Source organism: Fibrobacter sp. UBA3629, assembly GCF_002374005.1.
Taxonomy (GTDB): Bacteria; Fibrobacterota; Fibrobacteria; order Fibrobacterales; family Fibrobacteraceae; genus Fibrobacter.
This window is the reverse complement of the sequence record NZ_DFLC01000006.1, coordinates 57,672-103,935: the sequence shown is the minus strand read 5'-3', so window position 1 is coordinate 103,935 and position 46,264 is coordinate 57,672. Positions and strand designations below refer to the sequence as shown.

Genomic DNA, 46,264 nt, shown 5'->3' with positions numbered 1-46,264 from the left:
GCGGAGAGGCTGCGTGCGCCTTCGCCGAAGTATTCGATAATGGCGTTGGTGCCACCCTTCACGGTCAAGATGCCAGCGAGCTTCAGGATAATGTCCTTGGCGGTAGCGAAGCCCTGGAGCTTGCCGGTGAGCTTCACACCGATCATCTTCGGGTACTTGAGTTCCCACGGGAGGCCGACCATCGCGTCAACAGCGTCTGCACCGCCCACGCCAATCGCGAGCATGCCGAGGCCGCCGGCGTTCACGGTGTGGGAGTCGGTACCGATCATCATTCCGCCCGGGAAGGCGTAGTTTTCGAGCACCACCTGGTGGATGATGCCAGCACCCGGGAGCCAGCAGTCAATGCCGTACTTGGCGGAGACGGACTGGAGGAAATCGTAAACTTCCTTGCTTTCTTCCTTGGCGCGGGGGAGGTCCTTTTCGACACCTTCGCGGGCGATAATCAGGTGGTCGCAGTGCACGGAGCTCGGCACTGCCACGCGGGCCTTACCGGCGGTGGTGAACTGGAGGAGTGCCATCTGGGCGGTAGCGTCCTGCATGGCCACGCGGTCGGGGTGGAATTCGGCAAAATCCTTGCCGCGCTCGTAAGTCCTGTTCTCGGCGCCATCAATCAGGTGGCTGTAGATAATCTTTTCGGCGAGGGTGAGCGGACGGCCCAGCTGCTTGCGGGCAGCTTCAACGCGGGCGGGAATGCGGGCATAGACGCCCTGGATCATGTCGAAATTGAAAAGCATAGTCTCTTTGGGTTATAGGTTGAATTTTCGGGCGTAAAGATAGAAAATTATCGGGTCACGATGCGGTGGGCGATGTTGTTCCACAGGTTGTCGATGTGGCCTTCGCCGAGCCGCAAGCGTTGTGGGAGCGTTGGTGTGCGGTCGTAGAGCATCTGGATGTATTCGTCCTTCTGCCCGCCAAAATCAAGAATCTCGACGGTATAGACGCTCGGGATGCGCGGGCTTCGTGTATTGCGGATGGCAACGACAGTTCCCGTAACCTGCAAGGTGTACATCTTCTTCGATATGGTGAGGCTGATGGGCTCGCCTAGGTTCAGGATGTTCAGTTCGTCGGTAAAGATGTCCACTCCGTGTTCCGTCAACTTCGTGGTAATGCCCTCGATTTCGTGTCCGTCCTGCTTTTTCACCATCACGTTCTCGGCGGCAAGGACCTTCACGGGTTCGCCGTCGGAGTCGCGGCCCATCCCGAGGAACAAGCACATGGTGAGGTAGTAGGCGTTACGGAAAAGCCAGAAGAGAACGGCGAGAATTTCGATGTATCCGAGTGCGATAATCATGTAGCTCATGTGGACGATACCCGCGAGAGTGAGTACGAGCAATACGGCAAACGGGGCGATAGTCTTCCCGTCGGCCTGCGGTCGGACTGCGCGCTTGTCTTTCTGGGTCACCTTGAACTTGGAAAGCGTCATACCCAGAGTCTCTTTGACGATGGGCAAAAGCAGGAACGGCATGACGGATGTCTCGTAGATGCCGCTCCAGCGGGCGCTAATCTTTCCGTGGCTTGTGAAGCGGAGGGCCCACATCGACATCAGGTGCATCGGGAGCCAGAACAGGGCAAGGTCAACCAGAGTGCACTTGAATATCGGTACGCAGAATACGGCGAACATCAGGGGCGAAAGCAGGTAGATCAGGTTCTTGACGGGGGAGAACCAGTAAAGTACAGAACTCAGGTAACTCAGTTTTTGCGAGATGTTCAACTTGCGGTTGAACATAAACTTGAGCTGCTTTGTGGTCGCAATGACGCCGCGTCCCCAGCGGGTGCGCTGCTGGATGTGTTCCTTGAATGTCGAGGGCGCAATGCCCGATGCGAGCGGTTGCGAAAGACCGAGGCTCACAAAGCCTGCCGATTCGATCAGCATGCCTGTCGCAAAGTCTTCCGTGATGGATTTTGTGTAGAACCCGCCGATATCTTTGAGTGCCTTGCGCGAAATAATCGTGTTCGACCCGCCGTAAATCACGCTGTTTGTTGATGTCTTTGCCGCCTCGATGACGCAGTAGAAGTAGTCCTGCTCGTTAGGGACCTTCGTTTCGGCGTAGAGGTTGTGCTGGAACACGTCGGGCGTGTAGAAACTTTGCGGTGTCTGGATAAACCCGAGCGGGCGGCGCGTTTCTTCGGGGAGGCTTTCGTTGATGCGTTCGGCGTCTACAAAATAGGGGATAGTCTTGAGCAGGAATTTTCTCTGCGGAATCATGTCCGCGTCAAAAGTCACCACGTAGGGCGAACTCGTGCGGGCGAGTGCCGCGTTCAGGTTACCCGCCTTCGCGCCCTCGTTGTTCGGGCGGTCGAAGTAGTTTATCTCCAGTTCCTCGGCGAGTTTGCGCATTTCGCTACGGCGGTTGTCGTCGCAGAGGTAGATATGCACCTTGGAGCGGTCGGGGTAGTCCATGTGTTTGCAGCCGACGATGGTCTTGCGCAAAAGTTCGGGCGGTTCGTTATAAGTCGAAATGAAAATATCTACGTCGGGGTAGTCTGTGTCGGCAATTTCTGGCAGGGGATGTTCCCGCAGCTTGAGCATTCCGCTGTAGTGTATGAGCGATTCGATAAAGCCGAGGACTTCTATGGCGAGCAGGATGCAGCTTCCGATGATGGCAATCCAGCCGTAGGCATACGGGATGGAACATGTAAAGCGCCAGCATAGATAAATTAACGTAAAGAAAGTGCTCAGGAAGAGAAACAGGTCGCCGAGTAATTGCTTTGCTGGCCTGGAGTTGAATTTTTTCGCGCTTTCGTTCTTGCTGAATTTAAGAAGGTCGTCGTAGGTGCGGATTTTCTTGTTCCTGAATCTTTTCTTGATTTTCTGGAACAGGAATATGATGGCGAGCAATACAAATACGGGAGCGGCAAATATGGCCCACACAATATAGGGCTTCGTGCGGGCGAGAATCTTGAAACTCAATACGGGCTCGTAGATAAGCGGAATCTGGTTCAGGTCCTTGCCTTGGAAAAGAGCCCGCGCGTAAAGCCCCGAAAGGCTCAGGTCGGCGTCGGTAAGGGAATCTACCGCCCGGGAGTCGGAGTGGACCATGGCGGATTCCTCTTCCTTGTTCGACATGCTCCAGATGGTGTAGCTCAGGTGCAGGGAATCTAGGGTGGCGTACCACTGCTTGACGCTTTCCAGGTCAATCTTTCCGTCGCCGCTCGCTTCGCAGAGTCCGCTTTCGGTAATGAAGATGGGGGTGCCGCCGCCTACGACTTCCTTGAGGAGCGCAAGCGATTCGCCCTTGTGAGAAGTAGCATAGAAGTGGAACGAATACATCACGTTGTCGAAGGCCACCGGGTCCTTTGCCGGCTCCTGGATTTCGCGGTCGTAATTCGGGGTGCCGATGAGAATCAGCGCGTCGGGCTTGTGCCTGCGGATAACGGGGATGATGATGTTCGCGTATTCCTTGATGTCTTCCCAGGTGCAGTCGCCGTTGGGCTCGTTGCAGATTTCAAAGATCACGTTTGGGACGTTCGCGTATTCCTTTGCCATCATGTTGAAGAAATTGATGGCTTCGGCAAGGTTCTCGTTCGGGTTGTTGTCGATGAGAATATGCCAGTCCACCATCACGTACATGTCGTTCTCGATGGCGTACTGCACGCCTTTCCGCAGAATTTCGAGGTTCTTTTCGCGGTCTCCGTGCACGTAGTCGTTCGAATACATGGCTAGGCGAATCAGGTTCGTGTTCCATTCCCTGCTGAGCTGGCGGAAAAGGTTGGTGTTTACGTATTGCGGGAACCAGGTGAGCCCGTGGGTACTCGCGCCCTTGATGACAACCTGGTTGCCATGTTCGTCGAAGAGGTTCGTGCCTTCTACATGGAGCTTGCCGTTTATGGAGGGTCGGGCGTTTATGACGCTGGTCGAGTCCGCGAAAGCCCATGCGGCAAGGAGAAAGACTACGGCTGTAATCAAACGTAATTTTTTTAGATAGAAGGTCATGATTAGAAATATACGAAAAGATTTTTCTTTGTTTTAAAGGGGAATATGGGAGGGGAGAGGGTTGACCGAGGGTGCTTTTTTCTATATTTATGCATAAAATTGAATAAGCGCATAAAAGAGGATGCGCTAAGAATGGCGGTTTGTGCTATGGAAAAGAAAATGACGCTACGCGAAGCTTTCGAAAGCAAGATGTTGCTGCTGGACGGCGGCATGGGTTCAGTCATCCAGACTTACGGGATCAAGGGCGCGAACAACGACATGCTCTCCATCGAGAAGCCGGAAATCATTCTCGATATCCAGCGCCGCTACGTGGATGCGGGCGTGGACTGCCTGACCACGAACACGTTCTCGAGCCAGCGCGTAAGCCAGCACGAATACCATCAGGAACACCGCATTGCCGAAATGAACCGCGCCGCCGTGAAGATTGCAAAGCAGGCCGCGGCAGAGGCCATGGAAAAGTATGGCCGTCAGGTGTACATCCTCGGTGACGTGGGCCCCACCAGCAAGATGCTCTCCATGAGCGAAGACGTGAACGACCCCGCGAGCCGTAGCATTACTTTCGACGAACTGGAAGACGCCTACCTGGAACAGATTCAGGTGCTGGTGGATGAAGGCGTCGACGCCATCTTGATTGAAACGATTTTTGACACGCTGAACGCGAAGGCCGCCGCAAGTGCATTTACCAAGGTGATGGAAAAACGCGCTGCCGACGCCGGTGACAAAGCCGCCGACCTCAAGTCAGTCGAAGTCATGTTCTCCATGACAGTGAGCGACGCTTCGGGCAGAACACTTTCGGGCCAGACGGTGGAAGCTTTCGCCGTGAGCGTGATGCACATGCATCCGCTCTCCATCGGCCTGAACTGCGGTCTCGGTGCCGACGGCATGGTGCCTTACCTGCGCCGCATGGGCAAGGTCGCGCCCTGCTACATTAGCTGTCACCCGAATGCGGGACTGCCAAACCAGTTCGGCGGTTACGACGACACGCCCGAAGACATGGTCAACAAGATGCATGTCTATCTGGACGACAAGCTGGTGAACATGATTGGCGGCTGCTGCGGTACCACACCGGAACACATCGCCGCCATGCGCAAGATGCTGGACGCCCTGCCGGCCGATTACGAACGCCGTAAGCCCGCGCCCAAGTATGCGACGAGCCCGCTACTCCGACTCGCCGGTCTCGAGCCGCTGTTCAAGGAACAGGTGCGCCCGAGCGACGGTGCTGACAGCTGCAACGCCGAAGACTTCGTGAAGGTGGGCGAACGCTGCAACGTAGCTGGCTCCAAGAAGTTCCTGCGGCTCATCAACGAAAAGAATTACGATGAGGCGCTCGACATTGCCCGCAAACAGGTCGAAGACGGCGCCGACGTGATTGACGTGAATATGGACGATGGTCTGCTGGACGCCACCGCCGAAATGCAGACCTTCCTGAACCTGATTGCCTCGGACCCGGCCGTGAGCCGCGTACCCATCATGGTGGACTCTTCCCGGTTCGAAGTCATCGAGGCGGGCCTCAAGTGCATCCAGGGCAAGAGCATCGTGAACTCCATCTCCCTCAAGATGGGCGAACAGGCGTTTATCGAGCACGCACTCACCATCAAGCGCCTGGGGGCCGCCGTCATCGTGATGCTCTTCGACGAAGAAGGTCAGGCCACCAACTACGAGCGTCGCGTGAATATTGCCGCCCGCGCATACGACATTCTGGTGAAGCAACTGGATTTCGCGCCATCGGACATCATCTTTGACCCGAACGTTTTGACAGTCGCAACCGGCATGGCGGAACACAACGCCTACGCCATCGACTTTATCCGCGCGGTCCGCTGGATTATGGACAACTTGCCCGGCGTGCGCATCTCGGGCGGTCTTTCGAACCTTTCGTTCGCCTTCCGCGGCAACAACTACCTGCGCGAAGCGATGCATACCACCTTCTTGCATTACGCGATTCCGAACGGCATGGGCATGGCCATCATGAACCCGAGCGCGATTATCGAATACAAGACGATTCCGCTGGAACTCCGCATGGCCATTACCGAAGTGCTGTTGAACACGGAACCGGACGCGAGCGAAGCGCTCATCGAAATTGCAAGCCGCATGACCGCAGCAGCCGCTGCCGCCAAGGAAGCGGGCACCAAGTACGACCCGAAGGCGATTTTCGCCATGAGCACGGGCGCGGGCAGTTCCGACGCGGGAAGCAACAGCGTCGCCGACTCCGCGCAGGCAAAAACAACGCCCGAAGAACGCCTGCAAGAAGCACTCCTCAAGGGAACCTCCACCACACTTCAGCCCGACCTGATGGAACTCATCAACCGCGGCGATAGCCCGGTGGGAATCATCTCTGGCCCGCTCATGGACGGCATGAACGAAGTCGGTCGTCGCTTCGGTGAAGGCAAGATGTTCTTACCGCAGGTGGTAAAAACCGCTCGCACCATGAAGAAGGCGGTGGAAATTTTGCAGCCCTACATCGAGGCGGGCAAAGACGCCAACGCATCGAGCCGCGGTAAAATCGTGATTGCAACCGTCAAGGGCGACGTGCACGATATCGGCAAGAACATCGTCTCCGTGATTATGGCCTGTAACGGCTACGAGATGGTGGACCTCGGCGTGATGGTTCCCGAAGATGTAATCGTGAAGGCGGTCATCGAAAACAAGGCCGATATCTTGAGCCTCTCCGGACTGATTACGCCCTCGCTCGAAGAAATGTGCACTGTCGCGAAGGCCATGCAGGCTGCGGGCCAGCGCATCCCGATTATCGTCGGCGGCGCCACCACCTCGCCCACGCACACGGCCGTAAAGATTGCTCCGTGCTACGACGGCCCCGTATTCCACGTGCGCGACGCCGCAAGCAACCCTGGCCTCGTGCAAAAGCTCTTGGACCCGGCGACTAGCGAACAGACCATTCAAGAAAACCGCGAAGAACAGCAGAGAATTCGCGACAAGCAAAACGGCATCCAGACCGAAGCAGCAAGCGCCATGGCCGCAGCAGAGAAAACGACCGTCGAACGCCGCTACCAATGCGACTGGAGCAAGTACCAGCCCGTGGAGCCTCCGTTCATGGGCGAAAGCAAGCTCCCGCCGATTCCGCTCGAAAAAGTCATCCCGCTTATCAGCTGGGAATACTTCTTCTTTACCTGGAAGGTCAAGGCTGACCAGGAAGAAGCGCAAAAGCTCAAGGCCGATGCCGAAGAACTTATCAGGAGCCTCACGAAGCCCGAGTATGCGCTGCGTGCCGTGCAGGCGTTCTACCCTGCCGCCGGTACGGACAAATCCGTTGTTTTCAACACGGGCCGTACCGGCACCGACTCCGACCTTGTCGAAGTCGCTACGGCACGCCAGCAGAACCCGGAAGGCACTTGCCTCGCCCTCTGCGACTACGTAGCCCCTGCCAACGCAACGACAGCAAGCGTCTTTAACGCTCCCGCCGGCAAAGATGTTTTCCGCGACATCGTGGGCGCCTTCGCCGTCACCGTGAGCGACGCCTTCGTCAAACGCCTCGAAAAGCTCAAGGCCGAGCAGGGCGGCAGCGACTACGACGTTCTCTTGATGCAGACCGTCGCCGACCGCCTCGCCGAAGCAGGCGCCGAATACCTGAGCCAGGAACTCGCACGCGTAAGCAACTGGAAGGGCATCCGTCCGGCCGTCGGTTACCCCGTGCTCCCGAACATCAAGGAAATCTTCAACATCGCAAAGCTCATCGACTTTGGCAGCGTGGGCATCACCCTCACCGAGAACGGCGCCATGTACCCGCAAGCCTCCGTGAGCGGCCTCTACATCAGTCACCCCGACGTTGACTATTTCCATGTAAAGGTTTAGATTAGAAAATTCTATATTTGTAGCAATGAAAGCCATCCTGATTATTGCTCATCATTGCATTTTGCCCGGGGCCTACAAGGGCTTCGAAGGTATTTTGGACAAACTTCATCATGATTTGCCCGGCACGCGAGTGGCAAGTACGAGCCTGTTGGATTTGGAAAACGACCTGCGCACGCTCCTCCGCGAGGATGTGGAATCGGTGACGCTCCTGCCTTTTTTGCTTTTGAACGGCCAGCATACGAAAAACGATGTTCCCCGTGTGGTCGCGAAATTGCAGGCGGAATACCCGCAGATTCCTATAACGCTTATGCCCTGCCTTGGTGACTGGAAGGAATTTGCAAGCATGGTCGTGGACGGCATCCGCAATGTCCAAAATGATTTTGCTCAAAGTGCCGCAGGTACGACCTCATACCCCAACGCTCCGCAGGAGCGCGCCCATAGCTCAAGCCTCTTCTCCATCGAACTGAATCTCGAAGGCAGGAACGTTCTTGTCGTGGGTGGGGGCCGCATCGCGCTGCGCAAGGTCAAGACGCTCCTCCCGACGGGAGCCCACATTACCGTGGTTGCCCCGCAGCTCGACCCCGAATTTACAACGATATCGTCTATCGTCTTGAAAAGCCGTCCCTATGAGCCGCTCGACCTTCGCGGGATCTTTATGGTCTTTATCTGCACCGACAAGCCCGCCGTCAACGCCCAGGTTTCTAACGATGCCCGTGCCCGCCGCATTCTGGTGAACAATGCCTGTGATTACCTCGACGGCGATTTCATCGTGCCCGCCCGCATGGATTTCGGCGAAAACATCGCCGTGACCGTCTCCACGCAGGGCCGCGCCCCCTCGCTTGCCAAGAAACTCAAGCAGAAAATCCAGGAGGATTGGGGCGAAAGCTTAGTGCAAGTCGAACGCGATTTTTTACATTAAACAATAATCATTCCACATCTAACATTCCACATTTCACACTTGATATGATTATCCGTCCTCGTCGCTTACGCAAGAATGAAACTATCCGCAACATGGTTGCGGAAACCGCAGTGAACCCCGATTCCCTCGTGTACCCGATGTTCGTGGTAGAGGGGGAGGGTGTCAAGGAAGAAATCCCCTCGATGCCCGGCCAGTTCCGGTTCTCTATCGATGAAATTCTCCAGGAACTTGAATCCTGCGTCATTGCGGGCATCAAGTCCATCCTCCTGTTCGGAATCCCCAATATCAAGGATGAGATGGCGACTTCGGCCTACGATGACGATGGCATCGTGCAGCGAGCGGTGCGCTCCATCAAGGCGAAGTTTCCCGACCTCTTCGTAATTACGGACGTATGTCTCTGCGAATATATGAGCCACGGCCATTGCGGAATCATCAAGGACGGCGACGTGGATAACGACCCGACGCTCGAACTCCTGGCGAAAACCGCTGTTTCGCATGCGCGCGCGGGGGCGAACATGGTTGCTCCTTCCGACATGATGGACGGGCGCGTGGCGGCAATCCGCGCAAAGCTTGATGAGAATGGCTATGCGGATACACCCATCATGGCCTACAGCGCGAAGTTTGCGAGCGCCTACTACGGCCCGTTCCGCGATGCTGCCGATTCCGCTCCGCATTTCGGGAACCGCAAGAGCTACCAGATGGACGTGCGCAACGCTCGCGAGGCCCAGCGCGAAGTGGAACTCGACATCGAAGAAGGTGCCGACATCGTGATGGTGAAGCCCGGGCTTGCTTTCCTCGACATCTTGCGCCAGACTGCTGAAATCAGCACTGTCCCCGTGGCCGTCTACAATGTGAGCGGCGAGTACTCGATGGTGAAGGCTGCCGCGAAGATGGGCTGGATTGACGAGAATGCGATTATCCGCGAGAACCTGCTTGCGATGAAGCGCGCCGGTGCCGATATCATCATCACCTACCATGCGAAGGAAGCGCTCGAGAAGGGGCTGGTATGAACCGCACCTTGAGCGAAAAACTTTTTGCAGAAGCTAAGAACCTGATGCCGGGTGGCGTGAACAGCCCTGTTCGCGCATTCAGTAATGTAGGTGCGACGCCTCCGTTTATTGCCCGCGCGAAGGGCAGCCACATTTATGATGTGGACGGCAACGATTACATCGACTACGTGGGCAGCTGGGGCCCGATGCTCCTGGGACACGCTCACGACGCGGTAATCAGTGCTGTTGCAGAAACGGCGAAGAACGGCCTCAGTTTCGGGGCTCCGTGCGGGCTCGAATCCGAACTTGCGAAGCTCGTGATGAGCCTTGTGCCGAGTGTCGAGATGATTCGCATGGTGAACAGCGGGACCGAGGCGACGATGAGTGCCATCCGTGCGGCCCGCGGTTTTACCGGCCGCGACAAGATCGTGAAGTTTGAGGGCTGTTACCACGGCCATAGCGATAGCCTCTTGATCAAGGCGGGTTCGGGCATGCTCACGACGGGCAAGCCAAGCAGCAAGGGAGTTCCGGCGGATCTCGCGAAGTACACGCTCACGCTCCAGTACAATGATGTGGCAGGCGTTAAGGAACTCTTCGACAAGATTGGCGACGAGATTGCGGGTGTCATCGTGGAGCCTGTGGCAGGGAATATGGGTGTCGTGCCCGCGAAGCCCGAGTTTCTGCAGACGCTTTCCGCAGAAACTAAGAAGCACGGTGCGCTCCTAATTGTGGACGAGGTCATGACGGGTTTCCGCGTGGGCATCCACTGTGCGCAAGGGCTTTATGGCATTAAGCCCGACCTCACGACATTTGGAAAAATCATCGGCGGCGGTATGCCCGTCGGTGCATACGGCGGCCGGCTCGACGTGATGCAGCAGATTGCGCCGCTCGGCGGAATCTACCAGGCGGGTACGCTTTCGGGGAACCCGGTCGCGATGGCGGCGGGGCTTTCCACTATGCGTGAACTGCATACTCACCCGGAGTACTACGTTCACGCCGAAGCGATGACGAAGCGCCTGATTGCGGGCCTCCAGGATGCGGCAAAGACTGCAGGAATCCCGCTTGCTGCAAACCAGGTGGGTTCCATGGGCTGCATCTTCTTTACGGAAGGTCCGGTCACATGCTTTGCCGACGTACAGAAGTCCGATTTGGAACTCTTCCGCAGGTATTTCCTCGGAATGCTTGAAGAAGGATTCTACTTTGCTCCAAGCCAGTTCGAAGCGATTTTTGTGAGTGCTGCGCATACCGAAGACGAAATCGACCGCACAGTCGAGGCTGCGCACAAGGTTCTCAAGTCCCTCTAAAATTCTATATTTGGCGAAAAAGGTGGAATTTATGCAAATCGTAAAAGTTACTCCGAAATCTGCTGAAATTGAACGCATTTGCGGGCGCGAAGTCGCCCCGAGCAAGGAAATTCACGACAAGGTGATGCAGATCCTTGCCGACATCAAGAAGGGTGGCATCGCGAAGGCGACGGAATACGCCCAGAAGTTCGACGGCCTAAAGGGCAAGAACATCCGCGTGCCGGTTTCGGCCATCGCGAAGTCTGCCGCCAAGTGCCCGAAGGAACTGCAGAAGGCCCTGAAGCAGGCCATCAAGAACGTGCGCGATTTCCACCAGAACCAGATGGAAGAATCCTGGCTCATGGAAGGGAAGGACGGCGTGGTCTTGGGCCAGCGTATCCGCCCGATGAAGCGCGTGGGCCTCTACGTGCCGGGCGGTGCGGGAATTTACCCGAGCACCGTCATCATGAACGCTGTCCCGGCTCTCGTGGCTGGCGTGGAAGACATCGTGGTCGTGACCCCCATCAAGGGCGAAATCAACCGTGCTGTGGCATTCGTGCTGCAGGAACTCGGCATTGAAGAAGTCTACCACATCGGCGGCGCTCAGGCTATCGGCTTGCTCGCTTATGGTGCGAAGGATGCCAAGGGCAAGACCGTCGTGGAGCGCGTCGACAAGATTGTGGGACCGGGCAACGTTTTTGCGGCCATCGCCAAGAAGGAAGTCTTTGGTGTCGTGGACATCGACATGGTGGCTGGCCCCAGCGAAGTGCTCGTGATGGCCGACAACACCTGCGATCCGGACTTCGTGGCGGCAGACCTTTTGAGCCAGGCGGAACACGGTTCCGGCTTCGAGGCGGCCATCTGCATTACCGACAACATGGAAACCGCCCAGATGATTAGCGCCTGCGTGGATATCCAGGTGGAAAATTCCCCGAAGAAGGAACTCCTCGAGAAGGTGCTCGGCAACTTCGGGCGCATCCTCGTGGTGAAGGACTGGTTCGACGGAGTGGAAATAGCGAACCGCATCGCTCCGGAACACCTCGAAGTTATGACCAGCGAAGCGGAATCTATGGCGGCGCAAATCGAAAATGCGGGTGCGGTGTTTATCGGCCCGTGGTCCTCTGAGCCGGTGGGCGACTACTTCGCGGGCCCGAACCACGTGCTGCCAACCAACGGCACGGGTCGCTTCTTCAGCCCGCTCGGCGTGTACGACTTCTTAAAGCGCATGAGCATCATCCGCTACAGCGAGAAAGCCATCAAGAAGAACGCGAAGGCCATTGCCGCCGTCGCTACTGAAGAAGGCTTTATCCACCACGCTGCCGCGGTTCTCAAGAGGCTGTAGAGTCTGTTTCGATAGAAATATGCAAAAGCAAAAAAGCCGGCATTGCCGGCTTTCTTTGTCTCTGTAGGAACCTTATTCGCCGAGGCAGTTGTCCATCGCGGCGATAATCTTCTTCTTGTCCATGTGCTGGCCGATGAAGACAAGGCGGATGATGCGGTCACCGTACTTTTCGTCCCACACCTTTACGAGGTCCGGATTCTCGCGCAGCAGGCGCTTCTGCTCTTCTTCGCTCTCGCTGGCGAACCAGGGACCGAAATTCTGTGCGGAAGCCTGCTTGCCGGCCTGCTCGAACAGGTAGCTGTTGTTGCGTTCGTCCTCGAACCACACGAGGCCCTTGGTGCGGATGATGCTCGTGGGGTAGTTGTCGAGGAACGTCTCGAACTTGTCGCGGACTAGCGGGCGGCGGCGTTCGTACACGAACGTGCTGATGCCGTATTCGTCGCCATGCGGATGGTCCTTGTCGTGGTGGTGGCCGCAGTGGCACACGCCGTGCTCGTGGTCGCAGTGGCTATGGTCTTCGTGGTCGTGCTCATCGTCATGGTCGTGATGGTGGTGATGCTCGTGTTCGTCGTGGCCATCATCGTCGTCTTCGGGCTTCGTCTCTTTCATGAGTTCCTTCGCCCAGGCGGCGGAGTTCCCGACCTTCTCGAAGTCGAACTGCTTGGTATCGAGGATGTCCTTCATCTCGACCTTGCCGTAGTTCGTCTCGATCATCTTCGCTTCGGGCTGGAGCGCGCGGACAACCGCCTTCACGTGTTCGAGGTCGTTCTTGCTGATGGAATCGACCTTGTTCATTACGATGGTGTTGCAGAACTCAATCTGCTGGATAAGGAGGTTCGCGATGTCCTCTTCTTCGAGATCGTTCGAAAGCAACTTCTGGCCGCCCGCGAATTCGTCGGCGAGGCGGGCGACGTCCACCACGGAAACGACGTTGTCGAGGTGGCAGGCGAGAGGGCGTCCGTCGCGGCTCTGCAGCTGGCTGCCCGCCATGCAGATGGTCTGCGCGATAGGCACGGGCTCGCAGATGCCGCTCGCTTCGATGAGGATGTAGTCGAACTTGTTCATCTCGAGGAGTTCGGCAATCTGTTCCAGGAGGTCGGTCTTGAGGCTGCAGCAGATGCAGCCGTTGCTGAGCGGCACCACCTTTCCGGAATCTTCCTTCGTGATGTTCCCGCCCTTCTCGATGAGCGTCTGGTCGATGTTCACTTCGCCGATGTCGTTCACGATGACGGCGACGTGGTAACCCTGCTGGTTGTTGAGGACAAAGTTCAGGAGGGTCGTCTTTCCGGCTCCGAGGTAACCGGTGAGCAGCGTAATAGGTACAGATTTCATTTTCATATCCTTCGGATGAAAGTTTTTTTCTAAAAAACGCAGACTGTTCAGCCTGCGTAGTTCAATCGGAATGTCACCCTGGAGCCGTAGGCGATAGGGTCCAGAATGACTTTTCCATTTACAATTCCGGTTTATTCCCGGTGAGGCGCACGAAGATTTCTTCGTACTTCGCGAGCGTGTTCTTCACGACGTCTGCCGGAATTTCCGGACCCGGGTAGGTCTTGCCCCAGTCGAGAGTTTCAAGCCAGTCGCGCACGTACTGCTTGTCGAAGCTTTCCTGGTTCTTGCCCACTTGGTACTTGTCAGCCGGCCAGTAGCGGCTGGAGTCCGGCGTGAGCACTTCATCGATGAGCACGGTTTCGCCGTCGATTTCACCGAATTCGAACTTGGTGTCGGCGAGGATGATTCCCTTGCTGGCAGCGTAGTCGCGGGCCTTGGTGTAGATGTCGAGGGACATGCTCTTGAGTTCGGTGGCGACCTTTTCGCCCACGATGTCGAAGGTCTGTTCGAAGCTGATGTTTTCGTCGTGGCCGACGTCAGGCTTGGTGCTCGGCGTGTAGAGCGGAGTCTCGAGCTTCTGGCAGAGCTGCAGGTTGGAGGGGAGCACGTGACCGCAGATGCGGCCCGTCTTCTGGTAGTCCTTCCAGCCGGAACCCACGATGTAGCCGCGGACGATGCATTCCACGGAGTGGCGCTTCGCCTTCTTCACGATCATGGAACGGCCGCGCAGGTAGTCGGCGTGCTTCTTGAGCACTTCGGGGTATTCGTTCACGTCGGCAGTGATGAGGTGGTTCTTCATGCCGAGGTGCTTGAACCAGAACAGCGAAAGCTGGTTGAGGATTTTGCCCTTACCAGGGATCGGGGTGGGGAGCACCACGTCAAAAGCGGAAAGACGGTCGCTGGCGACCATCAGGAAGCTGTCGCCCAGGTCGTACATGTCGCGTACTTTACCCTGGTGGAACAGCGGAACTTCGGTAATGGGGGTATCAAATTTTAGACTCATAGTGCCCCCAAATATAGCAATTTACTCGACTTGCTATTCGACTTTTTCGGGCCAGGGGTGCTTGGGGTAGCGGCCTCGGAGTTCCTTCCGGACTTCGGCGTAGGTATTCTGCCAGAATCCGGTCAGGTCCCAGGTTTTCTGGATGGTGCGGAAATTCGGGGCGAGGATGTCGTAGCGGACTTTTAGCTTGCCATCGGCGATTCGGTGTTCGCCGCGGAGCTGCATCAGGTCTTCGATTCGGGCGGATATTTCGACCAGTACGCCGTCTACGCTCTGGACAGACTTCCCGTCTTCGCTGTTGTTGACGGGCTGGTAGCTATAGCGTGCGCGTTTGCCGTTCGGGAGCATGTAGTGGTCGGGGAAGGTCTTGTTGAGCCAAGGCAACATGGATTTGCCGAAATAATCTTCCACGATACCCCGGTAGCGGTCCTCGTTGATATCGCGCAGCAGGAATTTCCCGCTGGTAAGTTCGTCGAATATCAGTTCCATGTCCTCGTCGTTGAATTCGGGAAGCCCGTATTCGGGGTATAGCTTCGCGGCGAGTCGCATCTTGGTGAGGAGAGTCAGGACATCCTCGGTGAGGTAGCGTCCGCTCCAGTTTTCCTTTTCGATTTTTTCGCTCCAGGCGACGGCTGTGAGTTTTTTCAGTTCGTCGAGAACTTTCGGCGATGCTTCCTGCGTGAGGATTTCCTTGCGTGAAAGTTCGGTGCGGCCTCCGTCTGCGTTTGCCGTTTCGCGGATCTCGATACCGATGAACCGTTCCTGTCCGTTTCTCCAAAGGAGCTCGTAGCGGGTGGAGGCGCTTTCGCCTTCGAGCATCTCCTTTGCGATGGGGGCGTAGAGGTTGACCTTGAGTTCGGACTTGGTGGTCCCGGTACGGAGCATGCAGAGGGCAAGGATTGCATAGGGCGGTTCTGCAACCTGTAAACGGATGACGCTCTGGTTTGCGAGTTTGTATGCACTTCCGCTTGGGGTGGCAAGTCTGTCGGGAAAGGCTTTCAGAAGCTGCTTGCAGACAAAGGAATGGTTCCCGTCTGCCGATTCCGACGGGGCTAAGGTGTCCCTGTAATCGCGCAACTGACGGAGCGTAAACATGACTTCGCGAGGTGCTGCCGCTGTCTTTGATAGCGTATCGGCTGCGAGCGTGAGAATGTCGTAGGCGATTTTGCTTTTTTGCAAAAATTCGGTGCCGGAATGAATCCAGGCGAGAGCGGCGAGCAACAAGTCGGGAAGCTCGCTCTTGCTTTTTGCGGAAGCGAGGAGCAATGCGAGCGGGATGTTTGAAACGGGAGTGCGGATGGCCTTGAGACCTAGTTCGGTAATGGCGCCGTCCTTGATCATTCCGAAACCTTCGAGGAGCTTGGTCGCCGCAATTTCTCGGGCTTCCGGAATCGCCGTCGGGAGCGTTATTCCTGTCCCTGCGGAGGAGGAAATCTCACGTTCTAGCGCCGCTTTTTGCAGCAACAGTTCTGAGGGCTCTATCTGAGTGACTTCGGGGACGATTCCGCGCGGCATGCGCTTTTCGCTTTCCTCGCTCCACAGGCGTATGGCGCATCCGTTCTGCGTGCGTCCGCTACGGCCGCTTCTCTGGATGGCGTTCTGCATCGAGATGGGTAGCGTGCGGAGAACATTTACCTTTTCGCTGTCGTCGTAGAGGCTCACTCGTTCGATACCGCTATCCACGACGCCCGATACGTTCGGGACGGTGATGGATGTTTCCGCGATGTTCGTTGTGAATATGACCCGCGGGCGTTCGGTCGTTTCGAAAATGCGGTCTTGCGTTTCGCGGTCCTGTCCGCCGTAGAGTTCCAGGAATTCGGCGCTGTTTTGTCCGAGCGCTTCTGCGGCGGCGCTGTGGCAGCGGGCGATTTCGGCCTTGCCCGGCAAGAACACCAGGGTGGTCTGCCAGATATGGTTGTGGTAAAGTGTCTTGAGCGCCCGCACCACTTCGGCGTCGATGCCCACGCCCGATGTAAGCGACGTTCCCGTGGCGGGGGCCTGGTGGATAATTTGCACGGGATAGAGCGGGTGGCCGAGCGTGAGGCGTTTGACGCCGAGAACCGCTTCGAGTTCCTCGCGGTTCAGCGCCGCCGACATCACTGCAATTCTTGGCGCAGCCTTCTCCGGCTCTTGCTCTCGATTGACGGGGTTGGCCGGGGTCCTTCGATTGAAAAACGCGAACAGCAGGTCCATGTCGGCCTTGCGCTCGTGGTATTCGTCGAATACGATCCAGTCTGCATCCATTTTCCCGTGCAGGAGTTCCTGCAAGAAATTTCCGTAGGTCTGGAAGAGGATTCGCGTCTCCGCGCTCTTGCAGCTATCCTGCCTGAACTGGTAGCCGACGGTCTTTCCGCAGGGTTCTCCGTGCAGCTTCGCCGAAAATTGCGCCAAAGCTAACGCCGCAATCCTGCGCGGTTGCAAAACGACAACACGTCCTGTGCAGTGCTTGCTTAAAAAGTAGGGGATGAATAGCGATTTTCCCGATCCCGTGGGAGCTTCGACAAGCAGGTTGCGCGACTCCAGGAGGGCCGCTTCCAGCTTGCCTTTTTCTTCGGCGAGGGCGAGGTCTTTGTAGGTCATTCAGCTCTAGTCGAGAGAAATGGACCCATTACCTCGGGTACTTGAGCTTTTCGCCGGTGGCAACGTCCATGTAGGGCGGTTTGCCTTCGCGGAACTTCTGGTTGATGACCAGGTTTTCGATGCGGCGGCGCAGTCCCTGTTCCGTCTTGCAGAAGAAGTACACGACCTTGTTCGTGCCCGGCACGAGGAACATGGCGAGCTTGTACTTTTGCTTCACGGCGCGGCGGAAAAACATCATGTCTTCCTTTTTCGGCATCACGAGGTTGCTTCCTTCCTTCGTTTCGCAAATCATGTCGGCATCGGCGAGGAGGGCCTTCGACTTTTGCTTCAGGGCCGCGAAGTTCGGTGCGGTGTTTTTCTGGATGGTTTCAAGGTTGAATGCTCCGCCGCCTTCCTTGAGGGCCTTGCGGAGTCCGCGGAAAGCAAAAATGGCAAGAACGATGACAACGACTGCGATGAGCCAGGGCCAGTAGTTTGCAAGAAAATCAAGCATGGAAACCTCGGTGCTTCTCAAATTTTTGACGCTCCAAATATAGAAAAGGATAGGGCGTTTGGTGTGGGTTGCGGGCTTCGGAGAGGCGAATTTCTATATTTTGTAAGGTGAACCGAATTCGTAAAGTCGTATACATGGTCCTTTTCGCGCTTGTCTCGGCTGCATTTGCGGCTGCGGATTCGGCGTCTGCCGGTTGCGCGGATGGCCTGGTGGTCGCTTCGATCAACTTCGAAGGCCTCGTGCATACGAACTCCCGCGTGGTGGAGCGCGAACTCGTGAACCGCGTAGGGGAGCCTTTTGCTGCCGAAAAGTTCGAGGCTGAAAAGCTCCGCCTGCAGGACCTCGACCTGTTCACCGAGATTTCCGTTTCTTGCGAAAAGGCCGGTGAGCCTGCCGAACCGGGTCTTGTAAAACTCACATATTCCTTCAAGGAAATCTTCCGCTGGATTCCGGCACCCGCGGGCAAGAAGACCGACCGCGACGGTCTGATGCTCGGAGCCGCGCTTGCGAACATCAATGTGGCGGGCGAAGATATTCGGCTTGAGGTGCAGTACCGCACGACGGTGGACCCGTTCTTCGACAAGAACGAGGCCGCCTTCTATGCGAGTTCCCCCTACCTGTTCGGGCTTCCGCTCGGGTGGAACTTCGAGTTCCTCTTGACCGACAGTTACGACAACATCCGCGATTTCCAGGAAAAAAGCATCTTGCTCGACCTGGATTTGGAATACAAGTTCTTGCCGCACCTGTCGCTGCTGGGGACTGCCGCCTACCGTCGGTTGAGGGACTTTGCGAATCTTCCTGAATTGGGGCTTGGCTTTGCTTTCGATTATCGTGACAGCAAACTCGACACGCGCGATGGCGTGTATTTCGAATATATGCTTACGCACGTGGGCGCGGGTGAAGAATATGTTGCGTGCGGCGTCAATATCGAATCGGACGAATCAGGTGAACCGGTCGAAACGGAATCGCGCTTTTGCAACAGGGATAACGGCGAAAACTACTGGGAACTCCTGACCGATGCGCGTGCCTACAAGACCTTCGGGCGCTTTGTAACAGGTGCGACGGCGCTCGTGCGTTACCGTCCGGGCGAGGTGAAGTTCTATGATTATTACTACCATGGCGGTGCCAATACGTTCCGCGGGCACGAGGCCGACTCGGGCTCTCTCGGCGTCCACGAGGCACTCCTTACGTTCGAAGAAAGGTTCGTGCTTTTGGAACGCCGTTCCGCAAGTATTGCCGGCGTGAACTTCTTCTATGGGGTGCAACTTGTGGCCGGTCTCGACGGAAGCCTGCTCTGGGACAGGGGCCGCCCCGGCTGGGACGATTACGAGGGCGCCGTCTATGGCGGTGTGCATCTCGTGATTCCGGCACTCGACCGCATCCGCTTCGAGGTCGGCTACAGTCCCGACAGGGGAGAACCGGTGTTCTATTTCGGGCTGTTCGACAAGGTGACATCATCCAGGTGGCGCAGTCGGTAAATGGTTTTCTGCGAGCCGGAACACTTGACTATTTCATACATAAATGTTAAATTTGCGTTACTTTTTGAAGAATAAATAGAGAGTAAATAAAATCGGGCTCGACGTGGGCCCCTGGAGTATAAATGGCTATTAACTATCTCGATCTCCCTATCGGACGCAAGTATCCCTATGAAGTGGATTGCGTCGTGGAAATCGGCAAGGACACGAACCTCAAGTACGAGTACGATGAACGTCTGCATGTGTTCCGCCTGGACCGTTGCCTGCTCAGTTCGATGAGCTATCCTTGCACCTACGGATTTATCCCGAGCACCAAGGCAGACGACGGCGATGCGCTCGATATGCTCATCTACAGCCCTGCTTCCATGATGACGGGTTCCGTCTGCACCTGTCGCGTGATTGGCGCTCTCGACATGACCGATGGCGGCAAGAAGGACTACAAGGTGCTGGGCGTGCCGACATTCAACCCGCGCCCCATCAAGGATATCGGCGACGTGGACCAGATGTTCCTGCGCATTACGAAAAACTTCTTCCAGAACTACAAGGAACTGGAAGGCAAGGACGTGCAGATTGGGGAGTGGCAGGATGCCGCGTTCGCCCGTGAACGCGTGATTGCCGCGCACAGGGCCTATTTCCAGAATCAGGTCCAGATTCCCGAGACCTTCTACCAGGAACCGGAAAGCGCGGAACACCTCCCGCCCGACGAACTGATCTGATTGCGTTTGTATAGAAAAATCGCCGGATTATTCCGGCGTTTTTTTGAGGTGTTTTTTTTTGGATGCCTGGAGTGGGGCTTCGGTTGCATGTTGCTTTTTTCGGGTGTTTCTAGTCAAAAAAAATGGCGTTTTATCTAGTTTTTTTTCTATAGCCGTGCTTTTCGATGAAAAAAAAGTATATTTAGGCCATAGTTAATCAGTAAACATAAACTCTTATGAAAGGAGAACAAATGAAAAAGTCCCTTCTTGCAGTTATCGCTGCAACGCTTGTGCTTTCGTCTGGTGCCTGGGCAGGATTCTCTGTCCATGTGGATAACAGGAAGTCTGAACGCCGTAGCGATCCTCCTCCTCCGCCGCCGCGCGAACGCCTGGAATGCCGTTTCGAGAAGCCGGACTGCCGTCCCCGTGACCGCAGTTTCCGACTCGATTACCGCAACCGCCGTGTTCAGGTTGAAGGCCGCTGCGAACGTGGCGATGCCGAAGGCCGTTTCGATTACTACTGCAATGACGGTACCCGCTGGATGATCGTTGACTTCCACCGCAACCGTCCGGAACGCGTCGACTGCCTCGATCCGCGCCGTGGCCGTATGTTCGCCGCACGCAACGTGCGTGAATGCGTCGACATCCACGACCGCTAGTCTATCCTAAATTTTATAGACGGCCCCTCCCGTACGGAGGGGCTTATTTTATTCAAAATGAAGGGACGGCTACGGTGAAAAGGAGAAGGCCCCCGCGGTTGGCGGGAGCCTTCAAGTCGGGTATCTATAAGCCGGGTTCTGTACCCCTTGCGGGGCGATGACCATCTCTCTGGGCCAGTCGTTACCGACCGCCTCAAGCGACCTACCCGGATATCCAACAGCCGCGGGCCGCAGCCGGTCCTTGCGGACGGATTCCTGCTTGGTCTTGCACCGGATGAGGTTTACCGTGCCGTCCCTGTCACCAGGAACGCGGTGAGCTCTTACCTCGCCATTTCACCCTTACCTTGCTCAGGCTTGCGCCCGAACCTGGCGGTTTGCTTTCTGTTGCACTGTCTGTCGCGTTTCCGCGCCTGGACGTTATCCAGCATCCTGCCCTGTGGTGCCCGGACTTTCCTCCAGCATTGCTGCCGGCGGCCATCCGCTACCCGCAGGCAAATTTAGAAAAATGGCATGGTTCGTGCAAGATGCGTATTTTCTATATTGTGCGTGTGCGTTTCTTGATTGCTTTTTCATTTCTTTTACTGCTTGTGGCTTTTCCCGTGGCGGCCGAATTGCCGGTTGCGGATTCTACTTCCCTTTTTCATGTGGATAGCATCGTCTACGATATCGGCGATGCGTTCGACGATTCCAAGGTGCATACCAAGTACGATGCGCTTGCCTATCGCTTCTTGAACTGGATCCATATCGAGACCCGCGAGCACACGGTCCGCAAGCTCCTCCTTTTTAATCAGGGCGATTTGGCGAATCTCGACCTGATGCTTGAATCGGAACGCTTCCTGCGCGAGCAGCGTTTCTTGAGCGACGCCTCCATTACGGTCTCCGAGGATGGCGGGAAAAACATCGTGAATGTGCATACGAGCGACAACTGGACGCTGACGATTCCGGTTAGTTTCGGGTTCAGCGGCAGCGAATGGAGCTACGACAATTTCAACTGGGGTGTCGGCGTGCAGGAAAGCAACTTCCTCGGCCTCGGCCAGTTGCTCGGGTTCTATTTCGGGCATAACGAGTTTCGCGACATGTGGCAGGTGGAATACGGCGACCCGCATTTCATTTTCCGCTACAACCATCTCGATTTTCTCTACAGCTACAATACCGACGGCTACCTCGCGAGCTGGCAGATGTATGTGCCGTTCCTCAGCCGGAGCGTGAACCAGTGGGCCTACACGCTTGCAGGCCTCAAGAACGAGAGCTATTACTACGTTTATGGCAGTGGCGACATGCCTGCCGGGGCAGTTGAGTACCCGACGGACAAACCCCTGGATTCCTTGCAGAAATATAACGGCAAGAAAACGGTCGAACTCATGCAGGTAAAGAAGTTCGTGAGCGACTCGCTGAGCTTCAGGATTAGCCGTTCCTTTGGCGGAACGCAGCGTAAGATTTACCTCGGTGCGACTTACGACTACCGCAGGCTTACCGCGAGCAAGGGAGAACTTTCGCGGTACTTGTTCACCGATGGCGAAAAGTCCTATGCCATCGATTCGGCCTCGGCATGGAACGAATGGCTTCCGGAACGCAAGGATTCGAGGCTCGGCGCTTACGTTATGTATTCGAACCTGCGCTACGAGAAGATCCGCAACTTCCACAATGCGAAGTGGACCGAGGACGTGGATCGTGGCTGGACGGCGAAGGTGCAGGTTTCCAAGAACTACGAGCAGATCGGGGCTGCCGATAACGACATCCGGTTCGATTTCTGGATGAATCTCTACCTCGGTTTCGGCATGCACCACCTGACTCTTTCGTCGAATGCGCATTTTTACCTGGACCATGGCGAAAAGCACGACTTTTTCGGCCGGCTCAAGGGAGAATACATTTTCCACCCGAATGACCGGTTCTCGACGGTGCTGACCGGGCTTGCCGACTTCTATGACGATGCGCGCCTTGGCTACCAGCTTTCGCTGGGCGGCTCCGACGGCTTTGTTGGTTTCCCGACCGGATATTACACGGGACAGGCGAGGGTCTACGGCAGCCTTGAACAGCGCTGGTTCCCGCGATTCGAAATTCTCACGCTGGTTCCCGTTTTTGTCGGGTATGGAAGCATCGGCGAAACGGCGTGGAACTTCTCGGATATCAACCGCGACGACCTGGTCTATGTGCTTGGGCTAGGCGTTCGATTTGTACAGACTAAGTCCATCTCCAGGCTGGTGAACAAGGTCGACGTGAGTGTGCCCCTGAACGGGGAGCGCAAGGGGGATCTGCATTACTCCATTACGACGAGCTACTCGTTGTAGCGTCTCCCATCCTTTTGTATATTTTCGATTATGGATGAACAAAAACAAAACGAGGTCCGTTCCCTAGCGCGCAAGATAAAGTCCATGTTCCTGCGTGTAGAGGTCATCATCGGCTTTTTTGCGATGGTGGCGGGCATTGTCGTTACGGTGATGGTCTGGAACGAGGGCTACTTCGCGGGTGCGCTGATGATGGTGCTTACGGGCATCCTCAACATGTTCCTCGCTGTCAAGGAACTGGTTGCGCCGACGGACGGCATCCTGCATTGGCAGGCGGTGTTCTTCATGATAGTGCGCCGCGCCATGTTCTTCTTGAATATCGCGCTCCTTGCGCTTGTGCTCGGCACGTTCACCAATTTGATTTAATTGCTGCTCGAAACGCGCATGCCTAGTGCACGCCGTCTTCGTTTGCGAATTCCTTTTCGCCGTACCAGGCCTGGATTTTCATGCGGGCGCTTTCGTCGAATGAACCCGAATCCTTCAGGATGTGTTCTGCCGTTTCGAGCGTCTGGCTGATGAGTTCCTGGTCGGCGATCCAGTCGAACCAGCGGAACACCCATGCGCCGCTCTGTTCGTTGCCTTCGAGGTTGCCTGCGCCGCGGTTTTGCAGGTCGAGTTCGGCAATCTCGAAGCCGTCTTCGGTTTGCGAGAACTGCGATAGCCGTTCTATGCTGGAATCCGCCGCGTCGCCCTCGGGAATCATCAGGAAGCACCATGCCTGGGCATCGCCCCGGCCTACACGGCCGCGCAGCTGGTGCAGCTGCGCCAGACCGAATCGGTCTGGCTGGTCGATGACCATGAGGTTCGCGGCGGGCACGTTCACGCCGACTTCGATGACGGTCGTCGCTACGAGAATGTGGATTTCGCCTTTCGCGAATCTTGCGATGATGGCGTCGCGCTGCGCCTCGTCCATCTGGCCGTGGACTCCCGCGACCTTGAGCGTTGCTCCTCCCGGAATGGCGCGGCCCGGCCCCGCGATGTAGTTCCTCAGTTCATCGACAATTTCGTCGACGCTCCGGGCGCTACCTTCCTCGTCCGTGCCGACGCGGCTCGCAATCCAGTAGCAGAGGTTCCCGCCGGCGGCTTCCGTGCAAATGAATTTCTTCATGTCGTCGCGCTTGCTTGCGTTTACGAGGCGCGTCTTGATGGGCTTCCGGCCTGCGGGCTTTTCCTTGATGCTTATGACCTTCAGGTCGCCATAGAGCGTCATCGCGAGACTTCGGGGAATGGGGGTGGCGCTCATCACGAGCATGTCGGGGTAGTCTCCCTTGGCAAGAAGCGCTTCGCGCTGGCCTACGCCGAAGCGGTGCTGTTCGTCGATGATGACGAACCCGAGCTTCGCGAATGTGACATCCTTGCTGAACAGCGCGTGCGTGCCGATGACGACGTTTGCAAGTCCCATCTGCAGTTCGCCGAGGATTGTCTTCTTTTCTGCGGCGGGGGTGGCGCCTACCAGCAGGCGCACGCTGAGCCCTGCCGCGTCAAAAAACGGCTTGAGGCTCTTGAAGTGCTGCCGCGCGAGGATGTCGGTCGGGACCATGAGGGCGCATTGTTCGCCCGCGCCGCATACGGCCATTATCGCAAGCATCGCTACAACTGTCTTTCCGCAGCCGACGTCGCCCTGCAAAAGCGCGTGGAACTGCTTTTTGCCGTTGAGCCCCGCGACAATCGTGTCGAGAGCCTCTTCCTGTCCGCGCGTGAGCGAGAACGGCAACCTTGCTTTTGCGGCCATTACCGTCCCGAGGTCGATTTGGCGCTCGTGACCGCGCAGTTTCTGGTTCTCGCGGCGCTTGACCATGCGCAGGCAGAACGGCAGTAGCTCGAGTACCTTGAGTTCGCGTTTCGCCTTGTAGATCGATGGGAAATCCTGCGGCTGGTGCAGCGTGCGGAGATTCGCCATGACGGGCGCGAAATGCAGGTAGTCGGTCAGTTCCCTGGGGCATAGCCCGGAGAGCGTGAGTCCCGGGAAGTTGAAAACCGTCTTGTAGAGACCGCGGAAGAACTTCTGTTCCATCCGGGCTTCGCGGCAGGCTTCGCTGATGGGGTAGATGGGCTGGATGCAGCCGTTGAATTCTTCTCCTTCGTCGATAGGCTGCAGGTCGGGATGCGTTATTTGCAGTCCGCGGTATTCACCGACCTGGCCCGTGACGAGCCAGCGGGTGCCGTTCTTGATTTTCCTGGCCCAGAAACTCGTGCCTCGGAAAAAAAGCAACTGGATTTCGCCGGAGCCGTCGGTGAGGGTGGCGATAAATCTGGAACTGCGCCCCCGCACGATTCCGGAACGGCTGATGGTGCCGATAAGCACGACCTTTTCGCCCGGATGGCAGTTGCCGATGGTTGAAACCTTGGTCTGGTCGAGGTAGGTGCGCGGTATATTGTAGAGGAGGTCCGCGATGGAGACTAGCCCCGATTTACGGAGAGCCTCGACGCGTTTGGGGCCGAGTCCTGGAAGCTGTGAAATTTCCATGGGTGGAGCCTTCTTGCTTGCGCGTTACTCGCTCTCGGCGGGGCCGGAATCCGGAAGGCTTTCTCCTTTTTCGGCACGGAGTTTCGCCTTTTCGCGGGCTGTCTTGCCGATAAGGTTCGTGTTCTTCCAGGTGAAGAGCCTGACTTCTTTGCCCTGGTCGTCGTACATCTTGACGCCCTTCGTGTCGATGGCGGCGATGAGCGCCTGCGTCTTCTTGACAAGGTCGTTCGCGCGGTCGACGAGGTCCTTCGTGTTCAGGAGCTTGTCCACGGCGGGGGTGCTCTCGATGGTTGCGATAATCTGTTCGGCCTTCTTCGTGCCTTCGGTGATGGCGTGGATGGCGCTGTCGGCCTGCGCAATTTTCTCGTTGAGGGCGTCCGTCGTCACCTTGACGGTCGTGTCCACCTGGTTTGCCATGTCGGCTACGGAATTCGCCGCTTGGTTCAGCTGTCCTACAAGCTGTTTGATGGCGGGGGAGAGCTTGTCGAGAGTCTTGTCGGCATTGTCGAGGATCCCTTCGGTCGTCTGCATCACGGTCTCGTAGATTTCCTTTACGGACTTGTGGGTGGAGTCGCCCTCGGTAATGAGCGTGATGACCTCGCGCACGTGGTTAAGCTGTTCGTTGACGTCTTCCATGTAGCGGAGCGCCTCGGCGATGCCGGGCTCGAAGTTGCCCTGGTGGATAAAGTCTTCGGGGAGGACCTTGCCGTTCTTGTTCGGGACGATTTCGAGCCTGCGCTGGCCCATGATGGCGTAGTTCACGTTGTTGAACTTCGTGCCCTCGCGGATGGTGCGGGGCTCGTCGAACTTGATTTCCACGCGGGCGCGGTCGCCCATCCAGGTCACCTTACCGATGGTGCCCACGGTGTAGCCGCGGATGACCACCGGGTCTTCGGGCTGTAGCGACCCGAGTTCCTTGAAGTCGACGTAGGCCTTGTAGGTGACCTTTTCGTGTGCCTCGAACATGCCGTAGGCGATGCCCGCGAACAGCCCGAGTAGGGCGAGTAGCGAAAAGTAGCCGATAGCCTTGTCCGAAATTTTCATGTGGTGAAATTTAACAAAAAAACGAGAAAAAGGCGCGATTCGCGCCCGAAAAAACATATATTCCTATGTAGTGAGGTGTGCTCTATGGGTCCAGGAAAATGTCTTTGGCGTTCAGTTTCGATTTTGGCTTTCGCGTGCACGGTTGCCTTTGCCGAGGAATCCCCGCGCGATACCTTCGGCATCGAGAAGTTCTATCCCACGAAGTCGGGTACTGTCGAATGGAATTCGGCGCATTGGGCGAACGGCCATGCGCGCGGTATCGAATGGGATGGCGATGCCGACGATCCGCTGGAATGGACGGACAACCGTAGCGCGGGCGACGCGTCTCCCTTCTTCAAGATAGACGGCAAGGGTGTCATGCAGATGATGAGTTCCGGCCCGCGGTTCCACATCAACAGTCAGACGTCTCGGGCCGCAAAGAAGCAGTTCTATCGCGACGTGGAGTTTACCGCCTACTACCGCAGGGGCGAGGCTTCCGCAAACGGCCCCGACTACGGCGGCATGGTGATCGGCGTGCGGAGTGGCGCGCTTGGGCATGCGAGCGGCGGGGGCAACAACTGCGACGCGAGTACTTACTACGCACGCTTCCGGCACGATGGCAAGTGGGATTTCGAGAAGGAATGGAAACACCCCGGCAGCTACTACCAGAGCGAGGGCGTGATGGGCAAGCAGACGCCTCTCTGGGGCGGCGCGAAGCTCCCGACGGGGCGCTGGATCGGCATGAAGTTTATTGTGTACAACATAACGGATGCATCCGTGAAGCTCGAACTCTACATCGATTCCACCTCGAACGGCGAGCCCGCTAACGCGAAATGGGAGAAGGTCGGCGAGGCGCTCGACGAGGGGAAGGACTGGTCCGGGGCTTCGGGCGGGGCCGCGAAAATCGACGGCTGCAAGGATTATAACGGTCTCGAGGACGCCCTCGCGCCTATCGTCGAGGGCGGGGGAATAGCCCTGATGCGCACCGACGGCAACCAGAGCAACGTGGTCCAGGGCGAATATAAATATGTAAGTATCCGCGAAATCGACCCGGAGGGCTCGTTCGGGGATGGTCCGACCTCCATCCGCCGTTCCCCCTACACGTACAGGGGCGTTTTTCCCTCGAAAGCGGCCAAGTTCGACCTCAAGGGCCGGTCCGTGTTGACAAAAAGGCCTCGTTTTCTATATTTGCCGCACCGATTTTAGTCGGAACCCTCCCGGAGCCAATGTCGGTAGCCGGGCGATAGACCAAAGGGACTCATTATGAGACAATACGAAACGATGGTTATCATCGACGCTATGATCTCTGACGACGCCATCAACGCTGAAGTCGAGAACATCGGTGCCATGATCACCAACGGCGGCGGTGAAATTCTCCGTCGCGACGACTGGGGCAAGCGCAAGCTCGCCTACACCATCAACAAGCGCCAGCACGGCTACTACGTGATTTTCTACTACAAGGCCGAAGCCTCTGTGGTGGCGAACATGGAAGCTGCCCTCAAGCTGAACGAGAACGCTCTCCGCTGGATGACCCTCGCTGATTATCCGATGAGCGAAATCGTCTACAACCAGGATATGGCTCAGTCCACCGAGGAAATCATCCCGGTCGACGCAGAAGAAGGGGAGGCTGAATAATGGCTTTTGAAGACAAGAAACAGGCTCCGCGTATCCGCCGCAAGAAGACTTGCTGGTTCACGGAAAACAATGTCAAGTTCATTGACTACAAGGACGAGAAGACTCTCCGTCGCTTCATCTCTGAACGTGGCAAGATTATCCCGCGTCGCATCTCCGGCACGTCCGCCAAGTACCAGCGTATGCTGAACGAGGCTATCAAGCGCGCCCGCCAGATGGCCATTCTCCCGTTCGTTTCGGACAGCCTGCGCTAAGGAGGAACTAGACTATGGAAATTATTCTTAAAGCCAATGTTCCCCACTTGGGCAAGATGCTCGACGTCGTGAAGGTGAAGGACGGCTATGCCCGTAACTTCCTCTTCCCGCGCAAACTCGCCGTCCGTGCTACCAAGGAAGCCAAGGCCCAGATCGAAAGCAACCGCGCCGCCCTCGAGGCCCAGTTCCAGAAGGAACTCGCCGCCGCCGGTGACGTCGCTGCCAAGCTCTCCCAGGTTTCTGTCAACCTCGAACGCCGCGTCGTGGAAGGCGAACGTCTGTACGGTTCTGTGACCGCTGCCGACATCGCCGATGCCATCACCAAGCAGGGTGTCAAGGTCAGCCGTGCTCAGGTTGCCCTCGAAGAGCCCATCAAGCAGCTCGGTGTCTACACTGTCACCATCAAGGTGTTCAGCGACGTAGAAGCTCAGGTCAAGGTTTGGGTGGTCGCTGAGAAGTAATAATTCTCGCAACTACAAAAACTTTTAAAAGTCGCTCCTGTTATGGGGGCGATTTTTGCTATTTTAAGGCTATATGCGTAAGTTCGCTCTTTCATTTGTGGCCTGCGTGGCCAGTGTCTTTGTGGGCCAGTCCCTTGCCCAGCCCCGCGACCTGTTCGCGGAGTTCGAGGCCGAAAACGAGGCTGCCCAGGAGGTTTCCAGTTCCTCGGTGGTGTTATCCTCGTCGAGTGTCGCCGTTTCTTCTAGCGCGGTTGCCTCGTCTTCCAGCGTACCCGTTTCGCCGTCGAGCGCCCCGCTCTCGTCTTCTGCCGAACAGCCTGCCGCTCCGGCTGATTCTGCTGCCCCCGCGGTTGCCGACACGACCGCCCCCGCTGTGGCGGACACGGCTGCTCCTGCCGATACGGCGGTTGCCGACTCCGCTGCCGGCGATTCCGCGATGCAGATGACTCCCGAGGAGGCATACGCTGCAGAGATGAAGAGGCTTTCCGAAGAGAACCGTATCCGCGATTCGCTTGCTGCCCTCAGCTCCAGCAGTTCCGAACAGCCGGCTCCGGACATCTCTTCCAGTTCCATGAGCCGCCGCGACCTTCTCGGTCCGGTGAAGGTGTCCAAGGTCTACGGCATTGACGAACTCAAGGGCCGTTACAAGAGCCCGCGCAAGGCGCTGTTCATGTCGCTCGTGGTTCCTGGTTCGGGCCAGCTCTACGTGGGCGGGTCCACGTTCACCTATGTCCGCGGTGGCGCCTACCTCGCGCTCGAGGCCGCCCTTTGGACCAGCTGGGGCTATTTCTCGGTCTACAAGTATAACGACCAGGTCGACAAGTACAAGAAGTTCGCGAAGAAGCACTATTCCATTGGCCGCTACGAGGCCGGCATGCGCGAACTTTACGGCCAGCTCTCGGACGAGACGGAAGAATCGCGCTTCGAGACCCGCTACATGAACAGCCGCGAGGCGTTCTGCGAGGCCATCTATGGCGATGCGGGCAACTCGGGATGCTACACGGCGGGAAGGCTCTTCTATAAGGACAAGGCGCATACGGACCGGTTCTCCGTCTCGAACGCGTCGGCGCTGGAAGATGCTTCGCTTGGCGATGAGACCAAGGCGGTGGGCGCATTCTTCGATGCTTCCGCCCTGTTCCAGCAGATTTCTGACAAGACCTATGTGCTCGGCTGGGACGATGTGGAAGACCCGGCGGTGGCCATCAACCTTGGGCTCGAGGACGACGAACTGGAAGACGGAATCGTCCCGCTGGGAAAGTCGTCCAACATGGACAAGTACCGTTCCATGCGCAACAAGGCGAACGACTACGCCGATTTGCAGGTGTGGTTCTTTGGAGGTCTTATCCTCAACCATATTATCTCGGCGGTTGACGCTGCGTTTACGGCCAATGCGCACAACAAGGCGCTCTATTCCGAAGAACTTTCGTGGTACGACCATCTCCACTTCGACAGCTACGTGAACATATTCAACGGACTCGACGTGGGCGTGCAGGCTAGCTGGGGATTCTGATGCGGCTGATCCTGTCGGTTCTCCTGGGAGTCCTCGTTGCCTCGTCTGCCGCTTTTTCGCAGGTCGTGATTTCGGTCGACGAGAGCGTGAGCAAGAACCAGGACAAGAGTCTGTGGTTGGCGTTGGGCGCATCTGCTCTCTTGCCAGGCATGGGCGAACTTTACTTGGGCGAGAAGTCTCTTGTGCGGCCTTTTGTATGGACTGATGCGGCCCTCTGGCTTACGACTTTCGGTTCGTATTTTATTGGCGAAAAATACATCGCTTCGGCGCATTCCTATGCTGTCCGGTATGCGGGACTCACGAGTTCTAGCAAGAAAATCTCGATGCTCAATACGGTGGGCGACTACCGGAGCCGTGGTGGCGTTGCGGGGCAGAATTCCTCGCCCGACATGGACGAGGACTACAACCAGGCGATGATCCGCGCGGGAAAGGATGTCAACAGCGAACTGGACGAAAGCATCCAGTGGGACTGGGGCTCCAGCGACAATCCCGAGACGACGGAACATATCGACGAGTTCAAGAGCCGTTTGCGCCATTACCGTGTTAGCCGCATTATTTTCCAGGTGTCGGTGGGGGCGCTGGTGCTGAACCGCGTCGTCTCCATGCTCGATGCCATGCGGATCTACCGCGCGACGTCCTCCAAATCGTTCACGGAGCGCTTCGATGTGACTCCCGAATTTTTTGAGGATGGAAGCGGGCTTCTTTTCAATGTGAAATTCTGACTGGAAAATTTCATTTAAATGCAACCATTAGTACCCGATATGCATCTAAATCGCGTGAAAAAGTTTATTGTATTCGTTTTTGTAGCCCTTTTCCTTGCCGCCTGCGGTGGCGAAGATTCCGCTGCGAGCGGTGCGAAGGGCTCCGGTGCTCCGGGCAAGGGTGGCCCGAGCGGGAAAGGCGGACCGGGAGGCAGGCCCGCGCGCGAAATTGCGGTTGAAGGCTATATTGCCGAAGCCCACGAGGGCGGCAAGACGTTCTCTGCGATGGCGACGCTCGAACCCCTCAACAGTGTGGAACTGACCGCGGCAACATCCGGCAGGCTCATGAACCTTTACGCGAAGGATGGCGCCCAGGTGCAGAAGGGCTCGCTCCTTGCAAAGATTGACGATTCCGAACTCAGGGCGCAGCTCAAGCAGGCGGAATCGAACAAGCAGCTCGCCCAGCAGAAGTACGACCGCGCGAAGGGGCTCTACGAGAAGGATGGTGCGACGAAGGCCGACATGGAAGCGGCGGAAGCGTCGCTCAAGTCTGCGGAAGCGTCGGTGGAACTCATCAGGGCGCAGATTGCGAAGACCGAAGTTCGTGCCCCGTTCGCTGGCAAGCTCGGTTTCGTGAACGTTTCGGTGGGCGCGTGGCTCACGACCGGGACCTCGGTCGCGACTCTCAGCGAAGTGAAGAAGTTGAAGGCGAAATTCGCCCTCCCGCAACGCTATGCATCGGCCCTCAAGCCGGGCGATGCCGTGGAACTCAAGGACGAGGAACGCAATATTTCCGCAAGCGGCAAGGTGAAGGCCCTGGAAGCGGGACTTTCGGAAAGTAGCCGTACCCGCCAGGTGCTGGTGGAAGTCAATAACGCAGGGGGCGAACTCCTTGCAGGTTCTTACGCAAAAGTGAACGTGACTATGCAGGCGGGAGTCGCAAAGAGCATCCCGATTCCGGCCGAGGCGTTCACGCTGGACAAGGACGGCGCCTACGTGTTCGTGGCTACGGGCGGGAAGGCGAAAATCAAGCACGTACAGACCGGGCTCCGCACGCCGATTACGGTCGATGTGACCGGAGGGCTCGACGAGGGCGATACCGTGATTACTTCGGGCCTCATTAGCCTGCGCGAAGGCATTTCTGTGCGCATTCGTGAAATCCGCCACAACGCCGATTACGAAGTGGAGTAAACGCGGATGAGTGTCGCGAACCTTTCCGTACGTCGCCCGGTACTCATGACGGTGATGGCGCTTGTCATCATCTTGCTCGGTGCGTTTGGCGCAAGCAACCTGGGCGTGCGCGAATACCCGAATGTCGACTATCCCTTGATTCAGGTGCGTACCTCGTACCCGGGCGCTAACGCCGCGGTGGTGGAGGCCGAAGTCACCGAAATCTTGGAAGCATCCATCAACAGCGCATCGGGCATCAAGGCGCTTACCTCTACGAGCCGAGATGGCTTCTCGTTCATCAACATCGAGTTTGAAACGGGAATGGATTTGGAGGCGGCCGCCAACGAAATCCGCGACCGCGTGAGCCGCGTGCGCCGCCGTTTGCCGGACGATGTCGATGAACCGACGGTCTACAAGTCCGATAGCGACAACGACCCGATTTTGATGGTGAGCCTCGTGAGCGACAAGCTCGACCCGATGGAAGTTTCGGAAATCGCGAACAACTTTGTGAAGGAGCGCCTGCAGACCATCAACGGTGTGTCGGAAGTCGCCATCTGGGGCGAGAAGCGCCCGACGGTGCGCCTGTGGATTGACCCGGTGCGCCTGCAGGCACTTGGCGTTTCGGGAGCCGAGATGTCGGCGGCGCTCAAACGCGGCAACCTGGAACTGCCCTCCGGTTCTATCGAGGGTAGCGAGACGACGCTTTCTATCCGCACGCTGGGCCGCATTCTGGACCCGAAAGCGTTCGAGAACATTGCCGTAAAGACGGCTGCCGACGGGACCGTCATCCGCATTTCCGATGTGGCGGATATCCATTACGAACCGAAGGATACGCGTACCGGGTTTCGCCGCAACGGCAAGAACTCCATCACGCTCGCCCTGATGGCGCAGCCGGGCTCTAATCACGTGGAAATTGCAAACGAGTTCTACAGGCGCGTGGAGGATATCCGCCGCGAGATTCCCGAGGGCGTCCAGGTGCTTTACGGGCGCGATACTTCCATCAACATCCGCGCTTCCATCAAGGAGGTGGTGGAAACCATCTTCATCGCGTTCCTCTTGGTGATTGCGATTATCTTTGCTTTCTTGCGGCAGGCCCGCACGACGCTCATCCCGATGGTGGTGGTGCCGGTGGCCGTTATCGGAAGCTTCTTCGTGCTGTATCTGTGCGGGTTCAGTATCAACGTGCTGACCTTGCTTGCGATGGTCTTGGCGATTGGCCTTGTGGTGGACGATGCCATCGTGATTGTGGAAAACATCTACCACAAGATTGAACGCGGAATGACGCCCAAGCAGGCGGCGGTCGCGGGTACAAACGAAATCTTCTTCGCGGTAATTGCGACCTCGGTCGTTTTGATGGCGGTGTTCGTGCCGGTGCTTGCGCTGGGCGGTACTACGGGTCTCCTTTTCCGCGAGTTCGTGGCGGTGATGATCGGTACGGTGTTCCTCTCGACGCTCTGTGCGCTTACGCTCTCGCCGATGCTCTGTTCCAAGTTCCTGAGCCGCCAAAAACAGGGCTGGTTCTTCCGCGTTACCGAGCCGTTCTTTGACTGGCTCAACCGCATTTACGCTGTGCTTCTCGGTGGGTTCCTCAAGTTGCGATTCTTGCTTTTCCCGGTAGTGGCGGGCCTCCTGGCTATTGCGTACCTCTGCTTCAACAACATGAGTAGCGAGATGGCCCCGACGGAAGACTCCAACGCGGTCATGGTGAACCTGAACATGCCCGAAGGCGTGACGCTCACGCGCACCAAGCGCATGGCCGATGCCTTTGCCGAAGAAGTCATCGCGCTCATGGATACCAACGAGTATACCGAAATTCAGGCGGGCGCTTGGAACGCGGGCAACTCCAGAATGCGCATATTCCTGAACGCTGACAAGAAGGCGCGCCGCCCGCAGAGCGAAATCGCCCGCAGCATCCAGGTGCTCGGTAATGAGTACCCCGATTTGCGCGTGATGGTTTTTGAACCGCAGAGCATCAGCACGCAGCGCGGTGGACTTCCGGTGCAGTTCGTGTTGCAGGCCCCGAATATCGAGATTCTCCGCACGCTTGTGCCCAAGTTCGAGGAAGAGGCGAGCAAGAGCCCGGTGTTCAGCGTGGTGAACACGAACCTGAGATTCACGAAGCCCGAATTGCATATCGAGATTCTGCGCGACAAGGCGAACGAGGAAGGCGTTTCGGTGAACGACATCGCCCAGGCGGTGCAACTTGCGATAAGCGATCAGAGCTATGGCGAATTCTACAAGGACGGACGCCAGTACGATATTATCGGTGCGGTGGGTTACCAGTACAGGAGCATGCCCGAAAACATCGCGATGCTCACGGTCAAGAACGCGAAGGGCGAACTCGTGAGTCTCGATAACTTCATTACGTTCAGCGAGCAGTCCGCATCGCCGTCGCTCCCGCGATTCAACCGATTCTCTGCGGCCACCATCCAGGCGGGCCTTGTTCCCGGGAAGACGATTGGCGACGGCGTGGAGGAGATGCGCCGGATTGCGAAGCACTTGCTGAAGGATTACCCGAGCGTGAGTACCGCATTGAGCGGGTCGTCGAAGGAGTTCGAGGAAAGTTCCAGCGGTCTCTACATCGTGTTCCTGCTGGCGCTTGCGCTTGTGTTCCTGGTGCTTGCGGGGCAATTCGAAAGTTTCCGCGCTCCCTTCGTGATTTTCTTTACGGTGCCTCTCGCACTTGCGGGCGCGCTCGCCTGCCTGTTCATTACCGGCCAGACGCTCAACATCTTCAGCGAGATTGCGCTCATCTTGCTTATCGCGCTCGTGACGAAGAACGGCATATTGATTGTGGAATTTGCAAACCAGATTGCGGCGAATACCGGGTGCTCTAAGCTCGAGGCGGCTCGGCTAGCGGCGGAACGCCGCTTCCGCCCAATCCTCATGACGAGCCTTTCCACAGTGTTGGGCGCGGTGCCGCTGATACTCACCGGCACCCCGAGCCGCATCGCGATGGGCATCGCCATTGCGGGTGGCCTCACGTTTGCCACGTTCCTCTCGCTGTTTATTGTGCCTGCGGCCTACAGCTTCTTTGCGGGCAAGGTCGATGCGTCGAATGCAACCGACGCGTCGAAGATGGCTTAGGGAAAGCTATTCCTTACAGTCGGTCCTGATCTTGAATGCCATGATGGCGAATGCGCCCGCGACGTTCATGCTCGCCTTGCGGCCTGCCATCGGGATGGTCACCTTCATCGTCGCTTCGGCCATGAGCTCGGGGGCGATTCCCAGTTCTTCGTTTCCGAGGAGGATGAGTCCCTTTTTGGGCCACTTCACATCGTTGATGCTCGGGATGTCTTCGCCGGTTTCGAGCGCGATGATTTCGTAGCCGTTGTCCTTGTGCCACTTGACGCAGTCGAAGGGGGAGTCCCAGCGCTTGATGGGAATCCATGCCTGGCATCCGCGGGCGGCGCTTTTTACCGTCACGTGGTCGGGTCCGCAGCTGTAACCGCTCAGGTGGACTCCTTCGAGCCCAAAACAGTCGGTGCTCCGGATGATGGATCCCACGTTAAAGGCGCTGCGCAAGTTGTGGACGAGCACCGCGAAGGGGAGGGGCTTTTCGTTCGGGGTTTCGCGGTCCCCCGGTTCCTGTTCCAGGTAGACGTCGCGTTCGAATCCGAGGCCTGCCCTTGTGCGGAACGTCTTGTACAGGTCAATCATCTGGGCCTGGTTTTTGCCTACGAGACGCTCTGTTTCGGGGAGCTTCATCCATCCGGCGTAGGTCTCGAATTCGCGCCTTGCGCGAGCCACGTCGTCGCCCAGTTGGAGTATGATGACGCGCAGGAGTTCCGCCATGCGTTTTGCCTTGGAGGTCTCCTTCATTGCGAGGAATTTCGGTTCGGTATACATCACGTAAAAAGCTAGAAAAATATGCTGATTTTTCCTTAAAATTTCCTGTTTTTTCTATATTTCCGATGACATGCAGAACACGCAAAAACCACGCGTCCTCATCTCGAACGATGACGGGATAAAAAGCGGCTATATGCTTGCTTTGGCGAATGCTCTTGTGCCCATAGCGGAGGTTTACGTGTTTGCTCCCGAAGAAGAACAGAGCGGTGTCTCGCATGCCTTTACGGTACGTCGCGGGCTCTCGGTAAAAAAGGTGAACCTGGGGAAGGATTGTTCCTCTGTTGAAGCCTATTCGATGTCCGGGACTCCTGCTGATTGTGTGAAATTTGCCCTCGGGCATTTTGCCTCCCATGGTCTTTCTACCGAGGGGGCCGGTCCGGGGCCCTTTGACGTGTGTTTTTCGGGCGTGAACCAGGGTGAAAATTCCGGAGTCTCCTCGCTTTACTCGGGGACGGTTGCCGGTGCGCGCGAGGCTGCCCTCTGGGGGGTTCCTGGCATTGCGCTTTCGCTGCACGGGGTGACGCCGAACATGCTTGAATTTGCAAAGGTATTTGCGGAGCGGGTCGTCCAAAATCGCCTGTTTGAAAAAATCCCCGCAGGAGTGTTCTGGAATGTGAATTTTCCAAAGGCCACTGCCGAAACCTTCAGGGGTTTCAGGGAAGCAAGAATGGCCCTTGGAATGTTTACGGACCACTACTCGCATGAGGGTGGACTTTGGCAACTGGATGGCGACAAGTTGTGGGAAAAACAGCCCGAGGATAGCGACGATTACTTGCTCCATCAGGGCTACGCGACGATTACGCCGCACCGCATCGACCAGACCGATGAAAAAAGTTTAGAAGTGATAAATAAAATGCTTGCCGGGAACGGCTAAGCAATAACTAGAGGATAGAGAATGTCAGAAGAATTGGTTCCAGGATCGCAGTTCAAGAGCCTGATTGAACAGGACATGCAGGATAGCTATCTGCGCTATTCCATGAGCGTGATTGTCGCGCGTGCGCTTCCCGATGCACGAGACGGCTTCAAGCCGGTGCACCGCCGCGTGATGTTCAGCATGCACAAGCTGGGCGTGGTCCCGAACAAGTCGACGGTGAAGAGCGCCCGTATCGTGGGCGATGTCATCGGTAAGTACCACCCGCATGGCGACTCGGCTGTCTACGAGACCTTGGTCCGCATGGCCCAGGACTTCTCGCTGCGCTATCCGCTGGTATTCGGCCAGGGAAACTTCGGCAACATCGACGGTGACGGTGCAGCCGCCATGCGTTACACCGAAGCGAAGATGAACAACGTGGGCGCCCTGATGCTCGAGGATCTCGAAAAGGATACCGTCGACATGGGCCCGAACTTCGACGAAACCCTCGAAGAACCGCTGGTGCTGCCTTCCGCGCTTCCGAACATGCTCGTGAACGGAACGACGGGTATCGCCGTGGGTATGGCGACCTCGATGGCTCCGCACAACCTGCGCGAAATCGCCGCTGCAATCCATGCGGTTGCCGAAAATCCCGAAATCCCGGGCGAAGATCTGCTCCAGTACGTGAAGGGTCCGGACTTCCCGACGGGCGCCATCATCTGCGGTCGTTCCGGTTTCCGCGAAGCTTACCTCACGGGTCATGGCCGCGTGCGCGTGCGCGCCCGTACCGAAATCGAAACTGATTCCAAGGGCAAACCGCGCATCATCGTGACCGAAATCCCGTACATGGTGAACAAGTCCGAACTCTGCAAGAAGATTGCGGACCTCGTTCGCGAAAAGCGCGTGGACGGCATTACCGACATCCGTGATGAATCGGCGAAGGATGTGCGCATCGTGATTGAACTCAGGCGCGACGCGGTGGGTGAGGTTGTCCTGAATAATTTGTTCAAATACACGCAGTTGCAGACGACCTTCAGCATCTACAACCTCGCGCTCGTGAACAACCTGCCGAAGCTTTTGACCCTCAAGGATCTCGTCCAGATCTATATCGATCACCGCATGGACGTGGTGACCCGTGCTACGCAGTTCGATTTGAACAAGGCGAAGGCTCGCCTGCACATCATCGAGGGACTTCGCATCGCGACTCAGAATATCGACGAGGTCGTGCAGATTATCAAGTCGAGCAAGACGACCGAAATCGCGAAGCAGAGCTTGCAGGATCGCTTTAATCTCGACGAAATCCAGTCGCAGGCGATTGTCGATATGCGACTCTCCCAGCTTACGGGCCTCAACCTCGAAAAGTTGGAAGCGGAATACAACGAACTCATCGCGACGGTTGCCGACTTGGAAGATATCCTTGCCAAGCGCGAACGCCGCATTGCGATTATCCTCAAGCGCCTCGATGAAATTGTCGACAAGTACGGTGACGAACGTCGCACCACGATTGGCGAATCTGTGGACGATAGCGACTACGAAGACCTGATTGCCGAAGAGGAACAGGTGATTACCCTGAGCAAGGAAGGCTACATCAAGCGTCTTCCGATCGATACGTTCAAGGCCCAGAACCGCGGCGGCAAGGGCATCATCGGTGCCACCCTCAAGGAAGAAGACAACGTGGATCAGATTTTCACGGCGTCTACCCACAGCTACCTGCTTGTATTCACCAACAAGGGGCGCGCCTACTGGACCAAGGTTTATCGCTTGCCCGAAGGCACGCGTAACGGCAAGGGCCGCCCGATAGTTAACTTCGTGGGACTTGTCGAGGGCGAGAAGGTACAGGCGATTGTTCCGGTGCGCAAGTTCGGAGGCTATTTCTGCCTCGTGTTTGCGACCAAGAAGGGCGTTATCAACAAGATGGATTTGACGCTGTTCAGCCGTCCGCGCAAGGCGGGCGTGAACGCCATCAGCCTCGACGAAGGCGACGAACTCGTGAAGGTTCAGCTCGTTGGCATGTCCGAAGAAGAATATAAGGCTTCCTTGAATGCCGGTGAAGGCGACGATAACGCGCCCGAAGCCGAAGTCACCGATGCGCCGGAAGTCGAAGGCGACGACGCCGACGATTTGGAAGCCCGACCGATTCCTAAGGACTTGCTGATGCTTGCGACCCGCAATGGTCAGGCCGTTACATTCCCGATTAGCTGCTTCCGCGCCATGGGCCGCGGCACGCACGGCGTGAAGGGCATTACTTTGGCCGAAGGCGACGAAGTGATTTCTCTCCTGTGGCTCAAGGCCGGCAACAAGATTGTGACCATCACCGAAAATGGCTACGGCAAGCGCAGCGAACCTTCGACCTACCGCATTACCCGTCGCGGTAGCAAGGGTGTGCGCAACTTGAACGTGACCGACAAGGTGGGCGCCGCCGTGTTCGTTGAAAGCGTTGCAGACGACTACGACTTGATCATTACCAGCCGCGAAGGCCAGGTGATTCGAATCAAGGCTGCCGATATCCGCCTCACGGGCCGTAACGCCCAGGGCGTCAAGGCGATTAGCCTCCGCGATGGTGACGTGGTGCAAGATGCGACTGCGCTCCCGAGCGTGGAAGACATCGAGCAGGATAGCGCCGAGGCGAAGGAAACCTTCGATCACGTGGAGGGTGTCGAAGTCGACGACGACTCCGTCGAGAAGGTTGACCCCGCCGATGCCGCTCCCGAAGTTCCCGTCGAAGAATAACTCCGGCAATACATGTAACATATATTAACAAAGGCGCCTCCGGGCGCCTTTTGTCGTGAAATAAGTTTACAAAAACTGCCCGAATTTTGACAAATTCGGCGTTGAAATTTACAACAACGCTTTGTATATCTTGTGTAAAAGAAAAGAACGTTTTCAATATAAATTACAGATAAGGGATCGCGTCGATTCTTTATAGGAGTAATTATGATGAAATGTTCTTTGGCCGGTATCGGCCTTGCCATGACGCTGGGGTTAGCGGTATCGGCTTTCGCTGCTGATGCCTGCAACGACAACATGGGTCATACAGGAAACGGCTCACAAGTGAGCGGCAACAGGGTGGGTTCTATCAATGGGACCCCTTGGGGCTTTGAACAGTGGTATCAGGGTGGCAACGCCTCGATGACCTACTACAGCAATGGTACGTTCAAGGCCAACTGGAGTGGTTCTAGCGACTACCTGACTCGCGTGGGCTACCAGTACAACGGTAACGGCATCAGCCACAAAACAAAGAACTTTGCGGTCGACTACAAGTACACCAAGAGCGGTAACGCCCAGTACGGTTACATCGGCGTTTACGGCTGGACCAAGAACCCGGAAACGGAATACTACATCGTGGACGACTGGTTCAGTAAGCCGAGCGAACAGTATGTGGGTGAAAAGTTCGGCGAAATCACGGTGGATGGCGCCAAGTACTCCATCCACGCGTTCCTCCGCCAGCAGGAACCCTCCAAGTCGGGTACTTCTACGTTCGTGCAGTTCTTCAGCATTCGCGAGACTCCGCGTCAGTGTGGCCATATCGACATTTCTGCCCACTTCAAGAAGTGGGATGAACTCTTCACCGGCCAGCAGAAGCAGCTTCGCGGTTCGAAGGGCGGTGGATCTGCTTCGCTCAAGTTCGGTAACGTGACCGAAGTGATGCTCATGACCGAAGCGGGTGGCAATGCTACGGGTTCCGTGGACTACACATACTTTAATATGGTCGACAATGCTACGCCGTCGCCGACTTCTAGCGCCTCGTCGAAGTCTAGTTCCTCCGTGGCAAAGTCTAGCTCTTCTAAGGGTGGGACTGCAGTTTCGGGCACCATCGACGCCTGCAAGGACGCTATGGGCCATGAAGGCCAGAGCAAGACAGACAATGGCCGCAATAACTCAAGCTCTACGGGCAATATCGGCTCCACTGGTTACCATTACGAAATCTGGTACCAGGGTGGCAACAACTCCATGACCTACTACGACAACGGAACCTACACCGCCAAATGGAGCGGCACAAACGATTTCCTTGCCCGCGTAGGCTTCAAGTATGATGAAAAGCAGACTTATGAACAAGTTGGTCCCATCGATGCTTACTACAAGTGGAGCCACCAGGGCAGCGCAGGCGGTTACAACTACATTGGTATCTACGGCTGGACAGTTGACCCGCTCGTAGAATACTACATCGTGGACGACTGGTTCAACAAGCCGGGCGCAAACCTCCTCGGCCAAAGAAAGGGTGAATTCACGGTTGACGGCGATACCTACGAAATTTACCAGAATACCCGCTACAACGCCCCCTCTATCAAGGGCGACCAGACCTTCCCGCAGTACTTCAGCGTGCGTAAGAGTGCCCGTCAGTGTGGCCATATCGACATCACGGCTCACTTCAAGAAGTGGGAATCCCTCGGCATGAAGATGGGCAAGATGTACGAAGCCAAGGTACTCGTAGAAGCGGGTGGTGGAACGGGTTCGTTCGACGTGACCTACTTCAAGATGACCGACGCCAAGCATCCGCTCCCGCAGCCGGAACCGGAATCTAGCTCCAACGTGGCCAAGTCCAGCTCCAGCGGTAGCGCTAAATCCAGTTCTAGCCGTGGCGGGTGGAACTGGGGCCGCAGCAGTAGCAGCACGGATGCTCTCCCGTTCATGACCCAGGCTCTCGCGACTATGGATGGCCAGTTCATGGTGTTCGACATGCAGGGCCGCTCTCTTGGCGCAATTGATGTGCCGGCCGGTTCTACGGTTGCATCTGCCATCAAGGCGAAGTTCAAGAATACGGGCATCTACCTCGTGAAGCAGGGCAAGACCTTCCTCCGCGTGAAGGTGACTCCGTAAAAAACGCTTAATCTTCAGATACTCCTGAACGAGATTCCCTGCGAAAGTGGGGAATTTTCGCTAAAAACGGCAATTTTTTGCTCGTTGCGTGTTGTTTTTTGCAACAACGCCTTTTTGTTGGTTGTATTCCAGTTTAGAGTGTTCTGATATATCTTTAGGGCAGAAACCTAAACATTCAGGAGTTAGAAAATGAATAGGAGTATTGCAAAAATTACGAAGATGGGGATTGCCATAGCCGCAATTATGTCTTCCGTTTCCTGGGGGCAGACCACCCTTAACTGCTCTAATGGCCAATCCCAGAAAATGGGTAGCGGCGCTGGCTATGATTACGAACTCTGGAGCCAGAATGGTGCCGGCAACGCAACTATGACGCTTAACCCGAGCACCGAAAATGGTGGTGCATTCTCCGTTGAATGGAGTGGTACTATCAACATGTTGGCCCGTTCCGGAAAGCGTTGGGGGTCTAACTCCACTGTTACCGTTCAGAATGTGGGTAATATTACCGCCGAATTTGAAGTGGAATGGAGCTCCACCGACAACGTGAAGTATGTCAGCGTCTATGGCTGGGGTTATTACGACCAGCAGGACATTCCCAGTGGTTTCAGCAACGAAATTGAATACTACATTGTCCAGGATCGCGGAAGCTACAATCCTACCCAGGGCGGTAAAAAGTTCGGTTCTGCAGTTATCGATGGTATTAGCTACGATTTCTATACGACCGACCGTATTCAGCAACCTTCTCTTTCGGGTACCAGCACCTTTAAGCAGTATTGGTCCATCCCGTCGAATACGAGCCAGCATCGCACCAAGGGCACCATTTCTATTTCCAAGCACTTCAGCGAATGGGCTAAAGTGGGTATGAAGATGGGTAGACTGTATGAAGTTGCTTCCATGAAAATTGAATCCTACACTGGAAATACGGGCACTGCAAAAGGTCATGCTACCGTTAAGAAGAACCTGCTGAAAATCGGTGGCAGTGCCGATGAACTCGCCCTCAATGTAACTGCATCTCCGGCTGCTGCAGGTACTGTGACAAAGAGCCCGAGCGCTAACTATTATGCTCCCAAGACAACTGTTCAGCTCACCGCCAAAGCCAACGAAGGCTGGAAGTTTGTGGGTTGGGAAGGTGCTGTTACCGGCACTACCGAAACCATTTCTGTAACTATGGACAAGGAAAAGGATGTGGTCGCCAAGTTTGAATTGGTTGGCGAAACCACAGTGAACCTTCTTAAGGATGGTGATTTCCCGAGCAGCAGCGTGATTTCTACAAACCAAGATGCATCTTGGTTCCTAGGTCAGGGTTCAAACTGGGGTAACTCTGCTGCAAAGACTTCTGTTTCTGGTGGCACGGCTACGGTTGACGTTACCACTATTGGTTCAGAACCTTACCAGCCGCAGCTTGTTCAGTACAATCTGGCTCTTGATAAGGACATGACGTACAAGCTGTCCTTTAAGGCTAGCGCTGATGTAGATCGCAAGATTGAAGCTACTTTCCAGCAATCCGTAGACCCCTGGGGTGCATACGCCACTAAGGAATTTGACATCACCACTACGGAAAAGGAATACTCATTCATCTTTACTATGGAAGAAGCTTCTGATGATGCCGCTCAGTTTGCCTTCAACTTGGGACAAGCTACAGGTTCGGTCAAGTTTAGTGACGTCAAGCTGGTCTTCACCACTGCTAAACCGGGTTCCGAAAACGGTCCGGGCGACGATACGACGACTGTTATTGCCCAGCAGCTCCGCATGGACTATGCGCAGACGGTCAGTGTCTTTGACATGCAGGGCAAGTTCATGGGCAAGGTGGAACTCTCTGCGGGCACGTCGCTCAAGGATGCCGTCGCTGCAAAGTTCCAGAAGTCCGGCATCTACATGGTGAAGGGCGCCATGGGCGTCCAGAAGGTCCGTGTGGTGAACCGCTAGTTTATAGCATACTCCCTCTTTCTTTTGAAAATCCCTGCCTTCGGGCGGGGATTTTTAAGATTATGGGGGATGCCTTTTATTTTCAATGATTAGCTATTGACGGCAAGTAAAAAAAAACTTAAATTCAGAATAGCTTTATACCCTTTTCGAAAGAGGCGTGTATGAAAAAAATATCGACTTGTTTCCTGGCGTTGCTGGCGACGCTCGTTTTCGCTGTTGCAGGCTTTGCCTACGATCTCACGGGCGGCGGATACGGCCAGGTCCAGAAGAATCGTCCTTCCATTGCGTTCGTTCTCACCACGTGGGAAAAGAAGGGAATCGCCATTTCCAAGACGACAACCCAGGATACCAAGGTCCAGGGCTCCCGCGAGGAAGCTTCCGAGGATGGATTCGACGGCTCCAGGACCGATATCGAGACGAACAATCGTACCCAGACCGATGTCACGATTGGAGTCTTTACCGAAAATATCTGGAAGAAGATTCCTGACGCCCAGATTGTTGACAAGTTCCAGCAGCAGTTCGTGAAGCAGCAGTTCAACGTGAAGGCTTCCGATCTCGCTCGCAACATCGCGCTTGCGCCCTCGCTTGCCAAGACGGGGGTGGATCCTTCGGATCGTGCTGCCGTTCGCAAGCTTGCCGAGAAGGAGGGCGTGAATTTCGTGGCCCGTGGCGAAGTGGCGGTCATCAGCTACCAACGCGCATCGGGCAACAAGATCAAGGCTTCGCTGCAGATTGGCGTCGAAGTGGTCAATGTGAATTCCGGTGAGATTGTAGCCACGTTCTCCAATGCGGTGCACACGGTCGCATCTACCATGGAAGTTGCCCGTAACGGCGGGATCAACAAGGCTGCTGTCGTCGCTGCCCGCAACCTTTCCGAACAGGTTCTGGAAGCCTGGATTAGCGCTGCGGACAATGGCTCGCAGTATACGGTCGAGCTTCGCAACATGAAGTCGGCCCGCAGCCAGAGGATGCCGTTTGAAAAGGCTCTCAAGGGTATCGCGACGCTCAACTCGCAGTCGCAGCCTCAAAAGGATATCGTGACCTACGCCGTGACGTTCAGGGGCTCCAAGAGCGACCTCGGCATGGCGATTCTTGAAGCGATTGGCGACAAGCCCGGCTTCGACGAAAAGTCCTTCGAGGGTCCGAACGACGACGAAGGCAAGATTGTATTTGAATTCCTAAAATAACGGAGAATCCTCAGAATGAAAAAGACATGGCTAGCCCTGCTCTCTGCAGCCACATTTGCTCTCATATCTTGCGCCGCGACAGGTCCGCACGTTGATGCTTTCAACCGTGCCCAGAAGGCATATAATGATGGCAAGGACGACAAGGCTATCGAAGAGGCTCTCAAGTCCTTGAAAATCAAGCCCGACTATCAGCCTGCTATTGACTTCCTCAACAAGACGTTTGACGATGTGGTTTCTGCGAAGAACGACACGATTGCGATGTTCAAGAAGCGCGATGACCCGAACCCGAAGCGCTGGGACAAGATTGTTCACATGGAAGAACAGAAGGCGGAATACGCAAAGCAGATCAAGCTGATAGCCCGCCGCAACGAGAAAATCAAGTTGAGCGTGGACTTCAACCCGAGGGATCTTAAGGTTGCAAAGGATAGTGCCGCTGCTTCGCACTATGCTGCGGGTCTCGAAAAGATGAACGGCCGTAACAAGTCCGACCAGCAGCAGGCCGCCATCCATTTCCGCAAGGCGTTTACCTACCACGATGATTACGAGGATTCCAAGAGGCTCTATGCGGAATGCAAGAAGCGCGGAACCGTACGTGTGGTCGTGGACCCGTTCAAGAACGACTACAGTGGCCGCATGGACGCAGCCCTTATTTCGGAACTCCAGAAGAACAAGGAAGCTTCCGAGTTCCTGCTGTTCCTCACGCGAGCCGACCTCGATCGCCTGCTCGACGAACAGAACCTGAGTTCTTCGGCAGACTTCCAGGATAGCGAAGGCGAGGAGATGATGGGCAAGCTCCGCAGTGCCGAATACCTCATCGCGGGTTCCATCGAGAAGCACGTCTGTTCCGATGATGAACGCGACGTGGAACGCGACCGCGAAGAGAAAGAAAACACCGCGCGCGTCCAGTATGGCAGCCACCAGGAATGTGAAACTCTGAAGAGCGGCAAGCGCCGTTGCTACAACGTGCCCGACTACAAGACGGTCTATGCGCACATCGTTATCGACTCCCTGACCAAGAAGGCTTCGACCTCCGGCTTTATCCAGATTCTCGATTTCGCGACGGGTGAAATCAAGAAAAAGTCAGACATTCGCGTGGGCGTGCTCTCGTCGGGAATCGTTGCCGGTTGCACGGGTGCGCCTGAAGCGTACAAGCCGGTGTGCAAGCATACGACGATTACGCTCCGCGCTTGCAGCGAGATGAACGACCAGATGACAATCGACTTCGCGCGCAAGTCCGTGAACGAGATTGCGAAATTTACGAAAGAATTCAAAAAGTAACATTGGTTCCGAACAACCTTTTTCTAAATTTTACATTCAACAACAATACCCCCCCTTTAAGGAGAGATCATTATGAAGAAGATGTTCCTGTTCCTTGCTGCCGCAAGCCTTGTTAGCGCGACGGCATTTGCTCAGGATGACTATGACTACGGCGAGGACTACGGTTCTTCTGAATCCGCACCGGCGTCTGAAGACGGCTATACTGACATGGGTAGCAGCGACGAATCGACCTCCGACAATTCCGGTTCTGACGTCGAATACAAGAGCATGGACGACGAGAGCAAGAAGACCAGCCGCACCGAAGGCGAAGGCGGCTCCGTTTTCGATAAGCCCTACAACCTCGGC

Annotated in this window: 34 protein-coding genes and 1 other RNA gene (1 of these 35 running past the window's edge); 25 read left to right on the top strand and 10 right to left on the bottom strand. The window is 56.2% G+C overall.

Annotated elements, in window-relative coordinates; genetic code table 11:
• Together B2310_RS01615 and B2310_RS01610 are read right to left on the bottom strand one after the other, a co-directional pair.
• Positions 1 to 734 (bottom strand): aconitase family protein (locus tag B2310_RS01615; RefSeq protein ID WP_290728351.1); only part of this gene is annotated, 734 nt, incomplete at its 3' end.
• A gap of 47 nt (positions 735 to 781) precedes the next feature.
• Positions 782 to 3,934 carry a cellulase family glycosylhydrolase gene (locus B2310_RS01610; RefSeq protein WP_290728206.1) on the bottom strand — a complete coding sequence of 1,051 codons (3,153 nt, stop codon included), beginning with the start codon at positions 3,932 to 3,934 and terminating at the stop codon, positions 782 to 784.
• A 147-nt stretch (positions 3,935 to 4,081) separates the two neighbouring features.
• Here B2310_RS01610 and metH point away from each other — a divergent pair, with 147 nt between their 5' ends.
• From metH to hisD, 5 genes are read left to right on the top strand one after another with little or no spacing between them, the layout of a single operon-like run.
• On the top strand, positions 4,082 to 7,741 hold the full coding sequence (gene metH / locus B2310_RS01605) for a methionine synthase (RefSeq protein ID WP_290728204.1): 3,660 nt from the start codon (positions 4,082 to 4,084) through the stop codon (positions 7,739 to 7,741).
• A gap of 25 nt (positions 7,742 to 7,766) precedes the next feature.
• Positions 7,767 to 8,660 carry an NAD(P)-dependent oxidoreductase gene (locus B2310_RS01600; protein ID WP_290728202.1) on the top strand — a complete coding sequence of 298 codons (894 nt, stop codon included), beginning with the start codon at positions 7,767 to 7,769 and terminating at the stop codon, positions 8,658 to 8,660.
• A 44-nt stretch (positions 8,661 to 8,704) separates the two neighbouring features.
• Positions 8,705 to 9,670: a porphobilinogen synthase gene (gene hemB, locus B2310_RS01595; protein ID WP_290728200.1), complete on the top strand. Its 966-nt coding sequence runs from the start codon at positions 8,705 to 8,707 to the stop codon at positions 9,668 to 9,670.
• Complete coding sequence (hemL, locus tag B2310_RS01590) at positions 9,667 to 10,953, top strand: glutamate-1-semialdehyde 2,1-aminomutase (RefSeq protein WP_290728199.1); 1,287 nt, start codon at positions 9,667 to 9,669, stop codon at positions 10,951 to 10,953. The genes hemB and hemL overlap by 4 nt, the downstream gene beginning before the upstream one ends.
• 31 nt (positions 10,954 to 10,984) lie before the next feature.
• A complete protein-coding gene (gene hisD, locus B2310_RS01585) occupies positions 10,985 to 12,274 on the top strand; it encodes a histidinol dehydrogenase (RefSeq protein ID WP_290728197.1) in 1,290 nt (429 codons plus the stop codon).
• A 72-nt stretch (positions 12,275 to 12,346) separates the two neighbouring features.
• Here hisD and B2310_RS01580 read toward each other — a convergent pair whose 3' ends face one another.
• The 4 genes from B2310_RS01580 to B2310_RS01565 form a co-directional block, all read right to left on the bottom strand.
• On the bottom strand, positions 12,347 to 13,606 hold the full coding sequence (locus B2310_RS01580) for a CobW family GTP-binding protein (protein ID WP_290728195.1): 1,260 nt from the start codon (positions 13,604 to 13,606) through the stop codon (positions 12,347 to 12,349).
• 118 nt (positions 13,607 to 13,724) lie between these two features.
• Positions 13,725 to 14,609 (bottom strand): phosphoribosylaminoimidazolesuccinocarboxamide synthase, encoded by an 885-nt coding sequence (locus tag B2310_RS01575; protein ID WP_290728193.1) that lies wholly within the window; start codon positions 14,607 to 14,609, stop codon positions 13,725 to 13,727.
• A gap of 33 nt (positions 14,610 to 14,642) precedes the next feature.
• Positions 14,643 to 17,189 carry an ATP-dependent helicase C-terminal domain-containing protein gene (locus B2310_RS01570; RefSeq protein ID WP_290728191.1) on the bottom strand — a complete coding sequence of 849 codons (2,547 nt, stop codon included), beginning with the start codon at positions 17,187 to 17,189 and terminating at the stop codon, positions 14,643 to 14,645.
• A gap of 28 nt (positions 17,190 to 17,217) precedes the next feature.
• Positions 17,218 to 17,682 (bottom strand): hypothetical protein, encoded by a 465-nt coding sequence (locus tag B2310_RS01565; protein ID WP_173366802.1) that lies wholly within the window; start codon positions 17,680 to 17,682, stop codon positions 17,218 to 17,220.
• 107 nt (positions 17,683 to 17,789) lie between these two features.
• Between B2310_RS01565 and B2310_RS01560 the strand changes: the two genes are divergently transcribed.
• From B2310_RS01560 to B2310_RS01550, 3 genes are all read left to right on the top strand, one after another.
• Positions 17,790 to 19,160, top strand: a complete 1,371-nt coding sequence (locus B2310_RS01560) for a POTRA domain-containing protein (RefSeq protein ID WP_290728189.1) — start codon at positions 17,790 to 17,792, stop codon at positions 19,158 to 19,160.
• Between the two features lie 122 nt (positions 19,161 to 19,282).
• Positions 19,283 to 19,873, top strand: coding sequence for an inorganic diphosphatase (locus tag B2310_RS01555; protein ID WP_173366102.1), 591 nt, complete (start codon positions 19,283 to 19,285; stop codon positions 19,871 to 19,873).
• A gap of 230 nt (positions 19,874 to 20,103) precedes the next feature.
• Positions 20,104 to 20,511 (top strand): hypothetical protein, encoded by a 408-nt coding sequence (locus B2310_RS01550; RefSeq protein ID WP_173366103.1) that lies wholly within the window; start codon positions 20,104 to 20,106, stop codon positions 20,509 to 20,511.
• 113 nt (positions 20,512 to 20,624) lie between these two features.
• Here B2310_RS01550 and rnpB read toward each other — a convergent pair.
• An RNA gene (gene rnpB, locus B2310_RS01545) (RNase P RNA component class A) lies at positions 20,625 to 20,999 on the bottom strand.
• A 60-nt stretch (positions 21,000 to 21,059) separates the two neighbouring features.
• On the opposite strand from rnpB, the gene B2310_RS01540 reads away from it, so the two are divergent.
• Together B2310_RS01540 and B2310_RS01535 are read left to right on the top strand one after the other, a co-directional pair.
• The gene (locus tag B2310_RS01540; RefSeq protein ID WP_290727123.1) at positions 21,060 to 22,799 is read left to right on the top strand and encodes a hypothetical protein; all 1,740 of its coding nucleotides are present in this window, start codon (positions 21,060 to 21,062) and stop codon (positions 22,797 to 22,799) included.
• A gap of 30 nt (positions 22,800 to 22,829) precedes the next feature.
• Positions 22,830 to 23,162, top strand: a complete 333-nt coding sequence (locus tag B2310_RS01535) for a hypothetical protein (RefSeq protein ID WP_173366105.1) — start codon at positions 22,830 to 22,832, stop codon at positions 23,160 to 23,162.
• Between the two features lie 22 nt (positions 23,163 to 23,184).
• On the opposite strand, the gene B2310_RS01530 is transcribed toward B2310_RS01535, so the two are convergent.
• Positions 23,185 to 25,263 (bottom strand): ATP-dependent DNA helicase RecG, encoded by a 2,079-nt coding sequence (locus B2310_RS01530; RefSeq protein ID WP_290728186.1) that lies wholly within the window; start codon positions 25,261 to 25,263, stop codon positions 23,185 to 23,187.
• Positions 25,264 to 25,287: 24 nt separating this feature from the next.
• Positions 25,288 to 26,307 (bottom strand): MlaD family protein, encoded by a 1,020-nt coding sequence (locus B2310_RS01525; RefSeq protein WP_290728184.1) that lies wholly within the window; start codon positions 26,305 to 26,307, stop codon positions 25,288 to 25,290.
• Between the two features lie 123 nt (positions 26,308 to 26,430).
• Between B2310_RS01525 and B2310_RS01520 the strand changes: the two genes are divergently transcribed.
• The 8 genes from B2310_RS01520 to B2310_RS01485 all read left to right on the top strand — a co-directional run bounded on the left by B2310_RS01520 (position 26,431) and on the right by B2310_RS01485 (position 35,101).
• Entirely contained in the window at positions 26,431 to 27,492 is a 1,062-nt protein-coding gene (locus B2310_RS01520) for a hypothetical protein (protein ID WP_290728182.1), read from the top strand.
• A 57-nt stretch (positions 27,493 to 27,549) separates the two neighbouring features.
• Positions 27,550 to 27,921, top strand: coding sequence for a 30S ribosomal protein S6 (gene rpsF / locus B2310_RS01515; RefSeq protein ID WP_173366109.1), 372 nt, complete (start codon positions 27,550 to 27,552; stop codon positions 27,919 to 27,921).
• A complete protein-coding gene (gene rpsR, locus B2310_RS01510) occupies positions 27,921 to 28,172 on the top strand; it encodes a 30S ribosomal protein S18 (RefSeq protein WP_173366110.1) in 252 nt (83 codons plus the stop codon). The genes rpsF and rpsR overlap by 1 nt, the downstream gene beginning before the upstream one ends.
• Positions 28,173 to 28,186: 14 nt before the next feature.
• The gene (rplI, locus tag B2310_RS01505) at positions 28,187 to 28,633 is read left to right on the top strand and encodes a 50S ribosomal protein L9 (RefSeq protein ID WP_173366111.1); all 447 of its coding nucleotides are present in this window, start codon (positions 28,187 to 28,189) and stop codon (positions 28,631 to 28,633) included.
• Positions 28,634 to 28,706: 73 nt separating this feature from the next.
• Positions 28,707 to 30,143, top strand: coding sequence for a hypothetical protein (locus B2310_RS01500; protein ID WP_173381482.1), 1,437 nt, complete (start codon positions 28,707 to 28,709; stop codon positions 30,141 to 30,143).
• Complete coding sequence (locus tag B2310_RS01495; protein WP_290728180.1) at positions 30,143 to 30,865, top strand: hypothetical protein; 723 nt, start codon at positions 30,143 to 30,145, stop codon at positions 30,863 to 30,865. Before B2310_RS01500 ends, B2310_RS01495 begins: the two co-directional genes overlap by 1 nt.
• A gap of 54 nt (positions 30,866 to 30,919) precedes the next feature.
• Positions 30,920 to 32,035 (top strand): efflux RND transporter periplasmic adaptor subunit, encoded by a 1,116-nt coding sequence (locus B2310_RS01490; RefSeq protein ID WP_290728178.1) that lies wholly within the window; start codon positions 30,920 to 30,922, stop codon positions 32,033 to 32,035.
• 6 nt (positions 32,036 to 32,041) lie between these two features.
• The gene (locus B2310_RS01485; RefSeq protein ID WP_290728176.1) at positions 32,042 to 35,101 is read left to right on the top strand and encodes an efflux RND transporter permease subunit; all 3,060 of its coding nucleotides are present in this window, start codon (positions 32,042 to 32,044) and stop codon (positions 35,099 to 35,101) included.
• Between the two features lie 6 nt (positions 35,102 to 35,107).
• Here B2310_RS01485 and B2310_RS01480 read toward each other — a convergent pair whose 3' ends face one another.
• Complete coding sequence (locus tag B2310_RS01480) at positions 35,108 to 35,863, bottom strand: TrmH family RNA methyltransferase (protein WP_290728174.1); 756 nt, start codon at positions 35,861 to 35,863, stop codon at positions 35,108 to 35,110.
• A 70-nt stretch (positions 35,864 to 35,933) separates the two neighbouring features.
• Here B2310_RS01480 and surE point away from each other — a divergent pair, with 70 nt between their 5' ends.
• The 7 genes from surE to B2310_RS01445 form a co-directional block, all read left to right on the top strand.
• Positions 35,934 to 36,737: a 5'/3'-nucleotidase SurE gene (gene surE / locus B2310_RS01475; RefSeq protein ID WP_290727132.1), complete on the top strand. Its 804-nt coding sequence runs from the start codon at positions 35,934 to 35,936 to the stop codon at positions 36,735 to 36,737.
• 21 nt (positions 36,738 to 36,758) lie between these two features.
• Positions 36,759 to 39,443, top strand: coding sequence for a DNA gyrase subunit A (gyrA, locus tag B2310_RS01470; protein ID WP_290727133.1), 2,685 nt, complete (start codon positions 36,759 to 36,761; stop codon positions 39,441 to 39,443).
• Positions 39,444 to 39,647: 204 nt separating this feature from the next.
• Positions 39,648 to 41,531: a glycoside hydrolase family 11 protein gene (locus B2310_RS01465; protein WP_290728172.1), complete on the top strand. Its 1,884-nt coding sequence runs from the start codon at positions 39,648 to 39,650 to the stop codon at positions 41,529 to 41,531.
• Positions 41,532 to 41,720: 189 nt separating this feature from the next.
• Complete coding sequence (locus B2310_RS01460) at positions 41,721 to 43,454, top strand: glycoside hydrolase family 11 protein (RefSeq protein WP_290728170.1); 1,734 nt, start codon at positions 41,721 to 41,723, stop codon at positions 43,452 to 43,454.
• Positions 43,455 to 43,615: 161 nt separating this feature from the next.
• Positions 43,616 to 44,641 (top strand): hypothetical protein, encoded by a 1,026-nt coding sequence (locus B2310_RS01455; protein ID WP_290728168.1) that lies wholly within the window; start codon positions 43,616 to 43,618, stop codon positions 44,639 to 44,641.
• A gap of 15 nt (positions 44,642 to 44,656) precedes the next feature.
• Entirely contained in the window at positions 44,657 to 45,919 is a 1,263-nt protein-coding gene (locus tag B2310_RS01450; RefSeq protein WP_173381491.1) for a CsgG/HfaB family protein, read from the top strand.
• Positions 45,920 to 45,991: 72 nt separating this feature from the next.
• Positions 45,992 to 46,264, top strand: partial view of a hypothetical protein gene (locus tag B2310_RS01445; RefSeq protein ID WP_290728166.1) — the 5' end (the start) only. 657 nt of this gene lie beyond the right edge of the window; only the first 273 of its 930 coding nucleotides appear in the window; the start codon lies at positions 45,992 to 45,994; the stop codon falls past the right edge of the window.

Excerpts from the sequence above, each read along its gene's own strand:
- B2310_RS01535 (WP_173366105.1), top strand. The coding sequence starts at position 22,830 with ATGGATGAACAAAAACAAAACGAGGTCCGTTCCCTAGCGCGCAAGATA.
- B2310_RS01525 (WP_290728184.1), bottom strand. The coding sequence starts at position 26,307 with ATGAAAATTTCGGACAAGGCTATCGGCTACTTTTCGCTACTCGCCCTA.
- B2310_RS01550 (WP_173366103.1), top strand. The coding sequence starts at position 20,104 with ATGAAAAAGTCCCTTCTTGCAGTTATCGCTGCAACGCTTGTGCTTTCG.
- rpsR (WP_173366110.1), top strand. The coding sequence starts at position 27,921 with ATGGCTTTTGAAGACAAGAAACAGGCTCCGCGTATCCGCCGCAAGAAG.
- B2310_RS01450 (WP_173381491.1), top strand. The coding sequence starts at position 44,657 with ATGAAAAAGACATGGCTAGCCCTGCTCTCTGCAGCCACATTTGCTCTC.
- B2310_RS01610 (WP_290728206.1), bottom strand. The coding sequence starts at position 3,934 with ATGACCTTCTATCTAAAAAAATTACGTTTGATTACAGCCGTAGTCTTT.
- B2310_RS01565 (WP_173366802.1), bottom strand. The coding sequence starts at position 17,682 with ATGCTTGATTTTCTTGCAAACTACTGGCCCTGGCTCATCGCAGTCGTT.
- B2310_RS01555 (WP_173366102.1), top strand. The coding sequence starts at position 19,283 with ATGGCTATTAACTATCTCGATCTCCCTATCGGACGCAAGTATCCCTAT.
- B2310_RS01495 (WP_290728180.1), top strand. The coding sequence starts at position 30,143 with ATGCGGCTGATCCTGTCGGTTCTCCTGGGAGTCCTCGTTGCCTCGTCT.
- B2310_RS01480 (WP_290728174.1), bottom strand. The coding sequence starts at position 35,863 with ATGTATACCGAACCGAAATTCCTCGCAATGAAGGAGACCTCCAAGGCA.
- hemL (WP_290728199.1), top strand. The coding sequence starts at position 9,667 with ATGAACCGCACCTTGAGCGAAAAACTTTTTGCAGAAGCTAAGAACCTG.
- metH (WP_290728204.1), top strand. The coding sequence starts at position 4,082 with ATGGAAAAGAAAATGACGCTACGCGAAGCTTTCGAAAGCAAGATGTTG.
- hemB (WP_290728200.1), top strand. The coding sequence starts at position 8,705 with ATGATTATCCGTCCTCGTCGCTTACGCAAGAATGAAACTATCCGCAAC.
- B2310_RS01455 (WP_290728168.1), top strand. The coding sequence starts at position 43,616 with ATGAAAAAAATATCGACTTGTTTCCTGGCGTTGCTGGCGACGCTCGTT.
- B2310_RS01530 (WP_290728186.1), bottom strand. The coding sequence starts at position 25,263 with ATGGAAATTTCACAGCTTCCAGGACTCGGCCCCAAACGCGTCGAGGCT.
- B2310_RS01500 (WP_173381482.1), top strand. The coding sequence starts at position 28,707 with ATGCGTAAGTTCGCTCTTTCATTTGTGGCCTGCGTGGCCAGTGTCTTT.
- gyrA (WP_290727133.1), top strand. The coding sequence starts at position 36,759 with ATGTCAGAAGAATTGGTTCCAGGATCGCAGTTCAAGAGCCTGATTGAA.
- B2310_RS01465 (WP_290728172.1), top strand. The coding sequence starts at position 39,648 with ATGATGAAATGTTCTTTGGCCGGTATCGGCCTTGCCATGACGCTGGGG.
- B2310_RS01570 (WP_290728191.1), bottom strand. The coding sequence starts at position 17,189 with ATGACCTACAAAGACCTCGCCCTCGCCGAAGAAAAAGGCAAGCTGGAA.
- B2310_RS01575 (WP_290728193.1), bottom strand. The coding sequence starts at position 14,609 with ATGAGTCTAAAATTTGATACCCCCATTACCGAAGTTCCGCTGTTCCAC.
- B2310_RS01460 (WP_290728170.1), top strand. The coding sequence starts at position 41,721 with ATGAATAGGAGTATTGCAAAAATTACGAAGATGGGGATTGCCATAGCC.
- B2310_RS01580 (WP_290728195.1), bottom strand. The coding sequence starts at position 13,606 with ATGAAATCTGTACCTATTACGCTGCTCACCGGTTACCTCGGAGCCGGA.
- rpsF (WP_173366109.1), top strand. The coding sequence starts at position 27,550 with ATGAGACAATACGAAACGATGGTTATCATCGACGCTATGATCTCTGAC.
- hisD (WP_290728197.1), top strand. The coding sequence starts at position 10,985 with ATGCAAATCGTAAAAGTTACTCCGAAATCTGCTGAAATTGAACGCATT.
- rplI (WP_173366111.1), top strand. The coding sequence starts at position 28,187 with ATGGAAATTATTCTTAAAGCCAATGTTCCCCACTTGGGCAAGATGCTC.
- B2310_RS01600 (WP_290728202.1), top strand. The coding sequence starts at position 7,767 with ATGAAAGCCATCCTGATTATTGCTCATCATTGCATTTTGCCCGGGGCC.
- B2310_RS01485 (WP_290728176.1), top strand. The coding sequence starts at position 32,042 with ATGAGTGTCGCGAACCTTTCCGTACGTCGCCCGGTACTCATGACGGTG.
- surE (WP_290727132.1), top strand. The coding sequence starts at position 35,934 with ATGCAGAACACGCAAAAACCACGCGTCCTCATCTCGAACGATGACGGG.